The 54991-nt window shown below is 69.1% G+C and carries 57 protein-coding genes (1 of these 57 cut by a window edge); 30 read left to right on the top strand and 27 right to left on the bottom strand.

Annotated features, from left to right (window positions below):
* From ACFWMR_RS18475 to ACFWMR_RS18455, 5 genes are all read left to right on the top strand, one after another.
* Positions 1-226, top strand: the end of a protein-coding gene (locus ACFWMR_RS18475) for an ABC transporter ATP-binding protein (RefSeq protein WP_378379213.1). Its footprint begins 836 nt before the window's first position; 226 of the gene's 1062 nt are visible here — the last part of the coding sequence; its start codon lies off the left edge, out of view; it ends in the stop codon at positions 224-226.
* Positions 223-1077, top strand: coding sequence for a 2-aminoethylphosphonate ABC transporter permease subunit (locus ACFWMR_RS18470; protein ID WP_378379212.1), 855 nt, complete (start codon positions 223-225; stop codon positions 1075-1077). The genes ACFWMR_RS18475 and ACFWMR_RS18470 overlap by 4 nt, the downstream gene beginning before the upstream one ends.
* Positions 1055-1852: an ABC transporter permease gene (locus ACFWMR_RS18465; protein ID WP_093932614.1), complete on the top strand. Its 798-nt coding sequence runs from the start codon at positions 1055-1057 to the stop codon at positions 1850-1852. The genes ACFWMR_RS18470 and ACFWMR_RS18465 overlap by 23 nt, the downstream gene beginning before the upstream one ends.
* A gap of 36 nt (positions 1853-1888) precedes the next feature.
* Positions 1889-2365, top strand: a complete 477-nt coding sequence (locus ACFWMR_RS18460; protein ID WP_378278030.1) for a hypothetical protein — start codon at positions 1889-1891, stop codon at positions 2363-2365.
* Between the two features lie 163 nt (positions 2366-2528).
* Positions 2529-2921, top strand: coding sequence for a hypothetical protein (locus ACFWMR_RS18455; RefSeq protein WP_093932697.1), 393 nt, complete (start codon positions 2529-2531; stop codon positions 2919-2921).
* A 65-nt stretch (positions 2922-2986) separates the two neighbouring features.
* Here the strand turns inward: ACFWMR_RS18455 and ACFWMR_RS18450 are convergent, their stop codons facing one another.
* The 4 genes from ACFWMR_RS18450 to ACFWMR_RS18435 form a co-directional block, all read right to left on the bottom strand.
* Entirely contained in the window at positions 2987-4645 is a 1659-nt protein-coding gene (locus tag ACFWMR_RS18450) for a fumarate hydratase (RefSeq protein WP_005164456.1), read from the bottom strand.
* Positions 4646-5297: 652 nt separating this feature from the next.
* Positions 5298-6329, bottom strand: a complete 1032-nt coding sequence (locus ACFWMR_RS18445; protein WP_093932612.1) for a sigma-70 family RNA polymerase sigma factor — start codon at positions 6327-6329, stop codon at positions 5298-5300.
* Positions 6330-6576: 247 nt separating this feature from the next.
* On the bottom strand, positions 6577-7002 hold the full coding sequence (gene dtd, locus ACFWMR_RS18440) for a D-aminoacyl-tRNA deacylase (protein WP_378379209.1): 426 nt from the start codon (positions 7000-7002) through the stop codon (positions 6577-6579).
* Positions 7002-8498, bottom strand: a complete 1497-nt coding sequence (locus tag ACFWMR_RS18435) for a DUF7782 domain-containing protein (RefSeq protein WP_378379208.1) — start codon at positions 8496-8498, stop codon at positions 7002-7004. Before ACFWMR_RS18435 ends, dtd begins: the two co-directional genes overlap by 1 nt.
* Positions 8499-8525: 27 nt before the next feature.
* Between ACFWMR_RS18435 and ACFWMR_RS18430 the strand changes: the two genes are divergently transcribed.
* Together ACFWMR_RS18430 and ACFWMR_RS18425 are read left to right on the top strand one after the other, a co-directional pair.
* Positions 8526-9791, top strand: coding sequence for an amidohydrolase (locus ACFWMR_RS18430; protein WP_093932609.1), 1266 nt, complete (start codon positions 8526-8528; stop codon positions 9789-9791).
* A gap of 17 nt (positions 9792-9808) precedes the next feature.
* The gene (locus tag ACFWMR_RS18425) at positions 9809-10162 is read left to right on the top strand and encodes a DUF3099 domain-containing protein (RefSeq protein ID WP_093932608.1); all 354 of its coding nucleotides are present in this window, start codon (positions 9809-9811) and stop codon (positions 10160-10162) included.
* 85 nt (positions 10163-10247) lie between these two features.
* On the opposite strand, the gene ACFWMR_RS18420 is transcribed toward ACFWMR_RS18425, so the two are convergent.
* The 4 genes from ACFWMR_RS18420 to ACFWMR_RS18405 are packed head-to-tail and all read right to left on the bottom strand — an operon-like array spanning position 10248 to position 13499.
* On the bottom strand, positions 10248-11123 hold the full coding sequence (locus ACFWMR_RS18420; RefSeq protein WP_378379207.1) for a carbohydrate kinase family protein: 876 nt from the start codon (positions 11121-11123) through the stop codon (positions 10248-10250).
* A complete protein-coding gene (locus ACFWMR_RS18415) occupies positions 11120-12037 on the bottom strand; it encodes a pseudouridine-5'-phosphate glycosidase (protein ID WP_378379206.1) in 918 nt (305 codons plus the stop codon). Before ACFWMR_RS18415 ends, ACFWMR_RS18420 begins: the two co-directional genes overlap by 4 nt.
* A 9-nt stretch (positions 12038-12046) precedes the next feature.
* Complete coding sequence (locus tag ACFWMR_RS18410) at positions 12047-12691, bottom strand: HD domain-containing protein (protein ID WP_378379205.1); 645 nt, start codon at positions 12689-12691, stop codon at positions 12047-12049.
* 1 nt (position 12692) lies between these two features.
* Positions 12693-13499, bottom strand: a complete 807-nt coding sequence (locus ACFWMR_RS18405) for a sporulation protein (RefSeq protein ID WP_378379204.1) — start codon at positions 13497-13499, stop codon at positions 12693-12695.
* A gap of 58 nt (positions 13500-13557) precedes the next feature.
* Here ACFWMR_RS18405 and ACFWMR_RS18400 point away from each other — a divergent pair, with 58 nt between their 5' ends.
* On the top strand, positions 13558-13800 hold the full coding sequence (locus ACFWMR_RS18400; protein ID WP_005164469.1) for a DUF3039 domain-containing protein: 243 nt from the start codon (positions 13558-13560) through the stop codon (positions 13798-13800).
* Positions 13801-13923: 123 nt separating this feature from the next.
* On the top strand, positions 13924-14760 hold the full coding sequence (locus ACFWMR_RS18395) for a hypothetical protein (RefSeq protein WP_378379203.1): 837 nt from the start codon (positions 13924-13926) through the stop codon (positions 14758-14760).
* Positions 14761-15097: 337 nt separating this feature from the next.
* Here the strand turns inward: ACFWMR_RS18395 and ACFWMR_RS18390 are convergent, their stop codons facing one another.
* Together ACFWMR_RS18390 and ACFWMR_RS18385 are read right to left on the bottom strand one after the other, a co-directional pair.
* On the bottom strand, positions 15098-18238 hold the full coding sequence (locus ACFWMR_RS18390) for an efflux RND transporter permease subunit (protein ID WP_378379202.1): 3141 nt from the start codon (positions 18236-18238) through the stop codon (positions 15098-15100).
* Positions 18239-18371: 133 nt separating this feature from the next.
* Entirely contained in the window at positions 18372-19496 is a 1125-nt protein-coding gene (locus tag ACFWMR_RS18385) for a YihY/virulence factor BrkB family protein (RefSeq protein WP_378379201.1), read from the bottom strand.
* A gap of 265 nt (positions 19497-19761) precedes the next feature.
* Between ACFWMR_RS18385 and ACFWMR_RS18380 the strand changes: the two genes are divergently transcribed.
* From ACFWMR_RS18380 to ACFWMR_RS18360, 5 genes are all read left to right on the top strand, one after another.
* Positions 19762-21516, top strand: coding sequence for a DEAD/DEAH box helicase (locus ACFWMR_RS18380; RefSeq protein WP_378379200.1), 1755 nt, complete (start codon positions 19762-19764; stop codon positions 21514-21516).
* A 557-nt stretch (positions 21517-22073) separates the two neighbouring features.
* Positions 22074-23210: a sugar ABC transporter substrate-binding protein gene (locus ACFWMR_RS18375; RefSeq protein ID WP_093932599.1), complete on the top strand. Its 1137-nt coding sequence runs from the start codon at positions 22074-22076 to the stop codon at positions 23208-23210.
* A gap of 80 nt (positions 23211-23290) precedes the next feature.
* Complete coding sequence (locus ACFWMR_RS18370) at positions 23291-24064, top strand: ATP-binding cassette domain-containing protein (protein ID WP_020637409.1); 774 nt, start codon at positions 23291-23293, stop codon at positions 24062-24064.
* Between the two features lie 23 nt (positions 24065-24087).
* Positions 24088-25548, top strand: a complete 1461-nt coding sequence (locus tag ACFWMR_RS18365) for a sugar ABC transporter permease (protein ID WP_093932598.1) — start codon at positions 24088-24090, stop codon at positions 25546-25548.
* Between the two features lie 11 nt (positions 25549-25559).
* A complete protein-coding gene (locus ACFWMR_RS18360; protein ID WP_093932597.1) occupies positions 25560-26741 on the top strand; it encodes an ROK family transcriptional regulator in 1182 nt (393 codons plus the stop codon).
* Positions 26742-26799: 58 nt separating this feature from the next.
* On the opposite strand, the gene ACFWMR_RS18355 is transcribed toward ACFWMR_RS18360, so the two are convergent.
* The 3 genes from ACFWMR_RS18355 to ACFWMR_RS18345 form a co-directional block, all read right to left on the bottom strand.
* Positions 26800-27405, bottom strand: a complete 606-nt coding sequence (locus tag ACFWMR_RS18355) for a TetR/AcrR family transcriptional regulator (protein ID WP_378379199.1) — start codon at positions 27403-27405, stop codon at positions 26800-26802.
* On the bottom strand, positions 27386-28249 hold the full coding sequence (locus ACFWMR_RS18350) for an alpha/beta fold hydrolase (RefSeq protein WP_093932595.1): 864 nt from the start codon (positions 28247-28249) through the stop codon (positions 27386-27388). The genes ACFWMR_RS18355 and ACFWMR_RS18350 overlap by 20 nt, the downstream gene beginning before the upstream one ends.
* 249 nt (positions 28250-28498) lie before the next feature.
* Positions 28499-28678 (bottom strand): DUF7455 domain-containing protein, encoded by a 180-nt coding sequence (locus ACFWMR_RS18345; protein WP_016332937.1) that lies wholly within the window; start codon positions 28676-28678, stop codon positions 28499-28501.
* A gap of 339 nt (positions 28679-29017) precedes the next feature.
* Here ACFWMR_RS18345 and ACFWMR_RS18340 point away from each other — a divergent pair, with 339 nt between their 5' ends.
* The 3 genes from ACFWMR_RS18340 to ACFWMR_RS18330 are packed head-to-tail and all read left to right on the top strand — an operon-like array spanning position 29018 to position 30928.
* Complete coding sequence (locus tag ACFWMR_RS18340; protein ID WP_378379198.1) at positions 29018-29812, top strand: EamA family transporter; 795 nt, start codon at positions 29018-29020, stop codon at positions 29810-29812.
* Positions 29813-29858: 46 nt separating this feature from the next.
* On the top strand, positions 29859-30275 hold the full coding sequence (locus ACFWMR_RS18335) for a GNAT family N-acetyltransferase (RefSeq protein ID WP_093932594.1): 417 nt from the start codon (positions 29859-29861) through the stop codon (positions 30273-30275).
* Positions 30275-30928: a DUF6885 family protein gene (locus ACFWMR_RS18330; RefSeq protein ID WP_378379225.1), complete on the top strand. Its 654-nt coding sequence runs from the start codon at positions 30275-30277 to the stop codon at positions 30926-30928. Before ACFWMR_RS18335 ends, ACFWMR_RS18330 begins: the two co-directional genes overlap by 1 nt.
* On the opposite strand, the gene ACFWMR_RS18325 is transcribed toward ACFWMR_RS18330, so the two are convergent.
* The 3 genes from ACFWMR_RS18325 to ACFWMR_RS18315 form a co-directional block, all read right to left on the bottom strand.
* Entirely contained in the window at positions 30903-32342 is a 1440-nt protein-coding gene (locus ACFWMR_RS18325; protein ID WP_378379224.1) for an APC family permease, read from the bottom strand. The two genes, ACFWMR_RS18330 and ACFWMR_RS18325, sit on opposite strands and share 26 nt — an antisense overlap.
* Before the next feature lie 139 nt (positions 32343-32481).
* Positions 32482-33144 carry a response regulator gene (locus ACFWMR_RS18320; RefSeq protein WP_093932591.1) on the bottom strand — a complete coding sequence of 221 codons (663 nt, stop codon included), beginning with the start codon at positions 33142-33144 and terminating at the stop codon, positions 32482-32484.
* Positions 33141-34340, bottom strand: a complete 1200-nt coding sequence (locus tag ACFWMR_RS18315; RefSeq protein ID WP_093932590.1) for a sensor histidine kinase — start codon at positions 34338-34340, stop codon at positions 33141-33143. The genes ACFWMR_RS18320 and ACFWMR_RS18315 overlap by 4 nt, the downstream gene beginning before the upstream one ends.
* 109 nt (positions 34341-34449) lie before the next feature.
* On the opposite strand from ACFWMR_RS18315, the gene ACFWMR_RS18310 reads away from it, so the two are divergent.
* Both ACFWMR_RS18310 and ACFWMR_RS18305 read left to right on the top strand, forming a co-directional pair.
* A complete protein-coding gene (locus tag ACFWMR_RS18310; RefSeq protein ID WP_378379197.1) occupies positions 34450-35037 on the top strand; it encodes a hypothetical protein in 588 nt (195 codons plus the stop codon).
* On the top strand, positions 35034-35243 hold the full coding sequence (locus tag ACFWMR_RS18305; protein WP_093932589.1) for a hypothetical protein: 210 nt from the start codon (positions 35034-35036) through the stop codon (positions 35241-35243). Before ACFWMR_RS18310 ends, ACFWMR_RS18305 begins: the two co-directional genes overlap by 4 nt.
* Here the strand turns inward: ACFWMR_RS18305 and ACFWMR_RS18300 are convergent.
* On the bottom strand, positions 35235-36437 hold the full coding sequence (locus tag ACFWMR_RS18300; protein ID WP_378277404.1) for a hypothetical protein: 1203 nt from the start codon (positions 36435-36437) through the stop codon (positions 35235-35237). The two genes, ACFWMR_RS18305 and ACFWMR_RS18300, sit on opposite strands and share 9 nt — an antisense overlap.
* Positions 36434-37225 (bottom strand): class I SAM-dependent methyltransferase, encoded by a 792-nt coding sequence (locus ACFWMR_RS18295; protein WP_378379196.1) that lies wholly within the window; start codon positions 37223-37225, stop codon positions 36434-36436. Before ACFWMR_RS18295 ends, ACFWMR_RS18300 begins: the two co-directional genes overlap by 4 nt.
* 64 nt (positions 37226-37289) lie before the next feature.
* Here ACFWMR_RS18295 and ACFWMR_RS18290 point away from each other — a divergent pair, with 64 nt between their 5' ends.
* Both ACFWMR_RS18290 and ACFWMR_RS18285 read left to right on the top strand, forming a co-directional pair.
* Positions 37290-37667 carry a hypothetical protein gene (locus ACFWMR_RS18290; protein ID WP_378379195.1) on the top strand — a complete coding sequence of 126 codons (378 nt, stop codon included), beginning with the start codon at positions 37290-37292 and terminating at the stop codon, positions 37665-37667.
* 46 nt (positions 37668-37713) lie between these two features.
* Positions 37714-38913 (top strand): hypothetical protein, encoded by a 1200-nt coding sequence (locus tag ACFWMR_RS18285; protein WP_378379194.1) that lies wholly within the window; start codon positions 37714-37716, stop codon positions 38911-38913.
* Positions 38914-38939: 26 nt separating this feature from the next.
* Here the strand turns inward: ACFWMR_RS18285 and ACFWMR_RS18280 are convergent, their stop codons facing one another.
* The 3 genes from ACFWMR_RS18280 to ppgK form a co-directional block, all read right to left on the bottom strand.
* Positions 38940-39458 (bottom strand): pyridoxamine 5'-phosphate oxidase family protein, encoded by a 519-nt coding sequence (locus ACFWMR_RS18280; protein WP_378277407.1) that lies wholly within the window; start codon positions 39456-39458, stop codon positions 38940-38942.
* A 93-nt stretch (positions 39459-39551) separates the two neighbouring features.
* Entirely contained in the window at positions 39552-40952 is a 1401-nt protein-coding gene (locus ACFWMR_RS18275) for an RNA polymerase sigma factor (RefSeq protein WP_005164520.1), read from the bottom strand.
* 245 nt (positions 40953-41197) lie between these two features.
* On the bottom strand, positions 41198-41959 hold the full coding sequence (gene ppgK / locus ACFWMR_RS18270; RefSeq protein ID WP_167406000.1) for a polyphosphate--glucose phosphotransferase: 762 nt from the start codon (positions 41957-41959) through the stop codon (positions 41198-41200).
* Between the two features lie 67 nt (positions 41960-42026).
* Between ppgK and ACFWMR_RS18265 the strand changes: the two genes are divergently transcribed.
* Complete coding sequence (locus tag ACFWMR_RS18265; RefSeq protein ID WP_093932582.1) at positions 42027-42845, top strand: inositol monophosphatase family protein; 819 nt, start codon at positions 42027-42029, stop codon at positions 42843-42845.
* Between the two features lie 79 nt (positions 42846-42924).
* Here ACFWMR_RS18265 and cei read toward each other — a convergent pair whose 3' ends face one another.
* Entirely contained in the window at positions 42925-43608 is a 684-nt protein-coding gene (cei, locus tag ACFWMR_RS18260) for an envelope integrity protein Cei (protein WP_378379193.1), read from the bottom strand.
* A gap of 453 nt (positions 43609-44061) precedes the next feature.
* Between cei and ACFWMR_RS18255 the strand changes: the two genes are divergently transcribed.
* Positions 44062-44370: a DUF4193 domain-containing protein gene (locus ACFWMR_RS18255; RefSeq protein ID WP_005164528.1), complete on the top strand. Its 309-nt coding sequence runs from the start codon at positions 44062-44064 to the stop codon at positions 44368-44370.
* Positions 44371-44471: 101 nt separating this feature from the next.
* On the opposite strand, the gene ACFWMR_RS18250 is transcribed toward ACFWMR_RS18255, so the two are convergent.
* Positions 44472-44972: a DUF3093 domain-containing protein gene (locus tag ACFWMR_RS18250; protein WP_093932580.1), complete on the bottom strand. Its 501-nt coding sequence runs from the start codon at positions 44970-44972 to the stop codon at positions 44472-44474.
* A 24-nt stretch (positions 44973-44996) separates the two neighbouring features.
* Here ACFWMR_RS18250 and dut point away from each other — a divergent pair, with 24 nt between their 5' ends.
* On the top strand, positions 44997-45479 hold the full coding sequence (dut, locus tag ACFWMR_RS18245) for a dUTP diphosphatase (protein WP_026467910.1): 483 nt from the start codon (positions 44997-44999) through the stop codon (positions 45477-45479).
* On the top strand, positions 45479-46138 hold the full coding sequence (locus ACFWMR_RS18240) for a DUF3710 domain-containing protein (RefSeq protein WP_378379192.1): 660 nt from the start codon (positions 45479-45481) through the stop codon (positions 46136-46138). Before dut ends, ACFWMR_RS18240 begins: the two co-directional genes overlap by 1 nt.
* On the opposite strand, the gene ACFWMR_RS18235 is transcribed toward ACFWMR_RS18240, so the two are convergent.
* Entirely contained in the window at positions 46135-46845 is a 711-nt protein-coding gene (locus ACFWMR_RS18235; RefSeq protein ID WP_378379191.1) for an alpha/beta fold hydrolase, read from the bottom strand. The two genes, ACFWMR_RS18240 and ACFWMR_RS18235, sit on opposite strands and share 4 nt — an antisense overlap.
* Before the next feature lie 102 nt (positions 46846-46947).
* Between ACFWMR_RS18235 and ACFWMR_RS18230 the strand changes: the two genes are divergently transcribed.
* Complete coding sequence (locus ACFWMR_RS18230; RefSeq protein ID WP_020637383.1) at positions 46948-47328, top strand: OB-fold nucleic acid binding domain-containing protein; 381 nt, start codon at positions 46948-46950, stop codon at positions 47326-47328.
* Positions 47329-47337: 9 nt separating this feature from the next.
* Positions 47338-48081, top strand: a complete 744-nt coding sequence (locus ACFWMR_RS18225) for a DUF3159 domain-containing protein (RefSeq protein ID WP_093932576.1) — start codon at positions 47338-47340, stop codon at positions 48079-48081.
* An 11-nt stretch (positions 48082-48092) separates the two neighbouring features.
* On the opposite strand, the gene ACFWMR_RS18220 is transcribed toward ACFWMR_RS18225, so the two are convergent.
* Positions 48093-48749 (bottom strand): potassium channel family protein, encoded by a 657-nt coding sequence (locus ACFWMR_RS18220; RefSeq protein ID WP_007033567.1) that lies wholly within the window; start codon positions 48747-48749, stop codon positions 48093-48095.
* Entirely contained in the window at positions 48749-49414 is a 666-nt protein-coding gene (locus tag ACFWMR_RS18215; RefSeq protein WP_378379190.1) for a potassium channel family protein, read from the bottom strand. Before ACFWMR_RS18215 ends, ACFWMR_RS18220 begins: the two co-directional genes overlap by 1 nt.
* Before the next feature lie 151 nt (positions 49415-49565).
* On the opposite strand from ACFWMR_RS18215, the gene ACFWMR_RS18210 reads away from it, so the two are divergent.
* From ACFWMR_RS18210 to ACFWMR_RS18200, 3 genes are all read left to right on the top strand, one after another.
* Complete coding sequence (locus tag ACFWMR_RS18210; RefSeq protein ID WP_378379189.1) at positions 49566-51593, top strand: APC family permease; 2028 nt, start codon at positions 49566-49568, stop codon at positions 51591-51593.
* Positions 51590-52795 carry a class I SAM-dependent RNA methyltransferase gene (locus ACFWMR_RS18205; RefSeq protein ID WP_093932573.1) on the top strand — a complete coding sequence of 402 codons (1206 nt, stop codon included), beginning with the start codon at positions 51590-51592 and terminating at the stop codon, positions 52793-52795. The genes ACFWMR_RS18210 and ACFWMR_RS18205 overlap by 4 nt, the downstream gene beginning before the upstream one ends.
* 132 nt (positions 52796-52927) lie before the next feature.
* The gene (locus ACFWMR_RS18200) at positions 52928-53272 is read left to right on the top strand and encodes a hypothetical protein (RefSeq protein ID WP_378379188.1); all 345 of its coding nucleotides are present in this window, start codon (positions 52928-52930) and stop codon (positions 53270-53272) included.
* Positions 53273-53347: 75 nt separating this feature from the next.
* Here the strand turns inward: ACFWMR_RS18200 and ACFWMR_RS18195 are convergent, their stop codons facing one another.
* On the bottom strand, positions 53348-54595 hold the full coding sequence (locus ACFWMR_RS18195) for an HNH endonuclease signature motif containing protein (protein ID WP_378379187.1): 1248 nt from the start codon (positions 54593-54595) through the stop codon (positions 53348-53350).
* Between the last annotated feature and the right edge of the window lie 396 nt (positions 54596-54991).

The raw sequence follows: 54991 nt of genomic DNA, 5'->3' as shown, positions 1-54991 counted from the left end.
ACGGCCGCACCGGGTCGGGATCACCGCGGTGGACACGCCGGGCGCGCTGCCCGCCGTGCTGCGCGGTGTCCAGTGGCGGGGCACGGGCTTCCGGCTCGACCTCGAACTCGCGCACGACGGGGGCGAGGTCCGGGCCGAGGTGCCGGACGTCGAAGGGCTTCCGAACGTGGGGGAGCGGGTCGGAGTGTCCATTCCGGACGGTTGCCCGCTGGTGGGTGTCGGATGACCGGCCTCGCCCTGGCCGCCACGGCGGCACCGGCGCGGCGGCGGGAGAAACAGCCCGGCCGCGGCTGGCTCCTGCTGCCGCCGGTGCTCGTCCTGCTCGGCTTCTTCGGCTACCCGCTGGTGCTGGTCGCCCTCCAGTCCCTGGAATCGAAGACCGGCGAATTCGGGTTGTCGGTGTGGCTCGACGTCCTGGGCTCGGCGGAGTTCCGGGACGCCGCCTGGAAGACCGTCGCGCTCGCGCTCGGCGCCACCGCGGGCTGCGTCGTGCTCGGGACCTTCCTCGCGCTGGTGATCGCGTTCGTGCCGTTCCCCGGCGCGCGGACGCTTTCGCGGCTGGTGGACACCGTGCTCGCGTTCCCGTCGTTTCTCATCGCGCTCGCGTTCACCTTCATCTACGGCAGCGCGGGCATCCTGGGCGCGGGCGGGTTCCTGTACTCGCCGTTCGGGATCCTGCTGGCGGAGATCACCTTCTACACGCCGTTCGTGATGCGGCCGGCGCTCGCCGCGTTCGGACAGGTCTCGTCGGCGCAGATGGAGGTCGCGGCCAGCCTCGGCGCGAAACCCGGCCGGGTGCTGCGCCAGGTGATCCTGCCGGAGGCCTTGCCGTCGCTGGCTTCCGGCGCCTGCCTGACCATGCTGCTGGCGATGAACGAGTTCGGCATCGTGCTCTTCCTCGGCGCCAAGGACGTCACGACGCTGCCGATGCTCGTGTATGGCAAGGGAATCGTCACCTTCGACTTCCCGCAGGCGTGCGTGATCGCGGTGGTCAACGTCGTGTTCTCCCTCGCCCTGTACGGAACCTACCGGCGACTGACGAAGGGAGGCCGCCGTGCTGCTGTGGACCAGGCGTAGCCGTTTCCTGCTGTGGGCGGTGTTCGCGGTGCTGTTCACCGCGATCGTGCTGGCGCCGCTGCTGATGATCGTGCTGGCTTCGGTCGCCGGGAGCTGGACGGGATTGCTGCCGGGCGCGCTCACCGGCTCGCATTTCGCGCAGGCGTTCTCCGGCGAGACCTTCGCGAGTCTTTCAGTGAGCATCCAGACGGGGGTCATCGCGTCGGCGGTCTCCGTGCTGCTGGGGACCTGGGCCGCGCTCGCGTCGCAGTCCGCCGGTGGCCGGGTCCGGAAGGTCGTCGACACCCTGTTCCACCTGCCGATCGCGGTTCCGTCGGTGGTGCTGGGGCTGGCGCTGCTGGTCGCGTTCAGCCGTCCGCCGCTGGCCTTCAACGGCACCCGCTGGATCGTGCTGCTCGGGCACGTGATGATCCTGCTGCCGTTCTCCTACAGCACCGTCTCCGCCGCGATCGCGCGGATGGACCCGCTGCTGGCGCAGGCCGCGGCGAGCCTCGGCGCGGGGCCGGTCCGGGTGCTGCTGCGGGTGCGGCTGCCGGTGCTGCTGCCGTCGATCTCGGCGTCGGCGAGTCTCGCGCTGGCGATGTCGATGGGCGAACTGGGCGCGACGATGATGCTGTACCCGCCGGACTGGCGGACGTTGCCCGCGAGCATCTTCGCGCTCACGGACCGGGGACAGGTGTTCCTGGCGTCGGCGAGCACGGTGCTGCTGCTGGCCGTCACGCTCGCCGGGGTGGTGATCCTCGGACTGGCTCGCGGTCGCGCGGCCCAGCGTTGATGCAACCCGATGCGGTCATGGTTCCGTCTTGCCGCCATGAAGAACGCAGCGAAGACGCTGGGCGCGGGGCTCGTGCTCGCCGCGACGGCCGCCTGCGGCGCGGGCGGCCCGGGAGCACCGGCGAACACGAGCACCCCACCGGTCGTCACCACACCCTCGGATCTGCCCACCTCGCTCCCGGCGAGCCCGCCGGTCGCGAAACCACCGATGTCCAGGCCGACCGTCGGCCCGCCGCCCATGGACAAGATGCTGCCGCCAGGCCAGGTCGACGCCAAGGTGCCCGCGCAGGTCAGCGCGGAGAACGGCGGCGTGAACGTGCACCTCGAACTGAGCGGTTGCGACGAGGCGACGGCGAACCTCGCCGACCAGAACGCGCAGCGGGTCGTGGTCAAGGTGAAGATCGACCACGGCAAGCCGGGGCAGATGTGCCCGCAGGTCATCCGCTACGCCGTCCTGCCGGTGAAACTCGCCGAGCCGCTCGGTGCGCGGACCGTCGTCGTGGAAGCGGGTTGAGATCATGTGCAACCCCACGGCGGCTTCGTTCCGTCCCAGTCGCATGAGGTACTTAACGAATGCCATCGGCCTTGGCCTGATCGTCGTTGCGGTATCCGCCTGCGGGGCGCAGAACCAGGCGGCGGAACCCGCGGCCGGACCCGGGAGCGGCACCCTGAGTACCGTGCCGCCGTCCCCGACCGTGCCGCCGTCCTCGACGCCCCCGCCGGTCAGCCAGCCCGGGATGCCGGGCGCGCCGCGGCAGGAGGTCCCGGAAGGCAGCACCAAGCTGCCGGACAAGCAGCTCGACGCGGCGGCGTTGCCCGCGGACTACCCGCGTGAGGTGTACACCAGCAACGGCGGGACGATCCTGAACATCCGCGGCCAGGAAGGCGGCTGCGGGCACGCGACGGCGGAGGCCGCGCAGCAGGACGGGAACCGGGTCACCGTCAACCTGACCGAACTGAAGGGCCAGACGGGCCAGATGTGCACCATGGACATCCGGCACCCGGTGATCTCGGTGGCGCTTTCGGCGCCGCTGGGGGAGCGGACCGTCGTGCTGAAGCAGATGCGGTAACGCGCCGACCGCGCGCTATGAAAGGTCCTTTCCTTGCAAAATTTGCAAGGAAAGGACCTTTCATCTCAGCGGAAGCTGATCTGCAGCACCGGTTCCGAAGTGGCCTCGAAGAAGTCGTTGCCCTTGTCGTCGATGACGATGAACGCGGGGAAGTCCTCGACCTCGATCTTCCAGACCGCTTCCATCCCCAGTTCGGCGTACTCGAGGACGTCGACCTTCTTGATGCAGTCCTGCGCGAGCCGCGCGGCCGGGCCGCCGATCGAGCCGAGATAGAACCCGCCGTGCTCGTTGCACGCGGCGGTCACCTTCTTGGACCGGTTGCCCTTCGCCAGCATCACCAGAGAGCCGCCCGCGGCCTGGAACTGCTCGACGTAGGAGTCCATGCGGCCCGCGGTGGTCGGCCCGAAGGAGCCCGACGCGTAGCCCTCGGGCGTCTTCGCCGGGCCCGCGTAGTACACGGGGTGGTCGCGAAGGTACTGCGGCATCTCTTCACCCGCGTCGAGCCGCTCGGCGATCTTCGCGTGCGCGATGTCGCGGGCGACGACGAGCGGGCCGGTCAGCGACAGGCGCGTCTTCACCGGCAGCTGCGAGAGCTGTGCGCGGATCTCGGCCATCGGGCGGTTCAGGTCGACGGTCACCACCTCGTCGGACAGGTCGTCCTCGGTGACGTCCGGCAGGAACTGGGCCGGGTCGCGCTCCAGCTGCTCCAGGAACACGCCGTCGGCGGTGATCTTCGCCTTGGCCTGACGGTCGGCCGAGCACGAGACGGCCACGCCGACCGGGCAGGACGCGCCGTGGCGCGGCAGGCGGATCACGCGGACGTCGTGGCAGAAGTACTTGCCGCCGAACTGCGCGCCGATGCCGAACTGGCGCGTCATCTCCAGCACCTGCTGTTCGAGGTCGACGTCGCGGAAACCGTGGCCCAGCTCGGAACCCTCGGTGGGGAGGTCGTCGAGATAGCGGGCCGAAGCCAGCTTCGCGACCTTCAGGTTGAACTCCGCCGACGTGCCGCCGACGACGATCGCCAGGTGATACGGCGGGCAGGCGGCGGTGCCGAGGCTGCGCAGTTTCTCGTCGAGGAACTTCGCGAGCCGCTTCGGGTTCAGGACCGCTTTCGTTTCCTGATAGAGGAACGTCTTGTTCGCGCTGCCGCCGCCCTTGGCCATGAACAGGAATTCGTAGCTCGGGTCGCCTTGACCGTCTTTGTGATAAAGCTCGATCTGGGCGGGGAGGTTGGTACCGGTATTGCGCTCATCCCAGAAATTCACCGGCGCCATCTGCGAATAGCGCAGATTCAACTCCTGATAGGCGTCGAAAATGCCCCGGGACAGCGCACGCTCGTCGTCGGCGCCGGTGAGCACGCCTTCGCCGCGTTTGCCGATCACGATCGCGGTGCCGGTGTCCTGGCACATCGGGAGCACGCCGCCGGCGGAGATCGCCGCGTTGCGCAGCAGGTCCATCGCGACGAACCGGTCGTTGCCACTGGCCTCGGGATCGTCGACGATCGCGCGCAGCTGAGCCAGGTGTGACGAGCGCAACAGGTGCTGGATGTCGGTGATCGCGGTCTTGGCGAGCTTGGTCAGCGCCTCGGGCTCGACCTTGAGGAATTTCCGGCCCGCGGCCTCGACGACCTCGACACCTTCGGTGCCGAGAAGCCGGTATTCGGTGCGGGTGTCCTTGGCGAGCGGAAGGACTTCGGTGTGCTGGAACGTGGTGGGCGCCACTGCGCGGGCTCCTTTGCCGGCATCGGGAACCCGCCCACGGTACCCAAGCCCGGGCGTCGGGCCGGACAGGCCACGGCTGAAGTAACCGGGGCCACTGCCGGTGGGCGCCGACGCGAGTGGTTCGTGAGTGGCGATTCGGGTTAGAGCGGACCGGTATTTACCTACCTACGCCTGACTTGCGCGAGAGTCGTGCCGGTCTCGTGCTGTGGCAGACGACGTGACGGGGGAAGATTCCGGACGTTCAACGGCCGGAATCTTCCCCCGTCGACCACACCGCCGTCCGGCGCAAGCTCCACTCGGCACCGAGACGAGGCCGAGCGTGGAGGATCCGGGACGTTCAACGTCCCAAATCCTCCACACTCGCCATCTGCACCGTGGGTAGGTAAATACGAGTCCGCCAGAACCCGAATCGCCACTCACGACCACCTGTGCCGACTGCAATTCCCGCGCTGCAATTTGTCGCAGCGCCGTACAAATAGTTCGGGAGGCCGGGCCCACCCCGACGGACCCGACCTCCCGGGGAAAGCGATCCGGGCGCGAACACCCGACCGCGAAGACTTTCGACCTGCTCGACGGTCTCGTGACGCAGGTCATAAGTCAACGCTGCCGAACGGGTGTCGCTTTTTCCGAGCCCCGAAGGGCTCAACAGGGTTTACGAAGCGTAGGCGCGCAGGCGGTCTGCCCGCTCACCCTGACGAAGCTTCGACATGACCTCTCGCTCGATCTGCCGAACGCGCTCACGGGACAGCCCGAAGTGCTTGCCGATCTGATCGAGCGTGCGGGGCTGGCCGTCGTCGAGGCCGTAGCGCAGGCGGATCACCTGGGACTCCCGGTCGTCCAGCGTCGCGAGCACGCGGCGCAGGTCGTCCTGGAGCAGACCGGAGATCACGGCGCTCTCGGCGTCGGTCGCCTCGGAGTCCTCGATGAAGTCGCCGAGCGGGGCGTCCTCCTCGGTGCCGACCGGCATGTCGAGGCTCACCGGGTCACGCGAGTGGTCGAGCAGGTCGGAGATCTTATGCGCCGGGATGCCCGATTCGGCGGCCAGCTCCTCGTGGGTCGCGTCACGCCCGAGCTGCTGGTGCAGATCGCGCTTGATGCGGGCCAGCTTGTTCACCTGTTCCACCAGGTGGACCGGCAGCCGGATGGTGCGTCCCTGGTCGGCCATCCCCCTGGTGATGGCCTGGCGGATCCACCAGGTGGCGTAGGTCGAGAACTTGAACCCCTTGGAGTAGTCGAACTTCTCCACCGCGCGGATCAGACCCAGGTTCCCCTCCTGGATCAGGTCGAGCAGCGGCATCCCCCGGCCGGTGTAACGCTTCGCGAGCGAGACCACGAGGCGGAGGTTGGCCTCCAGCAGGTGGTTCTTCGCGACGTGGCCGTCACGCACGAGAGCGCGCATCTCCGAGCGGCGCTTGGGCGTGAGGCCTTCGGCCGTGTCCAGCATGTGCTGGGCGAACACTCCGGCTTCGATGCGCTTGGCCAGCTCGACCTCGTCGGCGGCGGACAGCAGCGCCGTCTTGCCGATTCCGTTGAGGTACACGCGAACGAGGTCCGCGGCCGGGCTCTGGGCGTCGAGGTCGGCGTCGGTGAGCGCCCCCGTGCTCACCGGCTCCTGGGTGGATTGCGCCGGGATACGGCGCTCGCGAATCCCGCGCGCTTCGCGTTCGAGAGTCTGGACTGACATTCTGCCTCCCCGGTCACGGGCTGAACGTGCTGCGGTGTGTCCGCCGGATCCGCCTCGGTGTAGCAAGCCCTGTGGAAAACCCGCTACTCCTCGTCGGCCCAGCTTGGCTGGACACTTGGCTCAACGCCGGGAGGTCCGAAAACGTTCCCGGCCGCTACAGGAGAGACGGGTGGCTGACCTGGGACGTTGCTCGACCAACCCTGAGCTTTTCCTGAGAATGACCGTGCGCGGGAGAAACCGAGATGGTCTAGACCTCTAGGAGGAGCGTGAACGGACCGTCGTTCACGCTCCGCACCGCCATCATCGCGCCGAAGCGGCCGGTCTCGACCCGCGCGCCACGTTCGCGCAGGGCGTCGACGACGGCCGTCACGAGTGGTTCGGCGGCTTCGGGGCGGGCGGCCGCCGTCCACGACGGACGGCGGCCTTTGCGGGTGTCCCCGTAGAGGGTGAACTGGCTTACGACGAGCAGGGGAGCGCCGATGGTGGCGCAGGATTCCTCGTCGCGAAGTATGCGAGCTTCGTGCAGTTTGCGTGCCATGGTGGCCACCTTCGACATCTCGTCGTCGACGTGGATTCCCAGCAGTACCAGCAAACCCGGCTCGTCGATGGCGCCCGTCACCTCGTCGCCGACGGTCACGCTCGCTTCCGTGACCCTCGCCACCACCGCCCGCATCAGGCGGCGGGGAGGAGCATGCCGTGCCGGACCAGCTCTCGCACGACCGGCAGCGCGGCCTCGGCCAGCTCCTGCGGTTCCAGGCCCTGAGCGGCCGCCAGGAGCACGATCAGGTCCTCCAGCGGCAGCGCGCCCTGGCAGCCCGCGAGCAGCCTCGTGGCGAGCTCGTCGACCTCGTGCGACCACCCGGGCCCGTCGGTGCGGTGCAGGCGCTGGACGGTCGTGGCCCAGCCCTCCTCGCCCGGTTCGGCGACGCTCTCCAGAAGAACGCTTTCCGGCACCCGGAAACGGACATCGAGGAGGGAATCGCCGTTGGCGCGCAGCCATTCCACGCGATCCAGCCAGTTCGCCGCCTCGGCGCCCAGCGGGTCGTCGTAGGCCTGGCGCAGGTCCTCGCACACGATCGTCGGGGTCGCGCCGCCCGCCCGGCGAAGGGTGACGAAGCCGAAACCGATGCCCTGGACGTCGTTTTCGGCGAACCAGTCGAGCCAGGCGCCGGATTTGGCACGGCCTTCGGGGGAGCGGGGGTCGATGCCCGCGTCGCGCAGCCACGTGCCGACGTACAGGCCCGGATCCGCGATGTCCCGCTGGACGAACCACGCGTCGGTCTCGGCGGGCAGCCAGCGGGTCACCCGATCGCCCCAGTCCTCGCCCTCGACGTGCAGCCAGGACGCCAGGAGCTGGCCGGTGCCGCCGTCGTTGAGGAACCCGGGCAGCTGCCGCACCACGAGCGCGCTGGCGTCGTCACCGGCGAGACCGGAGTCGCGGTAGGTGTAGTCGACCCGCGGCGGGCCGACCACGAACGGCGGATTGCAGACGATCTGGTCGAACCGGCGCCGCGCGACCGGTGCGAACCACTCGCCCCGCACGAGTTCGACGTCCAGCTCGTTGAGCCGGAAGGTGGCCGCGGCCAGTGCCAGCGCGCGGGCCGAGACGTCGGTCGCGGTGACCTTCTTCGCGTGCCGGGTGGCGTGCAGCGCCTGGACGCCGTTGCCGGTGCCGACGTCGAGCAGGCTGCCGACCTCGCGGCGGCTGGTGGCCCGGATCAGGCTCAGCGACGCGTGCCCGACGCCGAGCACGTGGTCTTCGGGCACCGTCTTGCCCAGGATGTCGGCGTCGAGGTCGGCGACGACCCACCACGAGCCTTCGTCGTCGCCGTGCGGGCGGACGTCGAGACCGGCCCGGTAGCCGTCGGCGTTGGGCACGAGCAGCGTGGCGGCGACCGCGTCATCGAGGGACAGTGGCGCGAAAGCGGCCTCGACGTCCTTCTCCGCTTCGGTCGAACCCAGCAGGAAGAGCCGGATCAGGGTGCCGAGGTCGCCGGAGTCGCGGGTCGCGCGATAGGCGAGTTCGGGTTCGCCGCGCCCGAGGGCGGCGTGCGCCGGTCCGAGGGCGTCGACCACGCCGTCGGCGTCGTAACCCGTCCGGCGGAAGGCGTCCCGCAGCCTCGCGCAGACGTCGTCGGACAGGTCGGGGAGGGCCGCTGATGTGCTCACGTTCGGTAATACTGCCAGGATGAAGTGGTGAGCCTCGAACGTGTCCTGGCACCGCTGCAGGCGGCGCTGCCCGGATTGGAAGACCTGTACACCGACCTCCACCGGCACCCGGAGCTGTCGTTCGCCGAAACCCGGACCGCCGCCGAACTGGCCCGGCGCCTGGAGGCCGACGGTTACGAGGTGCACACCGGCATCGGGCGCACCGGCGTCCTGGGCGTGCTGCGCAACGGGCCCGGCCCGAAGGTGATGCTGCGCGCCGACATCGACGCGCTGCCGGTCGAGGAGAAGACCGGACTGCCCTACGCGAGTACCGCGCGCGGGGTCGACGCCGACGGCCGCGACGTCCCGGTGATGCACGCCTGCGGCCACGACATGCACGCCACCTGGCTGTCTGGCGCCGCCTCGCTGCTCGCGTCGGGACGCGAGCACTGGTCGGGCACGCTGATGGTCGTGTTCCAGCCGGGTGAGGAGGCGGGGGACGGTGCTGTCGGGATGGTCCGGGACGGGGTCTTCGGTCCCGCCGGCAAACCCGACGTCGTCCTCGGCCAGCACGTCGTCCCCGGTCCGGCGGGATGGGTGCTGACCAGGCCGGGCGTGATCATGGCGGCCACCGACGCGCTGCGCATCACGCTGCACGGCCGGGGCGGGCACGGTTCGCGCCCCGAGACCACGGTGGATCCCGCCGTGCTCGCCGCGTCGGTGGTGCTCAAGCTGCAGACCATCGTCTCGCGGGAGATCTCGGCGACCGAATCAGCGGTGGTGACCGTCGGTTCGCTGCACGTCGGTACCGCGCACAACATCATCGCCGACCACGCCGTGCTCGAGGTCAACATCCGGTCGTTCGACCAGGCGGTGCGGGAGAAGGTCGTCGCGGCCGTCGAACGGATCGTCCACGGCGAGGCCGCCACCGCGGGCGCCCCGAAACCGCCGGACATCGAGCGGATCGGCGCGTTCCCGGTGACCGAGAACGACGAGAAGGCCACCGAAGGCCTCGCGGCCGCTTTCGCCGACCACTTCGGCGAAGGCCGCGTGATGCCCGCGCCGCTGGTCACCGGCAGCGAAGACTTCAGCGAGTTCGGCCGGGCGGCCGGGGTGCCGTCGGTGTTCTGGCTGGTCGGCGGGCTGGACGCGGAGAAGGTCATCGCGGCGATGACCGCCGGGCGGTTCGAACAGGACATTCCTTCGAACCACTCGCCGCTCTTCGCGCCCATCCCGCATCCGACGCTCTCGGCGGGCGTCGAAACGCTCGTGGTCGCGGCCCTGCACCGGTTCACCCACCCAGGTGTCGGATGAGCCCGGGGAGTGGGAGCATGGATGCCGGAGGTGGTGCTGTGAACGCGCCCGCCCACGGTCCCGAACCGAGGGAACCCGCTCCGGTGCTGATCACCGAAGCCGCCCCGTCCTACGAAGACCAGCTCGCCAAACGGAAGCGGAAGTACATCATCATGATGTCGTTCCGCATCCCTTGCCTCATCCTGGCCGGGATCTTCTACGAGACCTGGTGGCTCGCGCTGGCGCTGATCGCGATCTCGATCCCGCTGCCCTGGATCGCCGTCCTGGTCGCCAACGACCGGCCGCCGCGCAAGAGCGAGTCGGTCAACCGGTACGAGGCGGAACCGACCCGTATCGAAGGCACCACGCACCGCGTCATCGACGGCGGCTGACCCGTTTCGCGCGCGCAGTCACGTGCTATGAAAGGTCCTTTCCTTGCAAAATTTGCAAGGAAAGGACCTTTCATAGCGTTTTTCGCTACGGCTGCGGGCCGACCTTCGCGACCGCACGCGCACCCAGCCGCGTACCGGCCCGAAGCACCTCCACGGTGGACTCGCCGCGCAACCACGCCGCCAGCACACCGGCGTCGAAGGCGTCTCCCGCGCCGGTGGAGTCCACGCACTCCGCGGGCTGCGCGGGCACCGAGGTGATGGTGCCGCTCGCGTCCACCCAGCTGGCGCCGTCGAGACCGGCGGTGACCACGACCTCGCCCACGTAGTCCAGCAGTTCCTTCGCCGCTTCGGGATCGCTCGACCCGGTCAGCGCGACCAGTTCGCTCGTGTTCGGCATCAGCAGGTCGACGCCGCGCACGTCGTCGAGGAAGCCCGCCGGATCGGTGATCAGCGTCGCCGCCTGCGGGTCGACCGACGTCGTCAGCCCGGCCTTCTTCGCCGCCGCCAGCGAGGCGAGCGCCGCGGGACGCGACGACGGATACAGCAGGACGTAGCCCGAGAGGTGCAGGTGGCTCGCCCCGGCCAGCGCCGCCTCGGTGACGTCCTCGGGGCTGAACTTGGCGTTCGCGGCCCGGTCGGCGAGCATGCTCCGCTCGCCCGCGCCGTCGACGAGCACCACGACACAGAACGTCGGTTCTTCGGGGTCCACGGCGAACTCGCAGCGGACGCCGGCCGCTTCCAGCTCGGTCTTCACCATGCGGCCGCCGGAATCGTCGCCGATCCGCGCGACCAGCGTGGTCTCCACTTCCTCGGAGCGCAGCCAGAGCGCGGTGTTCGCGCCCGCGCCGCCGCTGGTGAAGTGGACCTTCGCGCGGATGTCGCCGCCGTGCGGGATGGGGCCCTCGTGCCGCGCGACCACGTCGAGGCCGACGTCGCCGACGACGACGATGCCGCCGCTCACGCCGCGCTCCCCACGAGTGCGACGGCGACCGAGGTGGCCAGTTCGGCGTTGGACAGCACCAGTGCCTCGTTCGCGTCGAGGCTCACGCCGCCGCTCGCGGTGTGGAAATGCTCCAGCAGCACCGGCGTGACGTCCTTGCCGTGCACCCCTTGGGCCTTCAGCAGTTCCAGCCCTTCGGCGAGCAGCCGGTCGTGCAGCTCTTTGTCCATTTCGGACGCTTCGGGGATCGGATTCGCCAGCAGGACACCGGAATCCGCGTGCGCGCGGTGCGCGGCGATGACGGCGGCGGCCTGCGCGGCGTCGTCGACCCGCCACGGCACCTCGAAGCCGGACGAGCGGAGGTAGAACGCGGGGAACTCGCCGGTGCGGTAACCCAGCACCGGTACCGAGTTGGTCTCCAGCAGCTCCAGCGTCGCGGCGATGTCGAGCACCGATTTCACCCCGGAGCAGACGACCGTGGTCGGCACCTTCGCGAGCACGCCCAGATCCGCCGAGACGTCCCAGCTCTGGGCCGCGCCCTGGTGCACGCCGCCCAGCCCACCGGTGGCGAACATGCCGATCCCGGCCGCGGCGGCCAGTGCCGCGGTGCTCGCGACCGTCGTCGCCCCGGAGCGGCCGAGGCCGACGGCCGGGCCGATGTCGCGCAGGGACAGCTTGTCCAGCTCGGCGCCGGGCGCGCAGACGCGTTCCAGCTGCTCGCCGGTGAGGCCGATCAGGGGGACGCCGTCGAGTACGGCGATGGTCGCGGGAACGGCGCCGCCGTCGCGCACGACCTTCTCCAGCCGCCGGGCGACGTCGAGGTTGCGGCCGGGCGGGAGACCGTGGGAGAGGATGGTGCTCTCCAGCGCGACGACGGGATCACCGGCGGCGAGGGCGGAGGCGACCTCTTCGTGAAGGGACAGTTGCGGAGTCACGAACGAACATCATCGGTGATCCGGCTCCGCGTCACGCCATCGGGTCAGTTCGTTCGCCAGGTTCTCGCGCGCCTTGCTCTCCCAGCGTGCCCGCGCGATGTCGCTGCGGTACAGCCGCGGCCGGGCCAGCAGGTTCTCCAGCACGCTCGCGCGGCCCGCGCGCCAGTCCTCGTCCGAGTAGATCGAGTACTCCTCCCGGACACCGTTCGCGTACTCCTCGTAGCTCTCCGGTGAGGAACCGAGGATCGCGAGGTCGGCGTCGAGCAGCGCGGTGGCGAGGAGGTCGTCGTCCGGGGCGGTGTGGTGGATCGTGCTGAGGACCAGGTCCTCCGCGCGGGTGACTTCGGCCGCCGGCACCCGCGCGTTGGTGAGCTCGTCGCGGGTCCAGGCCGCGCTCGCCTGCTCGTCCTCTCCGGGACGGGCGTCGTAGACGACGTCGTGCGTCCAGGCGGCGACGGCGACGAGGGCCCGCTCGCGCGCGCCCAGGCCGAAGGCGACGGCGAGGGCTCCGCTGTCGCGGGCGACGGCCGTGACGTGCCGCAGATCGTGATAGCGGCGATGCGGCTCGGCGTAGCGGGTCTGGAGGTCGTCCCACGCGACGGCGGCGATCTGGTGATCGCCCCCGAGCCGGGTGATCGCGGTCGGCCAGTCCATCTCAGTCGAAGATTCCGCGTGATTTGGCCACCTCGTGCAGCCAGCCTTCGAGCTGTGGCTCCCACTTGACCCGGTCCAGCGCGGCGTGGTCGACCTTGAACAGGCCGAGGAACTCCTGCCCGCGCCCGCCGAATCCGCCGCTCTTGGACACGCGGACCCGTTTGGTCACCTCCAGCACGACCTGCGTCTCCGAAGGCGAGGACAAGAACGTCACCGCCACGGAGGTGAAAGCGGGCGCGAACCGCGGCGAGGGGGTGAAGCGGATCTCCTGGAAGAACGGGAGCTGCTGCGTCGCGCCGTTGATCCGGCCGCGTTCCAGCAGGGCCTCACGGAAGACGAAGCCGATCCGGCTGAAGGCGTCCAGAATCCGTTTCTGCGCGGGCAGCGGCTCGATCGCGGCGGCGTCGACGTCGACCGGGTCGGTGACGGAGTTCGCGATGTCGAGGCTGGTCTGGAGGCCGATGGCCATGCCGTTCAGCGGTTTGCCGAAGACGCTGGAGATCGGCGTCTCCCAGGGCAGGGCGACCTCGAACGGGATCCGGACCTGCTGACCCGGCCCGATCCGCTCGCTGCCCGCCAGCTGCTGGGTGCCGAATTCGAGGTCCTCGACACCGGGACGGCGCTCGTCCGGGAGGGTGACCCTGGCGAGCAGCTTCACCGAAAGGCCGTTGATCTCTTGATCGACTTCGCCGCCGAGCAGCAGGACCTCGCCGCGCAGGGGTCTGCCGGGGGACACCGTGCGGTCGAGCAGCCGGGCGTCGATCTTCGCCCCGCCCGAACCGAATGTCGCGAGCACCTTCTGGAACATGGGCGAGATCCTGCCAGGTCGCCGGTGTGCGCAGGAGGATTTGGGGCATTATGGAGGGGTGAGTACACAGACCCTTCCGAAGCCGGATACCCGTCCCGAGGGCACCGACGGCACCGATGACGACGCGCCGAAGATGTTCCACTACGTGCGCAAGAACAAGATCGCCGAGAGCGCGGTCATGGGCACGCACGTGGTGGCGCTGTGCGGCGAGGTCTTCCCGGTGACGAAGTCGGCGAAGCCCGGTTCGCCGGTCTGCCCGGACTGCAAGAAGATCTACGACGGTCTCAAGCCGGGCGACTGACACCTGGCCGTCCGGTGTCCGAAACCGGACAAAATCTGAAAATCCTTCACATGGTGGCTGCCCGTCCCGGTATTCGCTGGTAATCAGTACCCGCCAGCGAAACCCCGCCGGGACGGAGCCTTCATGCGTAGAACCGGGATCGTGCTCGCCATCGCCGCGTTGGTCGCGGTGTTCTCACCCGCCGCCGCCCAAGCCGTGACAGGCTGGACCACGGTCGGTTCGGACAACGCCCGCCCGCTCGACGAGGGCCAGGGCCTGGCCACCATCGAGCGGCCTTCCAGGACGATCTACCGCTACACCGGGATCACGACCGTTCCCGTGGATTTGTCGTCGCAGGGCTGGGGCCACGTCGGCGACCCGGGCTCCGCGCAGGGCTGGTACGTGGAGCCCTACCAGCGCGACGACCGGGGCGAGAAGCTCTTCCGCGTCGAGTCCCCCGACGGGAAATGGGCGAACTACAAGCACGCGCTGGAGTCGTGGGAAGCGAACAACAACTCGTTCGCCGCCGTGACGCCCGACGCGCGCTGGATGGTGGCGGGCGAGTGGGGCACGATGGACCGGCTCCTCGTGCACCCGATGCCCGGCGTCGCGCACACGAACCCGTCGGCGAACCTGCCGTACGCGTCCGCGATCCGGCTCGACAAGCCGGTGCGGGACATCCAGGGCTGCGACTTCGTCAACGCGACGCGCCTGCTGTGCTCGTCCGACGATCCCGAAGGTTCGCTGTTCGGGACGACCAAACCGCTGTTGCAGGTGGATCTCTCCGGTGCGCTGTCCGGTTCGGACGTGACCGGGAGGGTGATCTCGCTGGGGCAGCTGCCGCTGAAGAGCACCTGCAGCGGGAACTTCGAGACCGAGGGCATCGACGTCGCCGCCGACGGGACCCTGCGGGTGGTCGTGCTGTCGCCTTCGTGGTGCGTGGCCTTCGACAGCAAGACCTGGCGGTTCCGTAAGTCCTGAGACCCGTGCCCGAAGCCGTGACTCGCGTGCTTGAACCCGGAACTCGCGTGATCAGAGCCGTGACTCGCGTGCTTGAACCCGGAACTCGCGTGATCAGAGCCGTGACTCGCGTGCTTGGAGCCGGAACTCGCCCAAGCGCGTGAGTCACGGCCTCAAGCACGTGAGTTACGGGCTCAAGCACGCGAGTTACGGGCTCAAGCACGTGAGTTACGGCTCCAAGCACGCGACCTGCGCCGCCCTTCGGAGCTCGCGCAAGTAGTCGACTAACTGCGAAGCGGCGAAAGGCACGCCGAGCCCCCACCAGGCCCGGCGTGCCTCTCTTCCCCTGCCCCCAGGTCTACGCGGTCGGCTCCGGCGTCAGGGTCTCGGAGGCCGGCGCCTCCGAAGGCGACCGCCGGGCTTCCTTCTTCGCGCGGCGCTTCTCTTTCCGCGTTTCGACCATCGTGTACAGCGTCGGCACCAGGATCAGCGTGAGCAGGGTCGAGCTGACCAGCCCGCCGATCACCACGATCGCCAGCGGCTGCCCGATGAACCCGCCCTGGCCGGTCAGGCCGAGCGCCATCGGGACCAGCGCGAAGATGGTCGCGGCCGCGGTCATCAAGATCGGCCGCAACCGCCGCCGTCCACCTTCGACGACGGCGTCGGCGACGCTCATCCCCGAAGCCCGGTACTGGTTGATCAGGTCGATCAGCACGATCGCGTTGGTCACCACGATGCCGACGAGCATCAGCATCCCGATCAGCGCGGGCAGGCCCAGCGCGGTCCCGGTGGCCAGCAGCAGCCCGATCGCGCCGGTCGCCGCGAACGGGATCGACACCAGCAGGATCAGCGGCTGGATCAGGCTGCGGAACGTCGCCACCATGATCAGGTACACGATCGCGACAGCGGCCAGCAGCGCGAGGAACAGGTTCCCGAAGGCCTCCTGCTGATCCTCGCTGACCCCGCCGAGCTTGTACGCCGCGCCGCCGGTGAAGGTCAGGCCGTCCAATTTGGACTGGATGGCCTTCGTGGTGGCGGCCAGGTCCGCGCCGGTGTTCTTGGCGGTGACCGTGGTGCTCAGCTCGCCCGAGGTGCGGTGCACCGCGGCCGGGCCGTCCACAGTGGACACGTCCGCGACGGAGTCCAGCCGGACGACGCCGGTCGCGCTCGGGATCGGCAGCGCCTTGACCGCGTCGACCGACACCGGAGCCGAACCCGCCCGCAGCACGATGTCCGTGCGCTGACCGTCCACCGGCAGCTGGGTCACCGTGCGGCCGGCGATCGCCTGGTTCGCGATCTGGCCGATCGTGGTCGCCGAAAGCCCGCTCGCGGCGGCCTTGGCGGCGTCGACCTCGACCTGCACCCGCGGCGCGCCCTGCGCGAGGTCACTGGTCACCTCGGTCAGGTCCGGCACCCCGGACAGGGCCTGGCGGATCTGCTCGGCGGCCGGCTTCAGCGCGGCCTCGTTCGGCGCGGTGACGGTGATCGAGACCTGGTCCGAGTTGAACCCGCCCGCTTCCGCGCCGATCTTGACCTCGCCGAGTTCCGGCTTGTCCAGCATGCCCCGCAGGCGGTCCGAAAGCGCGTCGAGGTCGGTGTCCTTGGCGACGGTGACCTGGATGCTGGTCGCCGTCCCGCCACCGCCGAAGAAGTTCCCGCCGCCGATGCTGACCTGGTAGGTCTCGACGGCCGGTTCGGCGGCGAGCGCCTGCTCCACCGCGCCGGCGGCCTTCTCCTTGGCCTCGGGGCTGGTGCCGGGCGGCAGCTTCTGCGAAAGGCTCAACGTCGTCGAGCCGGATTGGTCGAGGAAGTTCGTGTTCAGCTGTGACGCCAGTCCGACCGTGCCGCCGAAGATGATCAGCGCGAGCAGGACCACGGTCACCCGGCGCCGGGTGGCGAACCGGATCACCGGCACGTATCCGCGCTGGAGCGGCCCACGACGTTCCTTGTCCTCGGCCGCCTGCCGCGTGAGCTCGGCTTCGTGCTCGTTCGCGGGGGTCTTGGGCGGCTTGAGGAACCAGTACGCCAGCACCGGCACGATCGTCAGCGAGACCAGCAGCGACGCCAGCAGAGCCACGGTGACCGTGATCGCGAACGGTGAGAACAGCTCGCCGACGAACCCGCCCACGAAGGCGATCGGCAGGAAGACCGCGACGGTGGTGAGGGTGGACGAGGTCACGGCCCCCGCCACCTCGCGCACGCCGTCGAGGACCGCGCGCTGCTTCTCCTCGCCGTACGCCAGATGTCGTTTGATGTTCTCCAGCACCACGATCGAGTCGTCGACGACCCGGCCGATGGCGATGGTGAGCGCGCCGAGGGTGAGCAGGTTCAGCGACAGGTCGCCGGTCCACAACGCCAGGAGCGCCACGACCACCGAAAGCGGGATCGACACCGCCGTCACGAGCGTGGAGCGCAGCGACATCAGGAACAGCAGGATCACCACGACCGCGAACGCCAGCCCCAGCAGCCCTTCGGTGGTCAGGCCGCTGATCGCGTCCTTGACCGGGGTGCCCTGGTCGAACACGACGCTCATCTCGGCGCCGATCTTCTTCGACAGCTCGGGCAGCTTGTCCCGCACCGATTCCGAGATCGCGACCGCGTTCCCGTTCTCCACCATGGTGATCGACAGGCCGAGGCTCGGTTTGCCGTTGGTGCGCGTGATCGACGTCGCGGGCGCGAACCCGGCCTGGACGTCCGCGACGTCGCCGAGCTGCACCGGCTTGGGAGCCTGCGCGCCGGGGCGCGATCCCGGGGTGGCCGACGGTGTCAGGTAGAGGTTCTTGATCGTGTCCACTGTGGTCGGTCCGCCGCCGACCTGGACGGTGAGCGTCTTGTCGCCCTCGGTCAGCGTCCCGGCCGGGACGGCGGCGCCGGCGGTCTGCAAGGTGGTGGCGATCGACGACGGGTCGACCCCCGCGGCGGCCAGCTTCGCGTAGTCCAGCGCGATCGTGACCCTCGCCTGCCGCGCGCCGGTCACCTCGACGTCGCGGACGCCGTCGATCTTGCGCAGCTCCGGCGCGACCTCCCCGGTCAGCGCGGGCGCGAGGGTCTGCGGGTCACCGGTGGTCCCGGCGGCGAGCAGGACGACCGGGAGATCGTCGGTGGATCCCGCCGACACCGACGTCTCGCTGTTCTGCGGCAGCCGCGCCTTGAGCCCGTCGACGACGCGCTGGATCTGCCCGACGGCCGCGTCGATGTCCGTGCCGAACTCGAACTGCGCGGTGATCCGCGACAGCCCCTCCGACGACGTCGAGCTCAGCTCTTCGAGCCCCTTGAGGCCCTGGAGACCGCCTTCGAGCGGCTCGGTGACCTGGCGGTCGACCGCGTCCGGCGACGCGCCCGCGTACGGCGTGATGATCTGCGCCTGCGGGAATTGCAGTGACGGGAACAATTGCTGCTTCAGCTGCGGCAGGGCGAAGGCCCCGAAGCCGATCACCACCAGGGCGAGCAGCCCGATGAGACTTCGGTTGCGCAGGCTCAGTCTGGCCAGCGTGGACATGACGGGATCCCCCAGAAAGGCAACTCGGGAACGTGCGATTACCGCGAGCTTTTCATGGCGGGGGGTGGATTGGATTCACACCACGGGTGGAATCGGAGTACGACTTCGGGATGAGGTCGTCGACCGAACGGAGTCAACTTCGCCGTTCGGTCACCTGATCGGTTTCGCTCTGCGTTTCTTCGTTCACCGATTGTTCCGGCGCGTGTTCGCCGTCACTTTCGGGAGAATCGCCGTTCTGGCGGGGACGGCGGAGCGGGACCGTCGTCCGTTCCCACAGTTTGCGACCCTCTTCGGCGCGGATTCGTTCCCCGGCACGTTCCATTTCCAGCCGTCGCCATTTCCGGCGCTGGCGTTTCGTCGCCCTGGCGGGCCAGAGTTCCTGGATCGCGCTGTTGAAGTACGCGCCGCCGACCACCGCGAGCCCGATGAAGAACATCAGCAACAGGAACGCGATCGGCGCGGCGAGCGCGCCGTAGGTGTAGCCGGTCTTGGTGATCCAGTTCAGGTAGATCCGCAGCCCGATGCTGGAGAGCAGGAAGACGACCATGGCGAGCATCGCGCCCGGCAGCCCGCGGTGCCACGGCAGCCGTCGCGGCAGCGAGAGCTTGTAGAGCGTGGTGAGCGCCAGCACGATCATCACGGCCAGCACCGGGTAGTACAGCGTGCCGACCCAGAACGACACCGTGTCGCGCCAGTCGTTCGGGAAGAACTGGGGGAGCAGGTCCGGTCCGATCGCCAGCAGCGGCAGTCCGACCACCAGGATCACCAGCCCGGCCAGGTACAGCAGCAGCGCGAAGATCCGCTGCCAGACGTCGTTGCGGACGCCGTACTGGTCGTGCGCCACGGTGATCGCGTCGACGAACGACGACATCGCCGACGAACCGGCCCACAGGGAGATCAGGAAGCCGACGGAGACGATCTCGCCCTTGCCGACGAACAGGATGCTGTTGACCGTCGGCTCGATGATGTCGTGGACGGCGTTGTCGCTGAAGATCGTCTTGCTGAAGGTGATGATCCGGTCGTGGACCGCGACCACGACCTCCTGGCCGAACCAGTCGCCGACGAAGCCGAGGCAACCGAGCAGGCCCAGCAGCAGCGGCGGCAGTGACAGCGTCTGCCAGAACGCGGCTTCGGCCGCCTCGGAGAAGATGTTGCCTTCCCAGGCCTTGTTGAGCGTGCGGCTGAGCAGGCGCAACGGACCTCTGCGGGCCTTCGCGACCTCGGCGGCCGCTTCGGGACGGCCGTTCTCCTCGCTCATGCAGCTCCTCCGCCGGCGCCGAGCGCCCTTGACGGTGTCCAGCATGGTCCATGCTGCGGCATTCGGCTCGCCACCCCTGGGTTTTCGGGTGAGTAAACCGACAACGGGGGTGGCGCTTCAGGCGTTCCGCGGGCCCGGCAGGTAGGCTCTCCGGAGTGCCCTCACCTCAGGCGCCGGCGTCGCCGCCGGATACCCAAGTGGGGGTTTTCGCTTGTGGCTAGGCGATTGACCAGCGGTTTTACCGTGAGGGAGGTGGGGAACCGGCATGGCGGAAACGGTTGAACGTGGTCGAGGCGAGCTGGGTGCGCCTCCCGCGGCGAAGGACAGCACCGCTCGCCCGCTGCGTGCGTGGCAGCGGCGAGCACTGACGAAGTACCTGACGAAGAAACCGCAGGACTTCCTGGCCGTCGCGACGCCGGGCGCGGGCAAGACGGTGTTCGGTCTCCGGATCGCCGCCGAGCTGCTGAGCGACCGGACCATCGAGAAGATCACCATCGTCGCGCCGACGGAGCACCTGAAGCACCAGTGGGCCGCCTCGGCCGCGGCCGCGGGGATCGCGATCGACTCGAACTTCCGCAACGGCGCCGGTGCCACGTCACGCGACTACCACGGTGTCGCGGTGACCTACGCGCAGGTCGCGGCGCATCCGACGCTGCACCGTGTGCGCACCGAGAACCGCAAGACGCTGGTCATCCTCGACGAGATCCACCACGGCGGTGACGCGAAGTCCTGGGGCGACGCGGTCCGCGAGGCGTTCACGCCCGCCGTCCGCCGTCTCGCGCTGACCGGGACCCCGTTCCGCAGCGACGACTCGCAGATCCCGTTCGTCACCTACGAGCCCGACGGTTCGGGCTTCCAGCGCAGCAAGGCCGACCACTCGTACGGCTACGCCGACGCGCTCGCCGACGGCGTGGTCCGCCCGGTCGTCTTCCTCGCCTACTCCGGTGAGGCCTCCTGGCGCACGAGCGCGGGGGAGGAGTTCACCGCGCGGCTCGGCGAGCCGCTGACCGCCGAGCAGAACGCCCGGGCCTGGCGCACCGCGCTCGACCCGGCGGGCGAGTGGATCCCCTCGGTGCTGCAGGCCGCGGACACGCGTCTCGCGCAGCTCCGCGCCAACGGCATCCCGGACGCCGGCGGCCTGGTGATCGCCACCGACCAGGAGTCCGCGCGCGCCTACGCCAAGATCCTGGAGCGCCTCTCCGGCCAGAACCCGACGGTCGTCCTCTCCGACGACCCGAAGGCGTCCGGGCGGATCAAGGAGTTCTCGGATTCGACCGACCGCTGGCTGGTCGCGGTCCGGATGGTGTCCGAGGGCGTCGACGTCCCCCGTCTGGCCGTCGGCGTCTACGCCACGAGCGCGTCGACCCCGCTGTTCTTCGCGCAGGCCATCGGCCGGTACGTGCGTTCGCGCAAACCCGGCGAGACGGCTTCGGTCTTCCTGCCGAGCGTGCCGGTGCTGCTGGAGCTGGCCAGCGAGCTGGAGGCGCAGCGCGACCACGTCCTCGGCAAGCCGCACCGCGAGAAGGACGGCTGGGAGGACGAACTCCTCGCCCAGGCCAACCGCACCGAGGACGAGCCGGGCGAGGAGGAGAAGGCGTTCACCTCGCTGGGTGCCTCCGCCGAGCTCGACCAGGTCATCTACGACGGCAACTCCTTCGGTACCGCGGTGTTCTCCGGTTCCGACGAGGAGCAGGAGTACCTCGGCCTGCCGGGGCTGCTCGAACCGGACCAGGTCCGCGCCCTGCTGCGGAAGCGGCAGGAGGAGCAGCTCTCCGACGAGAAGCGGCGCAAGCCCAAGGCCGAAGAGGCCGCGCCGGTCGCGCGGCCGCAGTCGGTCAGCGAACGGCTCGGCGCGCTGCGCAAGGAGCTGAACGCGCTGGTGGGCGTGCACCACCACCGGACGAGGAAGCCGCACGGCGCGATCCACAACGAACTGCGCCGGGTCTGCGGCGGACCGCCGACCGCGATGGCTTCGGTGGAACAGCTGGAAGAGCGGATCGTCACCCTGCGTTCCTGGTGACCGCCCCGTACCCGAGAACGTCATGAGGGGTCCCCTTAAGACAAATTTCGTCTTAAGGGGACCCCTCATGACATCCGGCGCGAGAGCACAGGGTCGTGAGTGCCCTGGTGTGCAGTGCGGTGATCGGACGACACGCGTGCTCGGATGGACGACACGCGTGATCAGGCGGACGACTCACCGCGGGAGGCGGCCGGACGCCGTGTCGTCCGTCCAGACACGCGTGTCGTCCATCCGATCACGAGTGTCGTCCGTCCAATCACGCGAAGCCGCCAGTTCGGTCCAGGGGGCATCGGCGATCCCGCCGGTCCTCACACCGCGATCAGCTGCGCCGATCACGCTGAGTGAGTGGTGGCGGTCACACCGTCAGCGGACCTAGACTTCATACGCCTTGCTACGGCCACGTTGCCAAACCGTGTCCATTTGATGAGGCTTAATCGATCCAGCCATCTTCCGCGAAACACGTTCGGCGGCATATGTTGTCGCCCACAACATATGCGCGATGGTGCGACCGGTCCCTCAGGATCGCCGCCCGCGAGCAAGATCCGGAAGGAACGAGGATGCGCAGCAGAACCCTTACCCTCCTCGCCGCGACGGTGGGCGCCGGCCTGGTGCTCTCCGCCTGCGGCGCCAACACCGCCGACTCGGGCAACAGCGGCAACTCCTCGCAGTCCGCGCCCGCCCCGGGTGGTGCCGCCGCCGGCGGCAAGGTCGGCGTCATCCTGCCGGAGACCGCGACCTCCGCGCGCTGGGAGTCCTTCGACAAGCCGTTCCTGACCAAGGCGCTCAAGGACGCGGGCTTCGACGCCGACGTCCAGAACGCCCAGGGCGACGTCCAGAAGTTCACCACGCTGGCCGACGGCATGATCGCGCAGAACGTCAAGGTCCTGATCATCGCCGCCATCAACGGCGAGGTCGGTTCGGCGGTCGCCAAGAAGGCGCAGGCCGCCGGTATCCCGACGATCGACTACGACCGCCTGAACCTCGGCGGCAGCTCCGACTACTACGTCTCGTTCGACAACGAGAAGGTCGGCCAGCTGCAGGGCCAGGGCCTCGCCGACGCGCTGAAGGACAAGAAGGGTGCCGAGGTCGTCATGATCGAGGGTGCCCCGACCGACAACAACGCGACGCTGTTCGCGAACGGCCAGAAGTCCGTCCTGCAGCCGAAGTTCGCCAGCAACGACCTCAAGCTCGTGCGTGAGCAGGCCATCGACAACTGGGACAACCAGAAGGGCGGTCAGACCTTCGAGCAGATCCTGACCGACAACAAGGGCAAGGTCGACGGCGTCGTCGCCGCGAACGACGGTCTCGCCGGCGCGGTCATCACCGTGCTGAAGAAGAACGGCCTCAACGGCAAGGTCCCGGTCACCGGCCAGGACGCCACCGCGGACGGCCTCATGGCGATCCTGCGCGGCGACCAGTACATGACGGTCTTCAAGCCGATCAAGGAAGAGGCCGAGGCCGCGGCGAAGCTCGCCGTCCTGCTGGCCAAGGGCGACAAGGCGGGCGCCGACGCGCTGGCCACCGGCAAGGCGAAGGACCCGAAGGGCAACCGCGAGGTCAAGTCCGTGCTCCTCGAGCCGAAGCTGACCACCAAGGAAGGCGTCAAGGAGGTCGTGACGCAGGGCTACGTCAAGGCGGCCGAGATCTGCGGCGGCGACCTGGCCGCGGCGTGCACGCAGCTCGGTATCTCCTGACCCGTCAAACCCAGACCACCGGGCCGGGGCGCACTCGGACACAGCGCGCCCCGGCCCGGTATCCAGCCGGGAGAACCCCAATGAGTGAACCCATCCTCGAACTGAAGCAGCTGAACAAGAGCTTCGGGCCGGTCCACGTCCTCCACGACGTGGACTTCAACGTGCGCGCCGGCGAGGTCACCGCGCTGGTCGGCGACAACGGTGCCGGCAAGTCCACTTTGGTCAAGTCGATCGCCGGCATCCACGGCTACGACTCGGGCACGGTGACCTTCCAGGGCAAGCCGGTGAACATCCACGGCCCGCGTGACGCCGCGGATCTGGGCATCGAGGTCGTCTACCAGGACCTCGCCCTGGCCGAGAACCTCGACATCGTCCAGAACATGTTCCTCGGCCGGGAACGCGGCAGCAAATGGCTGCTCGACGAGGCCAGCATGGAGAAGGCGGCCCGCGAGACGCTCGCCTCGCTTTCGGTCCGCACCGTGAAGTCCGTCCGTACGCCCGTTTCGGCCCTCTCGGGCGGGCAGCGGCAGACCGTCGCGATCGCCAAATCCGTGCTGTGGGACTCGAAGGTGGTCCTGCTCGACGAGCCGACCGCCGCGCTCGGCGTCGCGCAGACCCGTCAGGTGCTCGACCTCGTCCGCCGCCTCGCGGAACAAGGCCTCGGTGTGGTGCTGATCAGCCACAACATGGCCGACGTCTTCGAGGTCGCCGACCGCATCGCGGTGCTCTACCTCGGCCGTCTCGTCGCCGAGGTGCACACCAAGGACGTCACCCACGGCCAGGTCGTGGAACTGATCACCGCCGGCCGCTCCGGCGACCTCGGCCTTGCCCGCCCCGAAGCCGCCGTCCTCTAGTACGAGGCGAGAAAGAACCGGAAATGACTGAGACACCTGCAAAGCCCGCTTCGCCGGAAGGGGGCAAGTCCGCGGCCGCAGCGCTGAACCCGTCGGCGGCCATCACGGACTTCGGCATCGACACGACATCGATGTCAACGCGCGAGGCCGTCGGTGACTACTTCTCCCGGCTCAAGGCGGGACAGCTGGGTTCGCTCCCGGCGCTGCTCGGCCTGCTCGTGCTGGTGATCGTGTTCGCCTCGCTGTCGGACACCTTCCTGACGATGAACAACATCGCGAACCTGATGGCGCAGGGCGCCGGCAAGGCGATCATCGCGATGGGCATCGTGTTCGTGCTGCTGCTCGGCGAGATCGACCTGTCCGCGGGTACCGCGTCCGGTGTCACCGCCGCGGTGCTGGCGATGCATTACGTGCGCAACGGAAACCTGTTGGGCGGTATGGGGAACGGCGTGTTCATCACGTTCCTCGTGGTGCTCGCGATCGCCGGCCTGCTCGGGGTGATCCTGCGGATCTGGGCGGGTGTCGGATTCGCCGTGCTCGCGATCGCGCTGGTGCTTTCGGGAACCGCGGCCAACCCGTGGATCGAGATCCTTCTCGCGATCAGTGTCGGTGGCGCGATCGGTGTCCTCACCGGCTTCCTCGTCTCCAAGATCGGCATGCCGTCGTTCGTCGTGACACTGGCGCTCTTCCTCGCCTGGCAAGGCGTCATCCTCCAGTTTATCGGCGAGGGCGGCACGCTCGGCATCAGCACCTCGGACGTGCTGTTCAAGGTCGCCAACGGCAACCTGTCCACTTTGGGCAGCTGGATCCTCTTCCTGATCTTCGCGGGCGGTTTCGCCGCGGTGAGCCTCGGTCAGCACTTCTCGCGGCTCAAGCGCGGACTGGTCACCCAGCCGACGCCGATGGTGCTGTTCAAGGTCGGTGCGATCGGCGTGGTCGCCGCGATCGCCACGTACCTGCTGACGCTGAACCGCGCGCCCAACCCGAACATCGTGATCTCGGGTGTCCCGTACGTCGTGCCGATCGTGCTCGCGCTGCTGGTGCTCGGCACTTACGTGCTCAACCGCACGCAGTACGGCCGCCACATCTACGCCGTCGGCGGCAACCGCGAGGCGGCCCGCCGCGCCGGGATCAACGTCGAGAAGATCCGCGCGTCGGTGTTCGTCATCTGCTCGGCGGTGGCGGCGGTCGGCGCGATCGTCTACTCGTCGAAGGTCGGTTCGGTCGACCCGCAGGCCGGTGGCCTCAACACGCTGCTGTTCGCGGTCGGTGCCGCCGTCATCGGTGGTACGTCGCTGTTCGGCGGCAAGGGCCGGGTCGTCGACGCGGTGATCGGTGGCCTCGTGCTCGCGGTCGTCGAGAACGCGCTGGGCCTGCTCAAGCAGTCGGCGGCGGTGGTCAACATCGTCACCGGTCTGGTGCTGCTGCTGGCGGCAACGGTGGACGCGCTGTCCCGGCGCCGCGCGGCTGCGTCGCCGCGCTGAGTCCGCATGGAATGATGAAGTCCGTGACCAGCACACCCGTTGCACGACCAGACGAGGTGCGCAGGCACAACCGCACGACCCTGCTCAGGTTGCTGCACGTCAGCGGCCCGAGCACCAGGGCGACCCTGGCCACCTCGCTGGGGCTCAACCGCAGCACCATCAAGACCCTCGTCGACGGCCTCGCGGAAGCGGGTGTCGTCGAGGAGCGGGTCCCGAGGCCGGGACGAGGGGCGGGCCGCCCCTCGCTCCTGGTCCTGCCGCAGCCGCACGCGGCGGTGGTGCTCGCGGTCGATCTCCAGGTCGAACACGTGGCGATCGCGCTGGTCGGGTTCGGCGGCCAGATCCTCGGGCGCAACAGCTGGAATCTCCGCGGCCGGATGCGGGAGGCCGACGAGGTGATCACACACGTGATCGAGTCGACCACCGTACTGGCGGGCGACCTCGGCGTACAGCCGATCGCCGCGGGGGTGTCCGTGCCCGGCGTCGTCCGCCGGGCGGACGGGCACGTCCACGAGGCGCCCAACCTGCGCTGGACCGACGTGGCGCTCGGGGAACGGCTCGGCGGTGTGCTGCGCATCCCCATCCTGGTCGGCAACGACGCCGAACTCGGGGCCATCGCCGAACACCTGCGCGGTGCCGCGCGGGGCTCGTCCGACGCCGTGTACGTCTCCGCGGACGTCGGTGTCGGGGGAGGGATCATCGCGGACGGTTCGGCGCTGCGCGGCGGCTCCGGCTACGTCGGCGAGATCGGGCACATGGCGATCCGGCCGGGCGGCCGTCCCTGCTACTGCGGATCCAGCGGCTGCTGGGAGACCGAGGTGGGCGAAGCGGCCCTGTGCCGTGCGCTCGACCTGCCCGAGGACACCCCGCGCGGGGCGATCCTGTTCGAGCTGCGCGAGCTGGGCCGGGACCCGCACGCGGCCGAGGAACGGCTCTCGGAGTTCGCGGAATGGCTGACGCTGGGCCTGGTGAACGTGGTCAACCTGCTCGGCCCGCAGCTGGTCGTGCTGGGCGACCTGCTCACCGTGCTGCCCGATTCGGTGGTGAAGTCGGTGGCGGCCGAGGTCCGGCGGCGGAGCCTCGTCAGCCGTGCCGTGGGCGGGACTCAGATCGTGAGCTCGGCGCTCGGCGCGGACGTGAAACTGCTGGGCGCGGCCGAAGCGGCGTTCGAGATGATCCTCGACACGGTCTAGGACCGCGTTTAGTCCTCTAGATGCGGTCCTTGCGTGTGCAACTACAGCATCTAGAGGACTAAACGCGGTCTTTCGCGAGGCCTGAAAGCAGGGCCACCAGGGCGGCGAGGGACTTCTCCTTCGCCGCTTCGGGGTCTTCGGCGTGCGCGATCATCAACGCCGCTTCGGCGCAGGCGCTCAGCACCAGTTGCGCCAGCTCCGGGATCGGCCCGTCGACCAGCCGCCCCTCCGCGGCGACACCTTCCAGGAACTCCGTGATCAGGCCCAGCCCATAGCGGTTCTCCAGCTCGCGCCAGGCCGGCCAGCCGAGGACGGAGATGGCGTCGGTGAGCGAGATCCGCACCACTTCGGGCCGCAGGCACACGTCCAGGAAGTGGCTCAGCGCGCCGATGGCCGCCGCCCACGGATCGTCCTCCGCCTGCCCGAACGCCTTGAGTTCCTCGGTGATCTCCGTTTCGATCTGCTCGATCACGGCGCGGAACAGGCCCTGCTTGTCCCCGAAGTGGTGGTACAGCGCGCCCCGGGTGACGCCCGCCGCCCGGACGATCTCGTCGGCGGGCACGGCGGCGTAACCCGGGTCGGCGAACAGCTTCCGTGCCGCGGTGATCAACGCGGCCTGCGTCGACTGCGATCGTTCGGTCTGGCTACGTCGTGGCGTGGGCACGCATGAATTCCACCACCATGCCGCTCAGCCGCTCCGGCTGGTCCTCCGGCACGAAGGTGTACGAGTCCTCGATCGTCTTCAGTTCGGCGTCGGGCAGCACACCCGCGAGCTTGCGGCCCAGCCACAGCGGGAAGTGCCGGTCCTCGGGCGCCCAGACCAGCAGCACCGGCTTCTCGAACGCGGGCAGCCGCTCGGCCGCGGTCAGCGTGTAGCGCTTGTCGACACTCACCATGAACCGGCGCAGGTCGTCACGGATCTCCGGGCTCCGCCTGCTGGGCAGCAGGTACGCGTCCAGGACGTGGTCCGGGACCGGCCGTTTGGTCAGCCACAGGAAGTCCGTGGTCTTCAGCAGCCATCGCCAGCGCAACGCCTGGACCACCGTCCGGGTGCCGCCGGGGATCCGCGCCAGCGGGCCCAGCGCCGAGAACGCCGGCGGCAGGAAGTACTCGAAGCAGTCCGACGGCGTCAGCACGACGCGGCCCACCCGTTCCGGGGACGTGGTCATCAGCAGCTGCGTGAGCGCGCCGCCGGTGTCGTTCGCGACCACGGTGACGTCGGTCAGGTCCAGTACCTCGAGGAACCGCGCGATGAGCGCGGCGACCCCGGGCGGGCTCAGGTCGGCGCCGGGAACCGGGATCTCGTGTGAGCCCAGTGGCCAGTCCGGGGTCAGGCAGCGGAAGCCGGCGTCGGCGATCGCGGGGGCCACCTCGCGCCAGAGCAGGCCGTTGGTCAGCAGGCCGTGCACGAAGACCACGGGAGGGCCTTCACCACGGTCGCGGTAGCGGATGCGGGCGCCGCCGAGGTCCACCTCGTGCGTCTCGCCCAAGAGCTCACTGGTCGTCATGCGCTCAACATACATGCAGTCTGTATGTTTTTGAAGGTGAGTCTTCCGCCTGGGCAGCCGGAGTCGCCTGCCGGGAGTGCCCCCAATGTGGCATTGGAGACGCTGAACGCCCCCAATGCCACATTGGGGACATCGGATCGTGTGCCTGGGGCGTCAGCGGGGCAGAGCCGGGGCGGCAGCGGGCAAAAACAGGGCGGCCGGCTCTCTCCCTGGGGAGTAGCCGGCCGCCGGTGGTCGTGGACTGGTGGGTTACCGCTGAATGTCCGCGGACATTTCCTTGAGCTTCGTTTCGTGTGCGCGGGCGTGGTGACCACAGAAGAGCAACTCGCCACCGGTGCTGAGAATGGCTCGAACCTGAGCTGCCGCTCCACACCGGTCGCATCGGTCGGCAGCGGTCAGTTCGGGGCGGGTGAGCGTCGGCGAAGTCATTGGAGTCTCCCTCCGTCCCGGCACCGGTCGCCCGGTGCCATCGATCCAGCTACGACCACTTCGGCACTGATACCGGAAACGTTCGTTCCCGGCCCCGCCGTGTTCGTGCTTCCACTCTTCCAGACGTTTGGCGACCCGCAAGTGTTCCCGTGCGGGTGTCTCATTTGTCACTGGTAATTACCTCGGATGCCGTAGCGTAATCACGCAACGTAGGAGAAGACTCCCCGTCGAACCGACTTTTCCCACGTCAGGCACCATGCGGGGGTGGTTGTCGCAGTCGTCCGGAACCGTCTCCCCAGCGTGCCGGCCCCGATCTTGTTCGTTCTCAGCGGAATTTCGATGTACGCCGGTGCGGCCGTCGCCGTAGGTCTCTTTTCGGTCGCCTCCCCCGCGGGGGTGGCCTGGCTCCGCTGCCTCGGCGCGGCGGTCGTCCTCCTCGCGTGGCGCAGGCCACCCCGCTCGGCCTGGACCGGGCGCACGTTCCTGCTCGCGGGTGCGTTCGGCGTCGTCACCGCCGGGATGAACGTGCTCTTCTACGAGGCGATCGCGCGGCTGCCCCTCGGGACAGCGGTCGCCCTCGAATTCGCCGGGCCCGTGGTGGTGGCGGCCTTCGGGTCGCGGACCCGCCGCGACGTCTTCGCGCTGCTGCTGGTGGCGGCCGGGGTGATCGCCATCGCGGACGTCAGGTTGGAAGGCAGCCTGCTCGGCGTGCTCTTCGCGCTGGGCGCGGCGGCGGCGTGGGCCGGGTACATCCTGCTCGGGAAGCGGGTCGCGGTCGGCGGGAACGGGATCGACGGGCTGGCCGTCGGGTTCGCCGTGGGCACCGTGGTGCTGTCGCCGCTGGCGTTAAGCACGGGGGCGGTGTGGGGTTCGCCACGCCTGCTGTTGCTCGGCATCGGCGTGGGGGTGCTCTCGACCGTCGTGCCGTACGCACTCGATCAGGTGGTGCTGCGCAAGGCCGGGCAGGCGCGGTTCGCGCTGCTGCTCGCCTTGCTGCCGGTCACGGCCGGGCTGATCGGCTTCCTCTGGCTCCGCCAGGTCCCCACCCTGCCCGAGGCGCTCGGCACGCTGGGCGTCGTCGCCGGGGTGGCGCTGCGCTCTCCGGGGAAACGTGATGACTCGGCGCCCCTCTGAACGGGATACTGACCAGTCTGTGGCGCTTCGAGCACCGGGAGGACACGTGACCGAGATCCGGCGGGCCAAGACCGTCGAAGAGGTCGTCGCCGCCCAGCACCTGTTCGACGGACCCGCGCGGCGGACGGCGTCCGAGAAGTTCCTCGCGGGGGAGGAGAACCACCTCCTGATCGCGTACGAGGACGGCGAACCCGCGGGCATGATCACCGGCACCGAGGTGACGCATCCGGACAAGGGCACCGAGATGTTCCTCAACGAGCTCGACGTCAGCCCGGACTACCAGCGGCGCGGGATCGGCCGCGACCTGGTCGACGCGCTGGCCGGGCTCGCGCGGGAGCGCGGCTGCCGCGGGATGTGGGTCGGCGTCGAGACGGACAACGAGGCCGCGCTGGCGACCTACGCCGCGGCCGGGGCGGCGAACGAAGGGCCGTTCATCATGCAGTCGTGGACGTTCGAAGACTGATGTCCTCCGGAATCGACGGCGACCGGACGGGGCTGTCCGGTCGCCGCTGGCTGCCCGGCGGCGAGCATCTCGTCGCCGTCGCGCGGGCCGAACTCCCGCAGAAGGACGGACTCGCCGGGCCGTTCACGGCGCTGGCCGCCCTGCGCGCGGCCGGGTTCGCCGTCGGGGGCCAGGACGAGGTCGCGGCTCTGTCGGGAACCACGTTGGAGGGGCTGTCGCGGGCCATCGGCACGCTGTCGGGCGGACGGCTCGCGGCGGTGCCCGCCACCGGGAACCGGTCGCCGCAGTCGTTGTTCATGCTCCTGGCCGAGCTGTGGAGGCTGCCGCGGGTCGCCGTGATCGCGGAGGTCGACCCGGCCGAGTTCGGCGCGCACGACACACCCGAGCGGGCGCTGCTCGACTACCTCGACACCGGTATCCCGCCGCTGTGGTCGTCCCGCTGGCGGCCGGCCGAGACGCAATTCGTTCTGGTGGCCGGGATGCGGATCGGCACCGAGGGAACGCTGATGTCCATTATGGATAGTCGGCACGGGTTGCACGACCAGCCGGTGGAATGGCTGGCCGCGGCGCTGAAACGGATGCTGGTCGTGGTGGACGACGGCGACACCGAGGCCGCCGTCGCCGCGGTCACGACGGCAGGTCTGTGGAGCTGAGGTCGTCTTTCGCGAAGCGGGAATGCTTGCGCCCGTAGAAGACGTAGATCAGCAGGCCGAGCAGCAGCCACGCGGCGAACCGCAGCCAGGTCATCACGTCCAGGTTCAGCATCAGGTAGAAGCACGCCAGCGCCGCGACGATCGGCAGATACGGCGAGAACGGCACGGTGAACGGGCGTTCCAGGTCCGGTCGGCGCCTGCGCAGCACCGGGACGGCCAGCGCGACGATGATCATCGCCGACAGCGCGCCGATGCTGACCATGTCGGCGAGTTCGGAGATCGGGACGAAAGCGGCGAGCACCGCGATCAGCACGGCTCCGGCGATGGTCATCCGGTGCGGGGTGCCCCAGCGCGGATGCGCCGTGCCGAACTTCTTCGGCAGCAGGCCGTCGCGGCCCATCGCGAACCCGATCCGGCCGATCGTCACCAGTTCCACCATCATCACCGACGTCAGTCCGGTGACCGCGCCGAGTGAGATCAGCGCGCCCACCCAGTGCTGCCCGACGCGGTCGAAGGCGTCGGCGAGCGGGGCGCCCGTGTCGATCTCGGTGAACGGCACCATCCCGGTCAGCACCAGCGAGACCCCGATGTAGAGCAGCGCGCAGACCCCGAGCGCGCCGAGGATGCCGACCCGCAGATCGCGCTTGGGGTTCACGGTCTCCTCGCCGAGGTTGGCGAGCGCCTCGAAACCGGTGTAGGCGAAGAAGACGACGGCGGCGGCCGTCACCATCCCGGCGATGCCGTAGACGGACTGTTCGAGCCCGAGCGCGGCTTGCACGATCGGCTGGTGCAGCGTGCCGGCGGTCTCCGTCGGCGCTTGGGCGGTGGGGATGAACGGCGTGAGATTCTCGCCGCGGATGTAGAACACGCCGACCGCGAGGATCAGCACGCACACGGCGACCTTCACCAGCACGAGCAGATTCGTCACCCGCGCCGACTCCTTGATCCCGATGACGGCGATCACGGTCAGCACGGCGATGATCGCGACCGCGCCGATGTTCACCTTCGCGTCTTCGCCGAACCACTCGGGGGAGAGCCCCATCAGATTCGCGAGATAGCCGGACCAGCCGCGCGACACGACGGCCGCGCCGAGCGCGAACTCCAGCAGGAGGTCCCAGCCGATGATCCAGGCGAAGGTCTCGCCGAGGGTGGCGAACGCGTAGGTGTAGGCGCTTCCCGCCGTCGGCACGCTGGACGCGAGTTCGGCGTAACAGAGGGCGGCCATCCCGGCCACGACGGCGCCGAGCACGAACGACAGCGTGACCGACGGGCCCGCGTGCGACTTCGCCTCGACACCGGCGAGGGTGAAGATCCCGGTGCCGATGATGATCCCGACCCCGAAGCCGATCAGGTCACGCCCTTTGAGACGGCGTTTCAGCTCGCCCGAGTCCTGCCGTTTCAGGACCTCGTCCACGTCCAGAGTTCGCCGCATGAAAAGTCACGCTAGAAGATCGCCGCCCACCTCGCAGATCGGTGGGAGCCGAAGGGGACTTTCCCCGCACGAGACGCGGTGAAAGCTCCCTTCGCCCCGTCGCATGCGGTGAAGGGCCCCTTCAGCCCTCCAGGACGACGCCGTTCTCCTGCGCCAGGATCGCCGCCTGTACCCGCGACCGCAGCTCCAGTTTCGTCAGCACCCGCGAGACGTGCGTCTTCACCGTGGTCTCGCCGATGTGCAGCCGCGTGCCGATCTGCGCGTTGGACAGGCCGCCGCCCAGGCACGCCAGCACTTCGCGCTCGCGGTCGGTCAGCTCGTCGAGCCCGTCGGGGACGAGCGAAGGTTCGCGGGTCCCGGCGGCGAAAGCGGCGATCAGCTTCCGCGTGACCTGCGGCGCGAGCACCCCTTCGCCCGCCGCGACGAGTTTCACCGCCTCGATCAGCCGCGACGCCTCGACCGACTTCAGCAGGAACCCGGCCGCACCGGCCCGCAGCGCGGCGTGGACGTATTCGTCGAGATCGAAAGTGGTCAGCACGAGGACTTCGCACAGGCCTTCGGCGGTCAGTTCCCGAGTCGCCGCGATGCCGTCGACGCCGGGCATCCGGACGTCCATCAGCACGACGTCCGGCCTCAGCGCCTTCGCCTGGCGGACGGCGGTGGCGCCGTCCGCGGCCTCGCCGATCACCTCGATGCCCTCGGCGTTGCCGAGGATCATCATCAACCCGGCGCGGATCGCGCCGTGGTCGTCGGCGACCAGCACTTTGATGTTCCCGTCGCTCAAGACCCCTCCAGAGGCAGTTCGGCGCGGACCAGCCAGCCACCGCCGGACGGCCCGGCGGCGAGAGTGCCGCCCACCGCGGCGGCGCGTTCCCGCATGTTCAGCAGGCCGAGTCCGGTCCCGCCGTCGTCCCCCGAGCCGGAGCCGGGACGGAGATCGTTGCGCACTTCGACGGTGAGTATGCCTCCGTCGGCACGGATGTCGAGCACGGCCCGGCCACCCGCGGCGTGCTTGGCCGCGTTGGTGAGTGCCTCCTGCGCGATCCGGTACGCGGTCAGATCGACAGCGGCGGGGAGATGAGGGGACAGGACCGGGACGGAACCGATCTCGACCTCCAGCCCGCTCGCCCGCGCCGATTCGACCAGTTTGGACAGTTCGGCGAGCCGGGCGGGCGCGGTCGGTTCGATCTCACTGTCCCCTGTGGAGGGATCCGCGCGCAGCAGCCCGATCATCGCGCGCATCTCGTCGAGCGCGCTCACACTGTTCTCCCGCACCGATTCCAGGACCTTCCTGGACAGTTTCGGGTCGGCGGTGGCCATCGACAGCGCGGCCTCGGACTGGATCGCGATCGCCGAGAGATGCCCGGCGATGACGTCGTGCAGATCGCGCGCCATCTTCGAGCGTTCCCCCGCCACGGCGGCCTTGCGGTCCAGTTCGCCGATCGTGGCCAGCTGCACCGCGTTCGCCCGTTCGTTCTCGGCGATGTCCCGCTGCTGTCGGACGTTGGCCGCCCACCACACCGGGGTGACCAGGAACGGCAGGAGGGCGAACGCGGCCAGCACCGCCATGCGCCATTGGTCGGCGAAGATGAGCGCCAGGCAGACCACCGCGAGCGTCCCGATCGAGGCGACGCCGATCATCAGCCTGCTGGTGCGCCGCGAACCGTAGAGCGTCGTGGCGTAGAGGAAGTCGGTGAAGACGATGAGGATCGGGAGTGAGGGGCCGAACGTGATGTCCACGGCGAGCACGGCCAGCGCGCAGATCAGCGCCAGCGGGATCTTGCGGCGCAGCATCTCCAGCGCGCAGATCGCGGTCAGTTCGCTCAGGCGGATCCACAGCGGAGTGTCGTCGCGGCCCGCCAGCAGCACCTGCATCCCGCTCACGTAGACCAGCACGCCGAGGACCCACGTGCCGAAGGCGATGACGAGGTCCTGTTTCCATTCGGCGAGGTGGTTCAGGCGCGGGACGAACGTGGGCACCGCCCCATCCCAGCACACCCGGACGCGTGGCGGGGTCCTACTAACTGATGACGGTGATCTCGGTCCGTACGCCGACGCGGGCGCGCCGGATCCCGGCGAGACTCGGACCGTGAACAAGATCTGGGACTTCATCGCGGAAAACCCCATGGCGGCCGTGGTCGCCGGCGGGGAGATCGGCTTCTGGGTCGCCATCGTCGCCGGCCTGGTGGCCCGCTACCTGCTCAAGCTGAAGCGGACCAGCGTGTTCCTGCTGCTCCTGACGCCGGTGATCGACCTGGTCGTGCTGGTCGCGACGGTCATCGACCTGCGCAACGGCGCGACGGCGAACTTCGTGCACGGCCTCGCCGCGGTGTACCTGGGCTTCAGCGTGGTGTTCGGCCACTCGATGATCAAGTGGGCCGACGTGCGCTTCGCCCACCGGTTCGCGGGCGGGCCGCCACCGCCGCCCAAGCCGACGGGCCGGGCGAAGCTGCGCGCCGAATGGCGTGACTGGTTCAAATGCGTGCTGGCCTGCGGGCTCGCCTCGGGCGTGCTGCTCCTGCTGATCTTCATGGTCGGCGACACCGAGCAGGTCGCGCCGCTGTGGGACTGGCTGCCGAGGATGGGGGTCGTGACGGCCATCTGGTTCGCCACCGGACCGCTCTGGCAGGAGTTCTCCAAGAGCGACGACCGGGTCAAGGAAGGGGCGCGACGATGATCGAACTACTGGGGATCCTCCTCCTGGTGCAGGGCGGGGGCGGGCTGATCAACCGGCTGCTGGGCAGTACCGAACCGAGCTGGTTCGTCCAGCTCCACCTGCTCCCGCCGGGGATGCACGTGGTGGCCAGCGCGCTGATGGTGGCCGCGGGCGTCGGGCTGCTGTTCGCCGAGCGCTCCCGCAAGCAGCGCCGCCGGTCAGAGTGAGACGAGCACCTGCAGGACGCCGAGGACGATGGTGACGACCGTCAGCACGACGGTCACCACGGTGAGCCGCGTGACCCGCGCGCTCACCGTGTTCTCGTAGGAGTACCGGGTCTCCTCGTCCATCGCCTCGGCCTGACGGTCGAGCTGGGCGATGATCCGCTCCACGCCCATGCTCGTCACCAGGCGGCGCTCCAGCGAGTCGACCTCGGGCGGCAGGACGGAATGCAGCATTTCGAGGATGTCGTCGAGCGATCCCCGCAGCAGCCGGGTGCGGCTCCCGGCCTGCTTCATCGACGCCAGCCATTGGTCGGCCAGCGCCATCCGGATCAGGACCCGTTCGAGGATGAAGAGCATCCCGTGGTCGAGCCCGCCGACGTCGCTGTCGATGCCGAAGTACGGTTCGGCCGCGCCGAACGGGCCGCGCATCAGCTCGTCCTGCCGCTCGACGTAGTCGGAATCCTTGCTGTTGAGGCAGACGATCCCGCCCGCCATCGTGTAGGCGGCGACGAACGAGCGCGTGCCCCAAGACGGGCCGAGCGCCTCCCTGGCGACCTCGCGGGGCACGAACCGCCAGCCCTCGTCGCTGGTCGCCATCCCGTAGAACGGCCGGGGGTCGGCGGCGACCCGCTGGGCGGGCGGATGACCGTCGTGGGACCGCAGTTCGACGCACCAGCCCTTGCGGCCGAGCCCTTCGGTCAGGCCGCAGCCCTTGGTCAGGTCCTCGAAGATGTGGGTGACGGCCTTGAGCAGCGAGGGGAAGGTCTGCTCGCCGTAGCCGCCGTGCAGTCCGTTCGTTCCGTTCACCGTTTCGCGGCCTTGAAGGCTTTGCAGGACGGCGATGGCGAGATCGAATTCGGCGGCGGGCCCGTCCGCCGCCCGCCCGGTGATCGTGGTGGCGAGGACCAGCGTCATCGCGTGATAGGCCGGATGCCAGGTGACGACCAGTTCGCACGGCAGGCTGACCGCGCCGATCCGGATCGACAGCCGCGAGCCGCCGGTGCGTTTGCGCAGCACCCGTCTTCGCGGTGGCGTCGTGTAGTTGGCGAGGAAGTTCTCCGCGGCCGTCCACTCGTCGCCGAGTTTCCCGTCGAGGTGGGCCAGCAACCCCCGGTCCCGGCCGCCGTCCAGCACTTTCTCCGCTTCCCGCTCGGACAGCGGGACGGCCCAGGCGAAGGTGAGGAGTACCGCGGTCATGCGCGGCGCAGCAGGGTGATCAGGTCCCGGCCGAGGTGGCGGCGCAGCGGGCCGGAGGCGTTGACGAGTTCGTCGCGGTCGATGTGCTCGTCGGCGGGGCCGAGATCGTCGAGGACGTGGTAGGTCCACTCCCAGTCGGTGCGCCAGCCCGCGTCGGCTGCTTCGGCGGCGACCTCCACCGGGTCGAGGTAGTGCACCGGAAGCGCCGGGCCGCCGTCACGCAGCGCCTTGTCGAACTCGTCGCGGGACACGCGGCGCGAGCGGACCTCGCCACCGGCTTCGACGCTGTCGAGACTGAACGCGCCCCGCCCGATCGGCGACCGGCTGTAGGCCAGCACCAGGGTGCCGCCGGGCGCGGTGACCTCGGCCAGCCGCCGCAGGATCGGCGCGACGTCCGGGGTCGGCACGTGCTGGACGACGTGACTGCACAGCACGAGGTCGTACGGGCCGCCGTCGAGTTCGGTGATCGGCGAGACGGCGAAGGAGAACTCAGTGTCCTCGACGACGGTCTCGCGGGCCTTCGCCAGCCTGTCCGGGTCGGGGTCCGCGGCGGTGACGTCCGCCGAGAACCCGGCGAGCCAGGGGAGGAGCCGGCCTTCGCCGCAACCCGCGTCGAGCGACTTGACCTGATCGCGGCGGCCGAGGGACGCGGTGAGCTGTTCGGCGACCTTCCCGAGAGCGCGGTCCTCGCTGGCCGTCCAGTAGCCGTCGTAGGGTTCGTGCCGTCGGATGAACATCCCGGTGACGTGGTCGCCGGTGTCCGGATAGCGGTAGCTCTCGGTCAGCACAGCCGCGAATATAGCCCGGATTCACGGTTTCTCCGGTGGTCCGCCCGGGGGTTACCATCGAGTCGTGGCCACCGGGCCTGTCGCGCTGTACACCGTTGTCGCCGTGGCGCCGTCGGTTCTTTTCTGGTGCGCGCTGAAAGTGCCCGCCGTTCTGCGCCGGTGGCGCCGTCGCCGCGAGCCGGCGGTCCCGATCGGACCGCCCATCGAAAAGCTCGCAGCCGACCTCCGTCGCGTTCACCGGCTTCTGGCGGAACTTCCTTCCGGGGCGTCCGCCGTCCGCCGGTACGGCACCAGGCAGGCGTACGACGCGCTGCTCGTCCAGGCCTGCCGCGAGGTCGAAGTCGACCATCGGCTGGACGAACTGCCGGAGGGTTTCGACCGCGGCATCGAACGGCTGCGTGTCGAGGAATCCCTGGCGGAGCGTGGACTTTCCGTGTCCTGACGCGGTTTGTATCGAAAGTATGCGCGTGGCCGGGAAGCTCGCGGGCATGAAGAGGCTGGGACTTCTCGCTTCACTCCTGCTGGTGTTCGCGCTCATCCCCGGGGCCGCCTCCGCCGCGGCCGCCTTCCCCCGGATGGACGCGGCCACGGTCGACGGCTTCCGCTGGACGTCCGGGACGACCTTCGACACCTACGGCGCGCGGATCGCCGCCCTGGAGAGGCAGCTCCCGGCACGCGGCCTGCCGGAGATCCTGTCGTCGGCGAACCGGAAGGCGCGGCCGCTGTGTCACGGCACGTACCTCGCGGCGGCGCTGAAACCGGCGGGATTCTGCTGGGAGGACGCCAATGACGACAAGACCAATGACTGGATCCCGCAGGGACTGACCGGTTCCGGCGACGCCGACGCGGCGACCGGGAAGGTCGGCGGCAAGCGGGTCGTGGCGGCGTCCTGGCACACTCCCGGCGACACCATGGTCCGTCTGTCCTTTGTGGACGCGACCGGGCTGGGTTACCGGCACGTGCTGCTCGTCGAACCGACGTCGAACGACAACTTCGCCGTCGTGCAGGGGCACGGGCACGGCATGACCTGGATCGGGAACCGGCTGTTCGTCGCGACCACCGGCGGCGTGGTGCGGGTCTTCGACACGACACACTTCTGGAAGGTCGACGACAGCTCCGGTGTCGTCGGGAAGGGCTCGGACGGCAAGTACCACGCGGCGTTCTACGACTACGCGATGCCGCAGATCGGCGCGTACTGGTATCCCGGCGGCGGCGCCTGCACCAACGCTCCAGGGCCGCGTCCGTGCCTTTCGACGATGTCCTTCGACCACAGTGACGGCTCGATCGTGACTTCCGAGCACATCTCCAACGCGGCCGGGAGCCGGGTGCTGCGCTGGCCGTTCGACCGCGCGACCGGTCTGCCCAAGGTGTCGGCTGACGGGACCGTGCACGCGAAGGAAGGGTTCGTGTCGCCGGTGTGGGGCATGCAGGGAGCGGTGGCGCGCAACGGGTATTTCGTGATGACCGGCGTGTGCCCGGAGTACGCCGGGGTGGCGGGCGACCATCCGTCGTGCCTGCACGGCGGGGTCGGCGGCACCTCGACGTCACGGTTGAGCGGCCAGGCGCCGGTGAACTCGCAGAACCTGTCGTACTGGCCCGCGACGGGGGAGCTGTGGCTGATGAACGAGCAGCTGCGGGAACGGGTGACCGTGCACGTCCCCTGGACCACCCTGACCGGCCGGGCGTGATACGCATTTCGTCCTCTAAATGCGTATCAGGGGGTGAAGTCCCAGCGGGTGGCGCCGTGCGGTTCGGCACCCGCGACACCGATGGCGCGACGCAGGGTGAGGCGGTACAGGTGCCAGGGCGGCGCCCCGGCGCTGGGCGCGCTGAAGGGGGCCGTGAGCGCATCGCCCTCCACCGAGGCGGGCCAGCCGCCGGTCCGGTAGACCGCCGCCACCCGCTCCAGTGTCGCCGGGTCGGTGACGCGATGTGCCTCGCCTTCCAGCGTGAGATCGATGCCTCGCAGGCGCACCGAAACGGCGCACGCCGGGTTCTCGGCCAGGTTGCGGGATCGGCGGGTGCCGGGTCCGCCCTTGAAGTAGAGGGCGTCGTCCACCCAGACCGCTCCGACGCCCGCCGAGTGCGGGCGCCCGTCGGGGCGCACGGTCGTCACGAAGAAGGTCAGGTCGGCGGTGGGCGTGTCCTCGGCGAGGATGTCGCGCGGACGGCTCCACGGCAGCTCCGCGGATCCGTAACGGTCGAGGTTCTTGGTCGCGTGAGGTTTCGTCATACCCACGCGTCGAACGGGCGGGCCGCGTTTCGACACCGGACACGAAAAACCCCGCCACCGAGACGGTGACGGGGTTCTCCGTGAACCTGAAACTCAGTCCAGGTAGTCGCGCAGCACCTGCGAACGCGACGGGTGACGCAGCTTCGACATCGTCTTCGACTCGATCTGCCGGATGCGCTCACGGGTCACCCCGTACACCTGGCCGATCTCGTCGAGCGTGCGCGGCTGGCCGTCGGTGAGGCCGAACCGCAGCCGCACCACCCCCGCCTCACGTTCGGACAGCGTCTGCAGCACCGACTGGAGCTGGTCCTGCAACAGCGTGAACGACACCGCGTCGACCGCGACGACAGCCTCGGAGTCTTCGATGAAGTCACCGAGCTGCGAGTCGCCTTCGTCGCCGATGGTCTGGTCGAGCGAGATCGGCTCGCGGGCGTACTGCTGGATCTCGAGGACCTTCTCCGGGGAGATGTCCATTTCCTTCGCGAGCTCTTCGGGAGTGGGCTCGCGACCGAGGTCCTGCAACAGCTCACGCTGTATACGGCCGAGCTTGTTGATGACCTCGACCATGTGCACCGGGATACGGATGGTGCGGGCCTGGTCGGCCATCGCGCGGGTGATCGCCTGCCGGATCCACCAGGTGGCGTACGTGGAGAACTTGTAGCCCTTGGTGTAGTCGAACTTCTCGACCGCGCGGATCAGACCGAGGTTGCCTTCCTGGATCAGGTCCAGGAACGCCATGCCACGGCCGGTGTAGCGCTTGGCCAGCGAGACCACGAGCCGGAGGTTCGCCTCCAGGAGGTGGTTCTTCGCCCGCTCACCGTCGCGCACGATCCACTTGAGGTCGCGCCGCATCTGGGTGACGAGCTTCTCGCCCTCCTCCTCGGCGTTGCGGACGCGCTCGGCGGCGTAGAGCCCGGCCTCGATGCGCTTGGCGAGCTCCACCTCCTCCTCGGCGTTCAGCAGGGCGACCTTGCCGATCTGCTTGAGGTACGCGCGGACCGAGTCGGCCGAAGCGGTGAGTTCGGCGTCCTTGCGGGCCTGGCGCAGCGCCTCGGACTCTTCCTCGTCCCAGACGAAGTCCGGGTTGTCGGAGGTCTTGCCGGCGTTCTTGTCGGTCGACGTGCGGCGCCCGCGGGCGGGCGTCTCTTCGACGTCCTCCTCGGACTCCGCGTCCTCTTCCGTCTCCTCGGTGACGGAAGCGTCGACGACGTCCACCTCGACCTCTTCGAGGTCCGAGAGATCCGGGGTTTCGAGGTCGGCTTCGTCGAGCTCGCCGGGACCGTCTTCCGGATCGCCGTCTTCGGTCTTGGCGCCCTTGGTGGTGGGTTTCTTGGCCGGAGCCTTCTTCGCCGGGGCCTTCTTCGCGCCGGCCGCCTTGGCGGCGGTCTTGCGCGCCGCGGGCTTCGCCGCGTCGGTGGCTGCCTCGTCGGCCGGCTCGCCGGCTGCGGTCGCTGTCTTCGTCCCGCTTCGGGTTGCGGTTCTTGCGGCTGCCACTTACGCCCTTTCGCAGCGGTCGATCATGACGAGCCGAGGCGTGATGGTCTCGGCTGCCTCAAATTCGGGGAACACCCCTCGGCCTGCGGTTTCCCTCGTTCTCATGGGTGCCGCCGCCGTGGGCCGTGTTCCATTGTAACGACGATACGTGACAGCGTCGCGGCGCGGACCACCACCCGGCGGGCGCGACACGCCGTGCGACCCGCCGAAGTGACATCCATGGCGCGGATGTCAGCCCGGTCGCGTCAGTGCTCGATGCCCTCCGCGGCGGCGGCCGCCGCGCCGACGATGCCCGCGTTGTTCTGCAGGGACGCGACGATGACCGGCGTGCGGATGTCCAGCAGCGGAACCCATTTGTGCGACTTCTTGCTGACGCCGCCGCCGACGATGAACAGATCCGGCCAGATCAGGTTTTCCAGCACGGAGAGATACCTGTTCACCCGTTCCGCCCATTCGGGATACGAGAGTTCCTCGTTGTCCTTCACCGACGCGGCGGCTTTCTTTTCCGCATCGTGACCATCGACCTCGATGTGGCCGAACTCGGTGTTGGGCACGAGCTTGCCGTCCTGGAAGACCGCGCTGCCGATGCCGGTGCCGAAGGTCAGCAGCGCCGTCACGCCGCGCCGCGCCACCGGGTCGCCCCAGCGGATCTCGGCCATTCCGGCGGCGTCCGCGTCGTTGAGCATCGCGACCTGGTCCACGCCGCGGCCGAGCCGCTTGGCGAACAGGGCGTCGGCGTCGGTGCCGATCCACTTGCGGTCGATGTTGGCCGCGGTGTGCGCGACCCCCTTCTTGACCACCGCGGGCAGGGTGACGCCCACCGGGCCGTCCCAGCCCGCCTGGCCGGTGATCTCGGCGACGACGTCCGCCACCGCCTCGGGGGTCGACGGCTTCGGCGTGTCGATGCGGATCCGGTCGCCGATCAGCTGTCCCTGCGCCAGATCGACCAGCGCCCCCTTGATCCCGCTGCCACCGATGTCGATACCGAAACCTCGGGTCGCCTCCACCACGGACGTGGTCCCTTCTCGCACGATTCAGAAGCCTGCCTCGGAGACTTTAACCGGATGTGGTGACATGGCGGACGTGGGAGTTGACGAGACGTTGCTGAAGAGTGTCGCCGAGCGTGTCGCGGGCGAGGCCGCCGAGCTGGTCCACGAGGCCTGGACCGGGATGAACGCGGGCCGCGAGGTGCGGGTGGACACCAAATCCGCCGACACCGACGTGGTGACCGCGGTGGACCACGAGTCGGAACGGCTGGTGCGCGCCCGGCTCGCCGAACTGCGCCCGGACGACGCCGTGCTCGGCGAGGAGGGCGGCGGGATCGCCGGCGACGGGGTGACCTGGGTGGTCGACCCGATCGACGGGACGGTGAACTTCCTCTACGGGCTGCCGTGGTTCGCCGTTTCGGTGGCCGCGCAGGTCGGCGGGGTGTCGGTGGCGGGAGCCGTGATCGAACCGGTCAGCGGGCGCCGCTGGACCGCCGCGCGCGGGCAGGGCGCGTTCCTCGACGGGCGGCCGTTGTCGGTCAACACCCCTTCCCGGCTGGATCTGACGCTCGTCGGCACCGGATTCGCCTACAAGGTCGAACGGCGCGCGAAGCAGGCCCGGTTCGTCGCGGAACTGGCGACGCGGGTGCGGGATGTCCGGCGCAACGGGGCCGCCTCACTGGATCTGTGCGCTGTCGCGGCGGGCTGGCTGGACGCCTATGTCGAACACGGCCTCGGACGCTGGGACTGGGCCGCCGGCGCGCTCATCGCCGCCGAGGCGGGTGCCCTGGTGTCGGTGCCGGGGGAGGACGCCGAGCTGGGGCCGGACGCGACGTTCGCGGTGGCGCCGTCGATCGCGGCGCCGTTGCGTCAGGCGCTGATCGACTCGGGTGTAGGCACGATCTGAGCTCCCGGTAAGCGCTATGAAGGACGCTTTCATTGCAAATTTTGCAATGAAAGCGTCCTTCATAGCGCTTGAGGGTGGGTCAGCAGGGTGCTTCGCGGGCGGCCTTCAGCAGGGCCTGGTCGATGACCGGGGCACCGCCGCCCGTGGACTGCTCACCGCCGCCGTTGCCCTGCTGCGCCTTCGACCACTGCGTGAGCTGGTCGAGGACCTTGCGGGCCTCCGCCTTCGGGCGGATGTCGCCGAGCAGGGTGCCGGTGGTGAGCGTGACCGAAGCGTCCTTGCGGTTGTCCTTGACCAGTTCGGCGCACGGGACCACCAGGCTCAGCGTTCGGGCCGCGGCCGCGCCGTTCTCGCCGAAGCGGATCTGGCCGCGGCACTTGGCTTCGGCGTTCTTGTAGGCCGGGTCGCTGGCGGGTTCGAGCACCTGGGTGAAGCCGATTTCCCGGAGCGTGTTGGTGGCGATGCCGCCCTGGCCGCGGACCTGCGAGCCGTTGAGCACCTGAAGGGCGACCTTGTCCGGCGGCACCGGCGCGCGGTCGTCGAGACCGTCGTGCGCCAGGGGCGTGTACGTGACGCCCTCCTGGGCGATGGGCGGAGGAGAGCAGCGGATCTTGGCGTCGATGTCGGCGTTGCTCGCCACGACGTTCACCCAGACGATCACCGCGCCGAGCGCCAGCACCCCGATGACGATGAGTGCGGGCAGCGGCTTGTGCTTGCGATACGGCCTCGCCCCGCGGTCCCCGATGCCGTTCCCCGACGCCACCTGCCAGTCCCTTCCCCAAAGCCCGGATCCCCGGACGGTGCTTTATCTCACCATCGTGTCCGATCAGCCTATGCGTTGCGGCGGAAGCGATCGGCGCGGGCCTCCGGATAGCACCACGCGATGGCCACTCCGGGCAAGCGGCCGGGCCCATGCGGTGAGGTACCCGACGTGGGGGCAACCCATTCGGAGGACAGACGTCTTGAAGACAGGTTCCCCCTGTTGGGTGACGTAATCGCGGCAATGTCTGACTCGTTGCAGAGCCGGTATCGAGGTGAGCTACCCTTCGCGGGCTCAGGCGGCAGTAAGAGGCGCAAAAGAGAGACCTCGCTCACTGCCCAGCCGGGCACAAACAGGGGCGCTGGGACGTTAACCAGCGGCACGAAGGACTCACGAGCCGCGCGCTCGTGTGTCCGGGCCATCTGACATCGAAAGCATCGCAGGGGTGAGGGACTAATGGCGACCGACTACGACGCTCCGCGCCGCAGCGAAGCCGACGAGCTGGCCGAAGACTCGTTGGAAGAGCTGAAGGCACGGCGCAACGAAAACCAGTCCGGCGTCGTGGACGTCGACGAGGACGCGACCGCCGAGAACTTCGAGCTGCCGGGCGCGGACCTCTCCGGACTTTCCGGGGAGGACCTGACCGTCAAGGTCGTGCCCAAGCAGGCCGACGAGTTCACCTGCTCCGTCTGCTTCCTGGTGCATCACCGCAGCAGGCTGGCGGAGGAGAGTGGCGGACGGCTCATCTGCCGCGACTGCGCCTGAGCCTACGGGCACAGGGGACGGCGCGACAGGGGTTTCGGGGACTGAACAGGAATAAGGGGGCCGGCCACATGGCCGGCCCCCTTTCCCGTGTCCGGGATCCGTTACTCCGAAGACTTCGAAGCGGTCCGGCGCAGCAGCGCCGCCACCTTCTCCGGATTGCGCGTGCTGAACAGCCAGTACGGCGTCGGGTCATCGGGGTCGGTGAGCCAGACCCGCACGACCGGGCCGACCCAGCCCCGGTGCAGCACGAAGGCGGCCGGATCGGCGTCGCGGCCGAGCGCCTTGCGCTTCGCTTCCTTGTCGATGACCTCGACGTCGCCGACGAACTTCAGCGGCAGGTGCGCGTCGCGCAGCCACAGCTCGGGCTCGGCGCCTCCGGTGACGCGGACGCGAGACCGGCCGAGCGAGATCATCAGCGCGATCACCGCGGGGATCAGCACCACATACGGCAGCCAGCCGCGGAGCCCGGGATAGCCCATGTCGATCTCCGCCGCCAGCAGCCCGCCGCCCAGCAGCGGCAACGGCCAGCCCCACCAAGGGACGTAGAGCCGCTCTGAATGCCCGACGGTGCCGCCTTCGGCCGTGTTCACGCTTTCACCCACGTGTTCAGGGTAGTCTCGCCGCCCGTGTCCACCGTTCAGGTACTGCTTTCCCGGATCGATCCTTCGGTCCCCCTCCCCGCCTACGCGCGCCCCGGTGACGCGGGCGCCGACCTCGTCACCACTTCGGATCTCGTGCTCGCGCCCGGCGAGCGCGGCGTGGTCGGGACGGGCGTCGCGATCGCCCTGCCACCCGGTTACGCGGGCTTCGTCCATCCGCGGTCGGGTCTCGCGGCCCGGGTCGGCCTCTCGGTCGTCAACACCCCGGGCACGATCGACTCCGGGTACCGCGGTGAGATCCGCGTCTGCCTGATCAACCATGATCTCTCCGAGAAGGTCGTGCTCACCCGCGGCGACCGGATCGCGCAACTGGTCGTGCAACGGGTCGAACAGGCCGAGTTCGTCGAGGTCGCCGAGCTCGAGTCGTCCGAGCGCGGCGAGGGTGGGTATGGCTCCACGGGCGGACACGCCACACTGGGAGCCGGAGCCAGGGAAGGAACGGAGAACTAGTGGGGATTTTCGGACGCAAGCGCGACGCGAAGCCGAGTGGACGGCACGCCGCGCCCGAGGTCGAGGAGCGCCCCGACAGCGCCGCCGACGACGCCGAGGAGATCGAGTCGCAGCTGTCGGAGACCGCGGACGGCCCGTTCGACCTCGCCGACGCGCCCGAGGACGGCATCCCGAGGATCGACCTCGGTTCGGTGAAGGTGCCGGTGCCCGACGGTTCCCAGGTCCAGGTCGAGATGGACCCGGAGAGCGGCGGCGTCCGCGCGGTGCACGTCGTCACCGAGCAGGGCCAGATCACCGTCAGCGGTTACGCGGCGCCCCGGTCCGGCGGCCTGTGGAAGGACGTCAGCACCGAGCTCACCGAGCAGCTGCGGGCCGACGGTGCCAAGGTCTCGGTCGGCATGGGGGAGTGGGGGCTGGAGCTGTCCGCGATCGTCGGCGACGTCGCGTTGCGGTTCGTCGGGGTCGACGGCCCGCGATGGATGCTTCGCGGCGTCATCGCCGGGCCGCAGTCCCAGGCGTCGCAGGCGCCGGCGGTGCTGCGGGAGATCGTGCGGCACACCATCGTCGACCGCGGTGACGCGCCGATGCCGGTCCGCACCCCGCTGACCATCACGCTGCCCGACGCCGTCGCGCAGCACATCGCCGAGCAGCAGGGTTAAGCGCGGGCTTTCAGCCAGGCCAGCACGGTCGCCCGGCCCAGGGATTCCCGGTCCGCGCCGAGGGCGGTGAGCGTCGACTCGCCGACCTCGGCGCGCGGCAGGGCGTCCGCCCACACCCGGGCGACTTCCACTGGATGGATCGGATCGTCCACGCAGGCGCCGATCCCCGCGGGCACGTCGAGGCCCTTGAGGTCTTCGAGCGACGGCGCGGGATGTGACGCGGCCGTCCGCAGGCTCTCCACCAGTCCCTCGCCGTGCCGCCGCCACGCGCGGCCGAGTTCGGTGGAGAGCCAGTCCGGGACGCCGTCCGACGATTTCGCCAGCGCGCCGCCGACCCCGTTTTCGGCCACCAGATCCGCTGACAGCCGCGCGGCGAGCGACGCGGGTGCTCGCCCGGCCGGGCCGTTCCAGGCCGGGAGCGCGGCCAGCAGGCCGGTGCAGCGCCCCGGATTGCGGACGGCCCACTCCGCCGAGAGGTGCGCGCCGAACGAGATGCCGCCGACGAGCAGCGGACCGTGCTCGCCCGACAGCCTGTCCAGCTCCGCGAGATAGCCGTCCGCGAGCCGGTCTCCCGGGGGCGGCGGCGGGGTGAGCAACCGGACGCCGAGTGCCCGCAGCGGACCGGAGAACACGCTGCGCACGAACACTTCGTCGGACCCGGTGCCGGGGAGTACGACTGCCGTCGTAGGCGGAATAGCGGAGGTCACGTTGCGATCTTCTCCCAAACAGGTTGTCCTGGTCCGGACACAGTTACGCTGGATCACGCACGGGCCGTTCAGTCGGGGGCCCCGGAGCACAGGAGCACCGTTATGCCCGCCAAAGACGGCGGCTACTTCAGCCGGTTGGTTCGCAAGCTGACCAGCGACGTCGAGGATCTCGACGCCGACGACCTCTCCGAAAAATCCGAGGCGGGCGGGGCGCAGCGCGCCTGCGACTGCCGGTCGGGCGAAGAGGTGACGGTGCTCGGCAGACTCCGCAGTGTGGAGCTCTGCCCGACCAACGAAGCGGCGACACTGCAGGCCGAGCTGTTCGACGGCACACAGGGTGTGACGCTAATCTGGCTCGGACGCCGCCGGATCCCCGGGATCGAACCCGGGCGAACCATCAAGGTGCGCGGCCGGATGGCCGAACGTGATGGTCAGAAGGTGCTTTACAACCCGTATTACGAACTTCAGAGCCCTGTGAGTTGATCCCGCATCGTGACTGAACCCGCCGGCGGCGACCAGAAGAAGACCGGGGAACCGGACGAGGCCGACAAGCCGCAGCCCACCCTGCTGGAACAGATGGGCGGGCTGTCGGGACTGTTCTATTCCTCGCTGCCGGTCATCGTGTTCGTCATCGCGAACTCCATCTTCGGCCTCACGGTCGGGATCTGGGCCGCGGTGGGCAGCGCGGTGGCGATCACCGTGCTGCGGATCGTGCGCAAGGAGCCGCTGCAGCCCGCCATCTCCGGGTTCTTCGGCGTGGCGATCGCGGCGTTCATCGCGTACCGGACCGGATCGGCCAAGGGCTTCTTCCTGTTCGGCATCTGGACGAGCCTGGTCTACTTCGGCGTCTTCGTGCTGTCGATCGTCGTGCGCTGGCCGCTCGCCGGGGTGGTGTGGAACGCGCTCAACGGCAGCGGTCAAGCCTGGCGCAAGGACAAGAAGTCGCTGATCGCCTATTCGATCGCGACCGGCGCCATGGCGCTGATCTTCGGTGCCCGGTTCGTCGTGCAGCGCTGGCTCTACGACGAGGACTACACCGGCTGGCTGGCCTTCGCGAAGATCGCGATGGGCTACCCGCTGTACGCGCTCGGCCTGCTCACCGTCGTCTGGGCGGTCCGGCGGTCGGACAAGCACCTCAAGGCGCTGGCCGAAGAGGCTCCCGCCGAGGAGACCGACGAAGAGGTCGAGGCTCGCCTGCGCGCGAAGTACGCGCAGGCGCCCGTCACGGAGAACTAGTAACCCCGCTTCTAATAACCCAGCGCGGTCCGGATCTCCGGCTCCACGTCCGACGTCGCCACGAACAGCAGCTCGTCACCCGGCTCCAGCGGGTCTTCGGGCTGCGGCACGATCACCCGGTCCCCGCGCAGGATCGTCACCAGCGCCGCGTCCCTCGGCAGGTTGATCTCGCTGACGGCCTTGCCCGCCAGCGGGGTCTCCTCCGGGAGGGTGAGTTCGACGAGGTTCGCCTGGCTCTGCCGGAACGTCATCAGCCGCACCAGATCGCCGACGCTCACCGCCTCCTCGACCATCGCCGCGAGCATCCGCGGAGTCGACACGGCGACGTCCACGCCCCAGGCGTCGTTGAACAGCCACTCGTTGGCCGGGTTGTTCACCCGCGCCACCACCCGGCGCACCGCGAACTCGGTCTTCGCCAGCAGCGACACCACCAGGTTCGCCTTGTCGTCGCCGGTCGCGGCGATCACGACGTCGCACTGCTCGATCCCGGACTCCTCCAGGATCGACACCTCGCACGCGTCGCCCAGCACCCAGTCGGCCTGCTCCACGGTGTGCGGCTCGAACTGGTCGGCCTCGCGTTCGATGAGCATCACCTGGTGACGCCCGTCGATCAGCTCCGCGGCGATCGACCGGCCGACCGCGCCGGCCCCGGCAATCGCGACCCGCATCAGTTCTCCTCTTCCGGTTCGCGAGCGGCGACGCTGGTCACGTCGCTGACGGTGCCTGATTTCGCGGCGACGTACACGACGTCGTCCGCCTGGATCACGGCCTTGGTGTCGGGCAGGACGGCGGTGCCGAACCGCATGATGAACGCGACCCGCGCGCCGGTGGTGTCCTGCAGGTCGCGCACGCTGTGCCCGACCCAGCCCTCGTGCAGGGGGAGTTGCAGGAGCGCCACGCTGCCCGAGGGATCCCGCCACTCCGAGGCGACGCCGTCGGGCAGCAGGGTGCGCAGGAACCGGTCGGTCGTCCACGGCACGGTCGCCACGGTCGGGATGCCGAGCCGTTCGTAGACGGCCGCGCGCTTGTGGTCGTAGATCCTGGCGACGACCTTGTCGATGCCGAAGTTCTCCCTGGCCACGCGAGCCGAGATGATGTTGGAGTTGTCGCCGCTGGACACCGCCGCGAAAGCACCCGCGCGTTCGATCCCGGCCTCGATCAGCACCTGCCGGTCGAATCCGACGCCGACCACCTGCTGACCGTGGAAATCACTGCCGAGCCGCCGGAACGCCTGCTGGGTCTTGTCGATGATGGCGACTTCGTGCCCCAGCCGCTCCAGCGCCGCGGCAAGGGATGCGCCGACCCGGCCGCATCCCATGATCACCACGTGCACGCCCTGCCTCCTTAGTCTTCGGACGTTCACCCGTCCGCAGGTACCCAGACATACCAGCGCCGAACCTACCGTGGGGACCGACCGTTACTCCACCGTCCTCCCCGCCGCCACCCTCAACGGAGACGCTGCGCGTCACAGCTAGTCTTCCCAGGTGTCGAAGTTCCCGACCGTATTGAAGCGGCTCGTCCTCGGACGTCCATTCCGGAGTGACCGCCTCTCGCATACGCTGCTGCCGAAGCGCATCGCGCTGCCGATTTTCGCGTCCGACGCGTTGTCGAGCGTCGCCTACGCGCCTGAGGAAATCTTTCTGACCCTCAGCGTCGCGGGCCTGTCCGCGTACGCGTTCGCGCCGTGGATCGGCGTCGCCGTCGCGCTCGTCATGCTGGTCGTGGTCGCCTCCTATCGGCAGAACGTGCACGCCTATCCCAGCGGCGGCGGTGACTACGAAGTCGCCAACACCAACCTCGGCGGCAAATTCGGCCTCACCGTCGCCAGCGCGCTGCTGGTCGATTACGTGCTCACCGTCGCGGTTTCGACGTCTTCCGGCGTCGCGAACATCGGTTCCGCGATTCCGTGGGTGGCGCAGCACAAGGTGATCGCCGCGGTCATCATCGTGGTCGTGCTGACCGCGCTGAATCTGCGCGGAGTGCGCGAATCGGGCAAAGCGTTCGCGATCCCGACCTACGGATTCATCATCGGCATTCTCGGGATGGTCGTCTGGGGGTTGATCGAGGCCGCCTCGGGTGCCGACATGCGCGCCGAAAGCGCCGATTTCGGACTGCACGAAGAAGCCTCTTTGACCGGTTTCGCGTTCTTCTTCCTGCTGTTGAGGACGTTCTCCTCCGGTGCGGCCGCGCTGACCGGTGTCGAGGCCATCAGCAACGGTGTCCCGGCGTTCCGGAAACCGAAGTCGAAGAACGCGGCGACCACGCTGCTGATGATGGGCGTACTAGCGGTCACGATGCTGGTCGGCATCATCACGCTGGCGATCGTCACCGAGGTCAAGTTCGCCGAACATCCGGAGACCCAGCTTTCCGGCGCGCCGGCGGGGTACGAGCAGAAGACGATCGTCGCGCAGATCGCGCACGCGGTGTTCGCCGACTTCACCCCGGGCTTCTACTACATCTCGTTCGTCACCGGGATCATCCTGCTGCTGGCCGCGAACACCGCGTTCAACGGCTTCCCGGTGCTCGGCTCGATCCTCGCGCAGGACCGCTACCTGCCGCGGCAGCTGCACACCCGGGGCGACAGGCTGGCGTTCTCGAACGGCATCCTGTTCCTCGCGGCGTTCGCGCTCGTGCTGATCATCGCGTTCGACGCCGAGGTCACCAAGCTCATCCAGCTCTACATCGTGGGCGTCTTCGTCTCCTTCACGATCAGCCAGGCGGGCATGATCCGGCACTGGAACCGCCTGCTGGCCAGGGAAACCGATCCGGCGGTGCGGCGGCGGATGCGGCGTTCGCAGACGGTCAACGCGATCGGCCTCACCATGACCGGCACCGTGCTGGTCATCGTGCTGGTCACGAAGTTCCTGCTCGGCGCCTGGATCGCCATCGCGGCGATGGTGGCCATCTACGCGCTGATGACCGCGATCCGCAAGCATTACGACCGGGTCGCCGAGGAATTGCGCGAGATGGACCGGAAACCGGCCGTCCTGCCGTCGCGCAACCACGCGATCGTGCTGATTTCGAAACTGCACCTGCCGACCCTGCGCGCGCTTTCCTACGCCAAGGCCGTGCGGCCGGACGTCCTCGAAGCCGTCACGGTGAACGTCGACGACATCGAGACGCGCAAACTCGTCCAGGAATGGGACGACCACAATTTCAAGGTGCCGCTGAAGGTGATCGAATCGCCGTACCGCGAGATCACGAAACCCGTGCTGGACTACGTGAAGCGCGTCCGCGGCGACAATCCGCGCAACGTGGTGACCGTGTTCATCCCCGAGTACGTGGTCGGGCACTGGTGGGAGCAGGTCCTGCACAACCAGAGCGCGCTGCGGCTCAAGGGGCGGCTCCTGTTCCAGCCCGGTGTCATGGTGACCAGCGTGCCGTGGCAGCTCGAATCGTCGGAAAAGGCGATCAAACGCGACCGGAAGGCACGTCCGGCGGCGGGCGACGTGCGGCGCGGCTTCTCCCCGGTCGTCAAACAACCCGAGAAAACGAAGGACAAAGCAGAATGAGTGTGGACGCGTCGACCGGTACCTGGCTCGGCCGGACGATCGAGCTGGAGGTCGGCGCGGTCGCGCACGGCGGGCACTGTGTCGCGCGGACCGAAGGCCGGGTCGTCTTCGTGCGGCACGCGCTGCCCGGCGAGCGGGTCCTGGCCTCGGTCACCGAGGACAAGGGCGGTTCCTTCTGCCGCGCCGACGCGATCGAGGTCCTGGAGGCGTCACCGGAACGTGTGGAGCCGCCGTGCCCGCTCGCGGCGCCAGGGGAGTGCGGCGGCTGTGACTGGCAGCACGCCGCTCCGGGGTACCAGCGTGAACTCAAGGCCGCGGTGGTCATGGAGCAGCTGAAGAGGCTGGCCGGGATCGACCGCGAAGTCGTCGTCGAAGCGCTCGACGGCGGTCCGCTGGACTGGCGCAGCCGCGTCCGGCTCGTCGCGGGCAAGGACGGCCGCGCGGGGTTCCGGGCGCACCACAGCCACCGGGTGATCCCGATCGACGACTGCCCGATCACCGTCCCCGGCGCGCTCGACGACGTCGTGTCGCGGAACTGGCGGCCCGGCAGCGAAATCGAGGTCACCAAGGACGGCGAAGGTCAGGTGCACCTTCGTGATCTTTCGACGGTCCACGGGAAGACCCGGTCGCGGCAACTGTCGGGCGGCCTCGCCGTGCAGCACGCCGCCGGCCGCGACTGGCGGCTCGACGCCCACGGCTTCTGGCAGGTCCACCCGGCCGCCGCGGACGTGCTCGCCGCCGTCGTCGCGGAATGGGCCGAGGCGCCGCGTGACGGCGTGGCGTGGGATCTCTACGCCGGTGTCGGCCTCTTCGCGTCCGTGCTCGCTTCGCAGGTCGGCCCGCGGGGACGGGTCCTGGCCATCGAGTCCGGCCGCCGCGCCGTGACCGACGGCGAGGAGAACCTGGCCGACCTCCCGCAGGTCCGCTGGCGCTCCGGCCGCGTCGAACACCTGCTGGCCGACGCCCCGAAGCCGGTCGATGTCGTCGTCCTGGACCCGCCGCGCAAGGGAGCCGGAAAAGCCGTCGTCGAGTCCATTGTGGAGGGTTCGCCGGACCGGATCGTCTACGTGGCCTGCGACCCGGCGGCGCTGGCCAGGGACATCGCGCTGTTCAAGGAGCACGGCTACGGCTTGGTGGACTTGCGTGCTTTCGACGCCTTCCCGATGACGCACCACGTCGAATGTGTTGCATTGTTGCAATAACGGTATCTTTTTAGACCGTCGGAATGGATCGGTTTCGTGTGCCTTGTCCGGGCGCCGGAGTGCTCGCTAACTTGAGTTTCGATAAAGCGAAATCTCATGACGGCGGGGAATTCCGATCCAGTGCTCCCTTCAATGCTCCCACCCGGTGTGACCGCGCAGGAGATCACCTATCGGAACGACCGGAAGCAGGTCATCTACACGGCGCCTTACGCGTCCGAGGGACCCCTCCTCACCCGGGACCTGCTGGGCAGGCAGGCGTGGATGTTCATGTACGCCCACTTCGTCTTTGTCTGGGTCGAGGGCGCCGTCCAGGTTCAGGTCAGTCACGGCACCTTGGCGGGACCGAAGATGCAGTTGTGGAAGGGCGTCAGTATTCCTGAATACTGGTCGGGGACCGCGCTGGCCGAGTTCGGGCAGGCGTGGGCGTTGAACCAGATCTCCGGGAGCCGGGGTACTCCGGCCGTTGTTTCCGTCTGATGCTCTTCGGGGATGACGCACGTAGCCCGAAGAGCCCGTCGCCGATGTGGTGGCGGGCTCTTCGGGCTGGCTGGGTCAGGTGACGACGCGGTGCAGCAGATTGCGCCGGGGATGTCTTAAGGGGTCCAGATACTGGGGCGGTATGAACTCCGGTATCCCGTCGGGTGCCATCCGGACCTGCCAGTCGTCGTGGTGGACGAGGCGGTGGTGGAAGCCGCAGAGCAGGACCAGGTTCCGCAGGTCGGTGGGTCCGCCGTCGGCCCAGTGCCGAATATGGTGGGCGTGACAATGCTTCGGCGCCCGATGGCATCCGGGGAACGCGCAGCCTCCGTCGCGGATGTTCAGTGCCCGGCGCTGACCGGGGGTGACGAACCGTCTCATGCGCCCGACGTCGAGGGGTTCACCGGCGGCGCCGAGAACCACCGGGATCATCAAGCAGTCGCAGGCCGCCAGGCGTGCTTCGCGGGCGGTGATGGTGCCGACGAAGTCCAGGCACGCTGTCCCAAGCCCGGTTTTCAACGCCTCCAGGCCGATGGTCACGTGCACCAGCGTGCGGTAGCCGGAGGTGCCGGGCTGATCGGGGCAGGCTACGGCGAGATCGAGCAGGTCTGCCCAGGCGTCGCCGTAGCGTTGCGGCATGGTGCGGTGGTCGGCCTGGCCGAACTCGTCGACCGGCCGCCGCGCGGCGTGCGCCTCCAGTGCGGCAGCGGTCCGTGCCCCGGTTTCCGGGTCCAACAGCCCGGACAGTTTCCAGAAGCCGTCCTTGCGGCGTTGCACGAACACTTCCCGGCGGGGCGGGGCGGGTTCCGGCTCGTCTTTGGGCTCGTTGCCGTCGGGATCGAGGTGCGCGAGCAGGTCCGCGCCCGCTTCGGCGATCTCCTTCGGCCCGGCGTGGCGGGCGAGTTCGGCGAGGATCTTGTCCGCGCCATCGCGCTCCTCCGCGGGGACTTTCCGGAGAACGTCCAGGATCAGGTCGATGTGCTGGTCGCCGAGTTCCCCGTCCTCGGCCGCGGTGGCCGTCGCGGGCGCGAACACCCTCGCCTCACCACCGACCTCCGGGAAAGGATTCAACGCCAGCGCCCGATTCACCACGTCTTTCGCGTCACCGTGGGAAATCCTGGCCACGTCGGCGAACCAGCGTGACGCGCTCCCGTAGCCGAACAGGTCTTCCGCGCCCCGCGACTCGACCTCCGCCAGGTACTTCCCCAGCGCGGCCGAGGCCACCCTGAGCACCTGCAGCAGCTGCGTCACGCCATGGGCAAGCTCCAGCTTGCCGGCGCGCCACAACTCCTGCGGCAACTCGGGAACGGTCGTCTCGGACATGCCTCCATATTACCGAAAATGCCCGAGAAAGTGTTCGTAATTTTAAGCGACACCGCAAGCTGCACATTTCCCACTGATGGGTGAAATGAGCGGCTGGCGTGGTGACAGGCAGAAAGTCCGTGAGTGGCAGGGGCAGTTATTTAGGCAGGGCAAAGAGTTCATGTTCGCTTGCGGGTGTTCCGGCTCCGAAGGTTGCGAAAGCCACTTTCGCAACCTTCAACGTTGTGAAAGGGGCTTTCACAACGCTTTCGGCTCCACCCGCCCACCGGACCTTGCCGGGCCGAGGTGGTCGTGAGTGGTAAGGACAGTTCTATTGCGAGGTAAGGCAAAGGTGGCGTGCTCGCCCGCGCGCCGGTCTCGGTGTCGCGAAAGCCACTTTCGGGACACCACACGTCC

It is taken from the genome of Amycolatopsis thailandensis, from assembly GCF_042723255.1.
Lineage (GTDB): Bacteria > Actinomycetota > Actinomycetes > Mycobacteriales > Pseudonocardiaceae > Amycolatopsis > Amycolatopsis thailandensis.
Note: the sequence above shows the minus strand (reverse complement) of the source record. Positions and strands in the feature narration are given on the sequence as shown.

What these genes read in the sequence shown, in the direction of transcription:
- ACFWMR_RS18280 (WP_378277407.1), bottom strand. Translation starts at nt 39,458, where the DNA reads ATGACGAAACCTCACGCGACCAAGAACCTCGACCGTTACGGATCCGCG.
- ACFWMR_RS18220 (WP_007033567.1), bottom strand. Translation starts at nt 48,749, where the DNA reads ATGCGGGTCGCGATTGCCGGGGCCGGCGCGGTCGGCCGGTCGATCGCC.
- ACFWMR_RS18195 (WP_378379187.1), bottom strand. Translation starts at nt 54,595, where the DNA reads ATGTCCGAGACGACCGTTCCCGAGTTGCCGCAGGAGTTGTGGCGCGCC.
- ACFWMR_RS18375 (WP_093932599.1), top strand. Translation starts at nt 22,074, where the DNA reads ATGCGCAGCAGAACCCTTACCCTCCTCGCCGCGACGGTGGGCGCCGGC.
- ACFWMR_RS18390 (WP_378379202.1), bottom strand. Translation starts at nt 18,238, where the DNA reads ATGTCCACGCTGGCCAGACTGAGCCTGCGCAACCGAAGTCTCATCGGG.
- ACFWMR_RS18340 (WP_378379198.1), top strand. Translation starts at nt 29,018, where the DNA reads ATGTACGCCGGTGCGGCCGTCGCCGTAGGTCTCTTTTCGGTCGCCTCC.
- ACFWMR_RS18370 (WP_020637409.1), top strand. Translation starts at nt 23,291, where the DNA reads ATGAGTGAACCCATCCTCGAACTGAAGCAGCTGAACAAGAGCTTCGGG.
- ACFWMR_RS18305 (WP_093932589.1), top strand. Translation starts at nt 35,034, where the DNA reads ATGATCGAACTACTGGGGATCCTCCTCCTGGTGCAGGGCGGGGGCGGG.
- ACFWMR_RS18425 (WP_093932608.1), top strand. Translation starts at nt 9,809, where the DNA reads ATGGATGCCGGAGGTGGTGCTGTGAACGCGCCCGCCCACGGTCCCGAA.
- ACFWMR_RS18385 (WP_378379201.1), bottom strand. Translation starts at nt 19,496, where the DNA reads ATGAGCGAGGAGAACGGCCGTCCCGAAGCGGCCGCCGAGGTCGCGAAG.
- ACFWMR_RS18395 (WP_378379203.1), top strand. Translation starts at nt 13,924, where the DNA reads ATGCGTAGAACCGGGATCGTGCTCGCCATCGCCGCGTTGGTCGCGGTG.
- ACFWMR_RS18365 (WP_093932598.1), top strand. Translation starts at nt 24,088, where the DNA reads ATGACTGAGACACCTGCAAAGCCCGCTTCGCCGGAAGGGGGCAAGTCC.
- ACFWMR_RS18445 (WP_093932612.1), bottom strand. Translation starts at nt 6,329, where the DNA reads ATGTCAGTCCAGACTCTCGAACGCGAAGCGCGCGGGATTCGCGAGCGC.
- ACFWMR_RS18350 (WP_093932595.1), bottom strand. Translation starts at nt 28,249, where the DNA reads ATGACGACCAGTGAGCTCTTGGGCGAGACGCACGAGGTGGACCTCGGC.
- ACFWMR_RS18360 (WP_093932597.1), top strand. Translation starts at nt 25,560, where the DNA reads ATGATGAAGTCCGTGACCAGCACACCCGTTGCACGACCAGACGAGGTG.
- ACFWMR_RS18470 (WP_378379212.1), top strand. Translation starts at nt 223, where the DNA reads ATGACCGGCCTCGCCCTGGCCGCCACGGCGGCACCGGCGCGGCGGCGG.
- ACFWMR_RS18410 (WP_378379205.1), bottom strand. Translation starts at nt 12,691, where the DNA reads ATGGACTGGCCGACCGCGATCACCCGGCTCGGGGGCGATCACCAGATC.
- ACFWMR_RS18345 (WP_016332937.1), bottom strand. Translation starts at nt 28,678, where the DNA reads ATGACTTCGCCGACGCTCACCCGCCCCGAACTGACCGCTGCCGACCGA.
- ACFWMR_RS18300 (WP_378277404.1), bottom strand. Translation starts at nt 36,437, where the DNA reads ATGACCGCGGTACTCCTCACCTTCGCCTGGGCCGTCCCGCTGTCCGAG.
- ACFWMR_RS18265 (WP_093932582.1), top strand. Translation starts at nt 42,027, where the DNA reads ATGGCGGACGTGGGAGTTGACGAGACGTTGCTGAAGAGTGTCGCCGAG.
- ACFWMR_RS18285 (WP_378379194.1), top strand. Translation starts at nt 37,714, where the DNA reads ATGAAGAGGCTGGGACTTCTCGCTTCACTCCTGCTGGTGTTCGCGCTC.
- ACFWMR_RS18380 (WP_378379200.1), top strand. Translation starts at nt 19,762, where the DNA reads ATGGCGGAAACGGTTGAACGTGGTCGAGGCGAGCTGGGTGCGCCTCCC.
- dtd (WP_378379209.1), bottom strand. Translation starts at nt 7,002, where the DNA reads ATGCGGGCGGTGGTGGCGAGGGTCACGGAAGCGAGCGTGACCGTCGGC.
- ACFWMR_RS18230 (WP_020637383.1), top strand. Translation starts at nt 46,948, where the DNA reads ATGCCCGCCAAAGACGGCGGCTACTTCAGCCGGTTGGTTCGCAAGCTG.
- ACFWMR_RS18460 (WP_378278030.1), top strand. Translation starts at nt 1,889, where the DNA reads ATGAAGAACGCAGCGAAGACGCTGGGCGCGGGGCTCGTGCTCGCCGCG.
- ACFWMR_RS18330 (WP_378379225.1), top strand. Translation starts at nt 30,275, where the DNA reads ATGTCCTCCGGAATCGACGGCGACCGGACGGGGCTGTCCGGTCGCCGC.
- ACFWMR_RS18255 (WP_005164528.1), top strand. Translation starts at nt 44,062, where the DNA reads ATGGCGACCGACTACGACGCTCCGCGCCGCAGCGAAGCCGACGAGCTG.
- ACFWMR_RS18200 (WP_378379188.1), top strand. Translation starts at nt 52,928, where the DNA reads ATGCTCCCACCCGGTGTGACCGCGCAGGAGATCACCTATCGGAACGAC.
- ACFWMR_RS18405 (WP_378379204.1), bottom strand. Translation starts at nt 13,499, where the DNA reads ATGTTCCAGAAGGTGCTCGCGACATTCGGTTCGGGCGGGGCGAAGATC.
- ACFWMR_RS18205 (WP_093932573.1), top strand. Translation starts at nt 51,590, where the DNA reads ATGAGTGTGGACGCGTCGACCGGTACCTGGCTCGGCCGGACGATCGAG.